The organism is Nostoc sp. PA-18-2419, assembly GCF_005869855.1.
Taxonomy (GTDB): Bacteria; Cyanobacteriota; Cyanobacteriia; order Cyanobacteriales; family Nostocaceae; genus Nostoc.
In genome coordinates, this window is sequence record NZ_SZNH01000046.1 from 1 (window position 1) to 41,610 (window position 41,610).

Annotated in this window: 37 protein-coding genes, 1 rRNA gene and 1 pseudogene; 17 read left to right on the plus strand and 22 right to left on the minus strand. The window is 41.6% G+C overall.

The genetic code is table 11. From position 1 onward, the window contains the following. A 16S ribosomal RNA gene (locus FCR06_RS28390) occupies window positions 1-68 on the minus strand; the annotation flags it as partial. 305 nt (window positions 69-373) lie between these two features. Between FCR06_RS28390 and nadC the strand changes: the two genes are divergently transcribed. The 3 genes from nadC (at window position 374) to FCR06_RS28405 (ending at window position 5,311) form a co-directional block, all read left to right on the plus strand. Further along, window positions 374-1,237: a carboxylating nicotinate-nucleotide diphosphorylase gene (gene nadC, locus FCR06_RS28395; protein ID WP_138505760.1), complete on the plus strand. Its 864-nt coding sequence runs from the start codon at window positions 374-376 to the stop codon at window positions 1,235-1,237. 538 nt (window positions 1,238-1,775) lie between these two features. Next, window positions 1,776-3,518 carry an ABC transporter ATP-binding protein gene (locus FCR06_RS28400; protein ID WP_189523615.1) on the plus strand — a complete coding sequence of 581 codons (1,743 nt, stop codon included), beginning with the start codon at window positions 1,776-1,778 and terminating at the stop codon, window positions 3,516-3,518. After that, the gene (locus FCR06_RS28405) at window positions 3,515-5,311 is read left to right on the plus strand and encodes an ABC transporter ATP-binding protein (RefSeq protein ID WP_138505764.1); all 1,797 of its coding nucleotides are present in this window, start codon (window positions 3,515-3,517) and stop codon (window positions 5,309-5,311) included. Before FCR06_RS28400 ends, FCR06_RS28405 begins: the two co-directional genes overlap by 4 nt. 54 nt (window positions 5,312-5,365) lie before the next feature. On the opposite strand, the gene FCR06_RS28410 is transcribed toward FCR06_RS28405, so the two are convergent. The 7 genes from FCR06_RS28410 to trxA all read right to left on the minus strand — a co-directional run bounded on the left by FCR06_RS28410 (window position 5,366) and on the right by trxA (window position 11,769). Then, window positions 5,366-6,055: an SDR family NAD(P)-dependent oxidoreductase gene (locus FCR06_RS28410; RefSeq protein WP_138505766.1), complete on the minus strand. Its 690-nt coding sequence runs from the start codon at window positions 6,053-6,055 to the stop codon at window positions 5,366-5,368. A 129-nt stretch (window positions 6,056-6,184) separates the two neighbouring features. Next, window positions 6,185-7,483 carry an MFS transporter gene (locus FCR06_RS28415; protein ID WP_138505768.1) on the minus strand — a complete coding sequence of 433 codons (1,299 nt, stop codon included), beginning with the start codon at window positions 7,481-7,483 and terminating at the stop codon, window positions 6,185-6,187. A 270-nt stretch (window positions 7,484-7,753) separates the two neighbouring features. After that, window positions 7,754-8,419: a nitroreductase family protein gene (locus FCR06_RS28420; protein ID WP_138505770.1), complete on the minus strand. Its 666-nt coding sequence runs from the start codon at window positions 8,417-8,419 to the stop codon at window positions 7,754-7,756. A gap of 188 nt (window positions 8,420-8,607) precedes the next feature. After that, window positions 8,608-9,039, minus strand: coding sequence for a YybH family protein (locus tag FCR06_RS28425; RefSeq protein ID WP_138505772.1), 432 nt, complete (start codon window positions 9,037-9,039; stop codon window positions 8,608-8,610). Window positions 9,040-9,157: 118 nt separating this feature from the next. After that, window positions 9,158-10,270: an alkene reductase gene (locus tag FCR06_RS28430; RefSeq protein ID WP_138505823.1), complete on the minus strand. Its 1,113-nt coding sequence runs from the start codon at window positions 10,268-10,270 to the stop codon at window positions 9,158-9,160. Between the two features lie 218 nt (window positions 10,271-10,488). Continuing rightward, the gene (locus FCR06_RS28435) at window positions 10,489-11,283 is read right to left on the minus strand and encodes an SDR family NAD(P)-dependent oxidoreductase (protein WP_138505774.1); all 795 of its coding nucleotides are present in this window, start codon (window positions 11,281-11,283) and stop codon (window positions 10,489-10,491) included. 162 nt (window positions 11,284-11,445) lie between these two features. Further along, window positions 11,446-11,769: a thioredoxin gene (trxA, locus tag FCR06_RS28440; protein ID WP_138505776.1), complete on the minus strand. Its 324-nt coding sequence runs from the start codon at window positions 11,767-11,769 to the stop codon at window positions 11,446-11,448. An 81-nt stretch (window positions 11,770-11,850) separates the two neighbouring features. Between trxA and FCR06_RS28445 the strand changes: the two genes are divergently transcribed. Then, on the plus strand, window positions 11,851-12,219 hold the full coding sequence (locus FCR06_RS28445; protein ID WP_138505778.1) for an ArsR/SmtB family transcription factor: 369 nt from the start codon (window positions 11,851-11,853) through the stop codon (window positions 12,217-12,219). 294 nt (window positions 12,220-12,513) lie between these two features. Here the strand turns inward: FCR06_RS28445 and FCR06_RS33130 are convergent, their stop codons facing one another. Next, window positions 12,514-12,690, minus strand: a complete 177-nt coding sequence (locus tag FCR06_RS33130; protein WP_189523616.1) for a hypothetical protein — start codon at window positions 12,688-12,690, stop codon at window positions 12,514-12,516. A 123-nt stretch (window positions 12,691-12,813) separates the two neighbouring features. Between FCR06_RS33130 and shc the strand changes: the two genes are divergently transcribed. Beyond that, window positions 12,814-14,730 (plus strand): squalene--hopene cyclase, encoded by a 1,917-nt coding sequence (gene shc, locus FCR06_RS28455; RefSeq protein WP_138505780.1) that lies wholly within the window; start codon window positions 12,814-12,816, stop codon window positions 14,728-14,730. A 753-nt stretch (window positions 14,731-15,483) separates the two neighbouring features. On the opposite strand, the gene FCR06_RS28460 is transcribed toward shc, so the two are convergent. The 5 genes from FCR06_RS28460 to FCR06_RS28480 all read right to left on the minus strand — a co-directional run bounded on the left by FCR06_RS28460 (window position 15,484) and on the right by FCR06_RS28480 (window position 19,766). Further along, window positions 15,484-15,975, minus strand: coding sequence for an orange carotenoid protein N-terminal domain-containing protein (locus tag FCR06_RS28460; RefSeq protein WP_138505783.1), 492 nt, complete (start codon window positions 15,973-15,975; stop codon window positions 15,484-15,486). 272 nt (window positions 15,976-16,247) lie between these two features. Next, window positions 16,248-16,679: an MAPEG family protein gene (locus tag FCR06_RS28465; RefSeq protein WP_138505785.1), complete on the minus strand. Its 432-nt coding sequence runs from the start codon at window positions 16,677-16,679 to the stop codon at window positions 16,248-16,250. A gap of 165 nt (window positions 16,680-16,844) precedes the next feature. Continuing rightward, on the minus strand, window positions 16,845-17,636 hold the full coding sequence (locus tag FCR06_RS28470; RefSeq protein WP_138505787.1) for a hypothetical protein: 792 nt from the start codon (window positions 17,634-17,636) through the stop codon (window positions 16,845-16,847). Between the two features lie 97 nt (window positions 17,637-17,733). Further along, on the minus strand, window positions 17,734-18,378 hold the full coding sequence (tmk, locus tag FCR06_RS28475) for a dTMP kinase (protein ID WP_138505788.1): 645 nt from the start codon (window positions 18,376-18,378) through the stop codon (window positions 17,734-17,736). A gap of 491 nt (window positions 18,379-18,869) precedes the next feature. Next, window positions 18,870-19,766, minus strand: a complete 897-nt coding sequence (locus FCR06_RS28480) for a LysR substrate-binding domain-containing protein (RefSeq protein ID WP_138505825.1) — start codon at window positions 19,764-19,766, stop codon at window positions 18,870-18,872. Between the two features lie 451 nt (window positions 19,767-20,217). Here FCR06_RS28480 and FCR06_RS28490 point away from each other — a divergent pair, with 451 nt between their 5' ends. From FCR06_RS28490 to rnhA, 3 genes are all read left to right on the plus strand, one after another. After that, entirely contained in the window at window positions 20,218-21,075 is an 858-nt protein-coding gene (locus FCR06_RS28490; protein ID WP_138505791.1) for an SDR family NAD(P)-dependent oxidoreductase, read from the plus strand. Window positions 21,076-21,464: 389 nt separating this feature from the next. After that, entirely contained in the window at window positions 21,465-24,335 is a 2,871-nt protein-coding gene (locus tag FCR06_RS28495; RefSeq protein WP_189523617.1) for an ATP-binding protein, read from the plus strand. Between the two features lie 181 nt (window positions 24,336-24,516). Next, window positions 24,517-25,425, plus strand: coding sequence for a ribonuclease HI (rnhA, locus tag FCR06_RS28500; protein ID WP_138505795.1), 909 nt, complete (start codon window positions 24,517-24,519; stop codon window positions 25,423-25,425). 122 nt (window positions 25,426-25,547) lie between these two features. Here the strand turns inward: rnhA and cruG are convergent, their stop codons facing one another. Both cruG and cruF read right to left on the minus strand, forming a co-directional pair. Beyond that, window positions 25,548-26,810: a 2'-O-glycosyltransferase CruG gene (gene cruG / locus FCR06_RS28505; RefSeq protein WP_138505797.1), complete on the minus strand. Its 1,263-nt coding sequence runs from the start codon at window positions 26,808-26,810 to the stop codon at window positions 25,548-25,550. Between the two features lie 127 nt (window positions 26,811-26,937). Further along, a complete protein-coding gene (gene cruF / locus FCR06_RS28510; RefSeq protein ID WP_138505799.1) occupies window positions 26,938-27,846 on the minus strand; it encodes a gamma-carotene 1'-hydroxylase CruF in 909 nt (302 codons plus the stop codon). A gap of 210 nt (window positions 27,847-28,056) precedes the next feature. Here cruF and FCR06_RS28515 point away from each other — a divergent pair, with 210 nt between their 5' ends. Then, window positions 28,057-28,503: a hypothetical protein gene (locus FCR06_RS28515; protein ID WP_138505801.1), complete on the plus strand. Its 447-nt coding sequence runs from the start codon at window positions 28,057-28,059 to the stop codon at window positions 28,501-28,503. A gap of 124 nt (window positions 28,504-28,627) precedes the next feature. On the opposite strand, the gene FCR06_RS28520 is transcribed toward FCR06_RS28515, so the two are convergent. From FCR06_RS28520 to FCR06_RS28535, 3 genes are all read right to left on the minus strand, one after another. After that, window positions 28,628-29,401 carry an MlaE family lipid ABC transporter permease subunit gene (locus tag FCR06_RS28520; RefSeq protein ID WP_138505827.1) on the minus strand — a complete coding sequence of 258 codons (774 nt, stop codon included), beginning with the start codon at window positions 29,399-29,401 and terminating at the stop codon, window positions 28,628-28,630. 886 nt (window positions 29,402-30,287) lie between these two features. Beyond that, window positions 30,288-31,433, minus strand: a complete 1,146-nt coding sequence (locus FCR06_RS28530) for a SpoIID/LytB domain-containing protein (RefSeq protein ID WP_138505829.1) — start codon at window positions 31,431-31,433, stop codon at window positions 30,288-30,290. Between the two features lie 179 nt (window positions 31,434-31,612). Further along, window positions 31,613-32,179, minus strand: coding sequence for a S1C family serine protease (locus tag FCR06_RS28535; protein ID WP_138505805.1), 567 nt, complete (start codon window positions 32,177-32,179; stop codon window positions 31,613-31,615). Between the two features lie 203 nt (window positions 32,180-32,382). Between FCR06_RS28535 and FCR06_RS28540 the strand changes: the two genes are divergently transcribed. After that, window positions 32,383-32,589 carry a hypothetical protein gene (locus FCR06_RS28540; protein WP_138505807.1) on the plus strand — a complete coding sequence of 69 codons (207 nt, stop codon included), beginning with the start codon at window positions 32,383-32,385 and terminating at the stop codon, window positions 32,587-32,589. A 25-nt stretch (window positions 32,590-32,614) separates the two neighbouring features. Here the strand turns inward: FCR06_RS28540 and FCR06_RS28545 are convergent, their stop codons facing one another. After that, on the minus strand, window positions 32,615-33,526 hold the full coding sequence (locus FCR06_RS28545; protein ID WP_138505809.1) for a S1C family serine protease: 912 nt from the start codon (window positions 33,524-33,526) through the stop codon (window positions 32,615-32,617). Between the two features lie 187 nt (window positions 33,527-33,713). On the opposite strand from FCR06_RS28545, the gene FCR06_RS28550 reads away from it, so the two are divergent. From FCR06_RS28550 to FCR06_RS28560, 3 genes are all read left to right on the plus strand, one after another. Beyond that, entirely contained in the window at window positions 33,714-34,553 is an 840-nt protein-coding gene (locus FCR06_RS28550; protein WP_138505811.1) for a uroporphyrinogen-III synthase, read from the plus strand. A gap of 146 nt (window positions 34,554-34,699) precedes the next feature. After that, the gene (locus FCR06_RS28555) at window positions 34,700-34,999 is read left to right on the plus strand and encodes a 2Fe-2S iron-sulfur cluster-binding protein (protein WP_138505812.1); all 300 of its coding nucleotides are present in this window, start codon (window positions 34,700-34,702) and stop codon (window positions 34,997-34,999) included. A gap of 376 nt (window positions 35,000-35,375) precedes the next feature. After that, window positions 35,376-35,696: a DMT family transporter gene (locus FCR06_RS28560; protein WP_138505831.1), complete on the plus strand. Its 321-nt coding sequence runs from the start codon at window positions 35,376-35,378 to the stop codon at window positions 35,694-35,696. A gap of 290 nt (window positions 35,697-35,986) precedes the next feature. Here FCR06_RS28560 and FCR06_RS28565 read toward each other — a convergent pair whose 3' ends face one another. Beyond that, the gene (locus tag FCR06_RS28565) at window positions 35,987-36,805 is read right to left on the minus strand and encodes a type 1 glutamine amidotransferase (RefSeq protein ID WP_138505814.1); all 819 of its coding nucleotides are present in this window, start codon (window positions 36,803-36,805) and stop codon (window positions 35,987-35,989) included. Window positions 36,806-36,916: 111 nt separating this feature from the next. After that, the gene (locus FCR06_RS28570; protein ID WP_138505816.1) at window positions 36,917-38,254 is read right to left on the minus strand and encodes a Mur ligase family protein; all 1,338 of its coding nucleotides are present in this window, start codon (window positions 38,252-38,254) and stop codon (window positions 36,917-36,919) included. A gap of 454 nt (window positions 38,255-38,708) precedes the next feature. Between FCR06_RS28570 and FCR06_RS28575 the strand changes: the two genes are divergently transcribed. From FCR06_RS28575 to FCR06_RS28590, 4 genes and pseudogenes are all read left to right on the plus strand, one after another. After that, window positions 38,709-39,296: a thylakoid membrane photosystem I accumulation factor gene (locus FCR06_RS28575; protein WP_138505818.1), complete on the plus strand. Its 588-nt coding sequence runs from the start codon at window positions 38,709-38,711 to the stop codon at window positions 39,294-39,296. Between the two features lie 311 nt (window positions 39,297-39,607). Next, the gene (locus FCR06_RS28580) at window positions 39,608-40,216 is read left to right on the plus strand and encodes a hypothetical protein (protein WP_138505820.1); all 609 of its coding nucleotides are present in this window, start codon (window positions 39,608-39,610) and stop codon (window positions 40,214-40,216) included. 377 nt (window positions 40,217-40,593) lie between these two features. Continuing rightward, a complete protein-coding gene (locus FCR06_RS28585) occupies window positions 40,594-41,031 on the plus strand; it encodes an Hsp20/alpha crystallin family protein (protein WP_138505821.1) in 438 nt (145 codons plus the stop codon). A 296-nt stretch (window positions 41,032-41,327) separates the two neighbouring features. Beyond that, a pseudogene (locus FCR06_RS28590) lies at window positions 41,328-41,610 on the plus strand (photosystem II q(b) protein); the annotation flags it as partial.

Below are 41,610 nucleotides of genomic sequence, written 5' to 3' on the forward strand. Positions count from 1 at the left end.
CGTTCGACTTGCATGTGTTAAGCATACCGCCAGCGTTCATCCTGAGCCAGGATCAAACTCTCCGTTTTGAATCGTTTGCTTTTAGCTCTTTTAGCTGCGCTTTTTTAACCTCAGCTTGGTTATCTTATTTTCTTGACGCTGACCACTTGTTGTATAATGGCTTTCAAACTATAATATTTTCATGGTTCGGTGTCCCTTGGGCGTCGCTCTTTCGCTTCGCTCTCAGGCACTTATTCAATATAACTAACCTCTCTAAAAGTGTCAACCACTTTGACAAACTTTTTTTGACCTTTTTTTCTGGGGCTGTAAGCCTTACATAGCAAGTGTTTTAAGTTATAGTATTCCTGGAAGCCTCTAAGCAAGGAATAAAGTTGTGAGGAATCTTGGTGTTTTACCGCCCTGGATAGTTTTAGATCCGCTGTTGCGTGGTTGGTTATTGGAGGATATTGGGCGGGGCGATCGCACCACAAACACGCTTCTTATAGAAAATGCCAAAGCAGGAACAGCGAAGTGGATAGCTAAGGCTCCAGGAATAATTGCTGGCTTACCAGTTGCCGCTAGGGTATTTGAGATTCTAAATGAAAATGTGAGTTTTATAGCTGTAACGCCTGAAGGTGCAAGATGTGAGCCGGGACAGGTAGTAGCTGAAATTGATGGTTCGTTGGATGCATTGCTGATGGGGGAACGGGTAGCACTGAATTTGGCTATGCGGTTGAGTGGTATTGCTACGCTGACTAATATATATGTACACAAAATTGTTGATTTACCTGTTCGGCTGGTGGATACGCGTAAAACTACACCAGGACTGAGACTTTTGGAAAAGTATGCGACTGCTGTAGGTGGGGCGATTAATCATCGCATGGGATTGGATGATGCGGTGATGATTAAGGATAATCACATTGCTGCGGCTGGGGGAATTAAGGAAGCTATTAGACGTATTCGTTTTCAAATTCCATATCCTTTGACAATAGAAGTAGAAACAGAAAGTTTAGAACAGGTGAAAGAAGCTTTGGAGCATCAAGCCGACATTATTATGTTGGACAATATGCCTTTGGATATGATGCATAAGGCGGTGGAATTAATTCGTCAGCAGGATAGCCGGGTAAAAATTGAGGCTTCGGGAAATGTGACTTTGGAGACGATTCGAGGTATTGCAGAGACGGGTGTGGATTATATTTCTAGCAGTTCGCCGATTACTCAGTCAAAGTGGTTAGATTTGAGTATGAGGATTGTCTAGTCATCATTCGTTGAGCTTATTTGCTCTCAGCAAGGAGTAGGGAATCATCTTTTTGGAGATGTACAGAGTTTTTTCAAAAATCAAAACAGATATAGCCAGATTACAGTGACCAAATAGTGGATTTAATTAGACTACGATGTGAAATAAGAACAGTAGGGAAAAGCGATCACTCATTCATCCTCTAACAATCATTTGAGAATTATCGCAATGGTTACACAACTACCATCTTCCACCCCAAAAAGCATTATCTACCGTGACAGCGACGGATAGTCAATGGCTGACAATACTAAGCAGTTTGAATTAATTGTCTAGATTAAAAATAAAGAGTGGGGAATTAATCCAGAGCAATTGTGAGGAATTTAGTTTGAAGTCGAAAAAATGGCAAAGTTTAGTAACTGGTAAAGTTACAAATTTATCACATATTCTTTATCCTCAACTTAAGTAAGTGGTTTTTTGGAATCAAAGTAGGAGATAATTTTCCCAAAACACAGGGTGAACTCCATTGGTTCAGCAACCAGAAATCCAGGAAACTTCGTCAATGCAATCAATCCAGCGCGTACTGGGTAGTTTGAGTACTTACCGATGGACTTCGCTGGGAGCTTTGGTAAGCTTATTGCTGTTGACGATCGCAAACGCTGTTACCCCGCAACTATTTCGATGGGGAATCGATCAAGGGATTAGCAAAAAAAACTTAGAAATTGTCTTAATTAGCGCCGGCTGGATGGTCGTTACGGCTATCGCTCGTGGTTTATTCAATTTTGGACAAAGCTATTTAGCAGAAGCGGCGTCTCAAGGTGTGGCTTACGATCTACGAAACAAAATTTTTAGTAAAATTCAAAATCTCAGTTTCAGCTATCACGACCAAGCACAGACTTCTCAACTGTTAACCCGCGTCACTAGTGACATTGAGCAAATCCGTACATTTGTTAGTACTAGCCTGATTCAGGTCATTGGTGGAGTTGTGACATTGGTGAGTATTGCAGTGATTTTGCTAGCTATGAGCTGGAAATTGGCACTGATTACTCTGACAGTAGTACCCATAACCGGATGGTTGATGGCGCGATTTGTGACTCGAAATAACAAACTTTTTCGACAAGTACAAGAGCAACTAAGCGACCTGAATGCGGTATTACAAGAAAACTTAATCGGAATACGGGTGGTGAAAGCGTTTGTGCGGGAGTCTACCGAAAGGTCGCGTTACACAACTCTCAATGATGCCCTAATCAAGGCAAATATGAAGACCATTAGCGGTATTCGTGATACATTCCCGTTTATCTTTTTATTAAGTAATTTAGTAACATTGGCAGTTTTCGGATATGGGGGAGTAGAGGTGGTTGGAGGTAGATTCTCCATTGGTGAACTGGTAGCGTTTAACTCCTACCTAGCGTTGATTCTCCAACCAATTGTATTAATTGGATTTGCTGCACCTGCGATCGCTCAATCAGCTGCTTCAGCAGAACGGGTTTATGAAGTTGTGGATGCAGAGATAGAAATTCGCGATCGCCCTAATGCCATCCCTTTTCACACCTGCGGTGGTAGAATCACCTTTGAAAATGTTTCCTTTCGCTATCCGGGAGCGGCTACTGAAGCTCTTAAAGAAGTTTCCTTTGAAACCAAGCCCAATGAACTAATCGCTGTTCTAGGCATGACTGGTTCCGGAAAAAGCACAATTATGAACTTGATTGCCCGCTTTTATGATGTTACACGGGGAGCAATTCGCATTGACGGGCGGGATGTACGAGATTTTAGCCTCAAAAGCCTTCGATCTCGGATCGGTATTGTGTTTCAGGAAACTACACTTTTCTCTGGGACAATTCGCGAAAATATTGCCTATGCGAAACCTAATGCAAGCTTAGAAGAAGTAATTCGGGTGGCAAAAACCGCACAAATACACGATTTCATCATCAGTCTACCCAATGGCTACGAGACGATTGTTGGTGAACGTGGTGTGGGCTTGTCTGGGGGACAAAAACAACGAATTGCGATCGCCCGTACCTTACTCACTGATTACAGCATTTTGATTTTGGATGATAGTACCTCTGCTGTGGATGCCAAAACTGCTGCCCAAATTCAAGCCGAGTTAGATGGTTTGATGCGCCAAAAAGCATGTACAACGTTTGTGGTGGCTCAACGTATTAGCACCATCAAAAATGCTGATCGCATTTTTCTGATTGACAAAGGACGATTGGTAGCACAAGGTACTCACGAAGAATTGATGCAAACCAGCCCGCTTTACGGCGTAATTTTGGAATCTCAGGTAAAGCAAAAGGAGAACAAATGAGAACCACAGCTGCGGTTGCTGTATCCCAAGAACAAACTACTCGGCAAGTCTCGACCTTAGGGCGCTTTTTGCAATATCTAAAACCTTATCGCAAAGAAATTCCCATTGCCATCACACTGGTATTGATTGGTGCCATTACCCAGGCAGTTGGGCCATTCTTTATCGGCTGGTCAATTGATAACCTAATTGCTAAAGGAAATTTGCAAGAACTACTGTTGTTATTAGGGCTACTAGCACTGAATTACGGAGTTAGTACCTTGGCAATCCGGGGTCAAATTATCCGAGTCGGTTGGATTATGCAGCGATTGCTGGCTCAACTAAGGCAAGATATTTTTATTAAAATCCAAAGTTTACCCTTGAGCTTTTTTGACCGCAGCGAAGCAGGCGATTTAATGAGCCGCTTGTTAAATGATGTCAACACTGTGAATCAGGCATTTGGATTGACGATCGCTCAAATGCTGGGTAACACTTTCAGTTTAGTTGGGATTGTGATTGCCATGCTCTCAATTAATCTGCAACTCGGCTTATTGAGTAACTTGGTTGTGCCAGTGATGATTTTTACCACAGGCTTATTTGCACGCTGGGCAAGAAGCAGATTTCGTGTTACACGACAAACTATTGGCGAACTTTCCGCCAAGTTGGAAGAAGATATTGGCAGTGTGCGCGAAGCACAGGCATTTAATCGCGTACACCTGAACATTTCAGAATTCGAGATTCTCAACGCCGCTAATCGCAACGCTAATGTCCAAGCTGTAGCTATTACTTCAGCCTTTTTGCCGTCCATCGATTTTCTCAATACTTTAGCAACCGCAGGTGTATTGGCTTATGGTGGTTATCTGGCAGTGACAGGAAGCGCAACGGTGGGTGTGATAACATCCTTTTTACTTTATGTACAGCAGTTCTTTCGCCCTATCCAAATTCTCAGCCAGTTTTATACCCAAGCTCAATCTGCATTTGCTGGATTAGAGCGAATCTTTCTGCTGCTCGATGAACCGTCACAACTCAATGATGCGCCTGATGCTACCGAAATGCCACCGATTCAAGGTGAAGTAAGATTTGAGAATGTCAAGTTTGGCTATAATCCAGACCAACTGGTTCTCAAAGGGATAAATTTGCATAGCCAACCAGGGCAGATGGTTGCGTTAGTAGGGTCAACTGGTTCGGGAAAAAGTACAATTATTAATTTGATTTTGCGCTTTTACGATGTATCGAGTGGTGCAGTGAAAATTGATGACATTGATGTGCGTAGTGTTACTCAAGCAAGTTTACGGCGTCAGATTGGCATCGTGCTGCAAGACAATATTCTGTTCAGCGGCACCGTTGCGGAAAACATTGCCTTTGGCTCTCCCTATGCTAGCCAAGCTGATATCGAAGCAGCTGCACAGATGGCGAATGTCCATGAATTTATCACCTCATTACCACAGGGCTATACAACTCGATTGGGTGAAAAAGGCGCTCCTTTGAGTCAGGGACAGCGACAGCTAATCAGCATTGCCCGTGCGGTATTAATTAATCCCCGAATTCTCATACTTGATGAAGCAACCAGCAGCATTGATACCCGCACAGAAGCTCTAGTACAAACTGCGATCGCCCGCTTACTCGAAGATCGTACTAGTTTCGTGATTGCCCACCGCCTCAGTACAGTTACCCAAGCAGACTGCGTGTTAGTAATGCAACAGGGACAAATTGTAGAGCAGGGTACTCACGCAGAACTCATCCGTCAGCAGGGTGTCTATGCAAATCTTTACGCCCTCCAACTGGGGGCAGCAGACATGGTAAAAGGAACTGGGTGATCAGAGTCAGGGTGAGGGTACAGGAGAATAATCAATAACAAATGATTGTCTTGACTAGAAGTTCTCTACCCACGGACGTAGTTCCACTTCCCATGTCCAAGCACTGCGGGGTTGGCGGAGAATATTAAGATAAGTTTGGGCGATCGCATCTGGGTCAAGAGTGCTATCTGGTTTATCTGCTGGATCTTGGTAAGCTGCTGAACGGATTCCCCCATCAATTATGAAATGCGCCACATGGATATTTTTTGGTGCTAGTTCCCTAGCGATACTCTGAGCTAAACCGCGCAGTGCAAATTTACCCATTGCAAAGGGAGCAGAGTGAGGAAAACCCTTAATACTCGCTGAGGCTCCAGTAAAAAAGATTGCACCACTCCCCTGCTGCAACATCCGTTTGGCAGCAGCTTGGGCAACCAGAAAGCCACCGTAGGCAGTCACTTCTAGAGTTTTTGCCACTCCATTTGGATCTAGCTCAACTAAAGGGCCGCGCACGCGGAAACTAGGGTTATAAATCACGATATTTGGAGAACCTAGCTGATTTTCAACATCAATAAATAATTGTTCCACCTCATCTGGCTTGGAGGCATCAGCAGCGAAACTAACTGCCCCAATTTCACCACTCAGCTGAGTGAGTTTCTCAATTTGGCGAGCAGCTAAAGCGACACTTATTCCCTCTTTGGCAAATAAGCGGGCTAAAGAAGCACTTAGTCCACTGCCGGCTCCCACTATCAATGCTGTTGTTACCATAATTTCAATTTTCCTATTGAGTATGACTTACTTCCTTGAGTCCAGTTACAACCAAGTCAAGGGTGGCGTGATTACAATTATTGGGATTTAGATGTAGATAAACAACTAAAACATTCATAGGATTAAATATTAAGAATTGATTCTAGCTGAAGATACCTCTAAATTGCCCCTAGTTGGACTTTCACCAATCCGCAGTACACAAACTGCGGCAATCAGGCATAAAACCCCTGATAAAATGAACGCTTGCAAATAACTACCCGTCCAAGTTCTTAACACCCCAGCTCCTAATGCTGCTGTGGCTGCACCGATTTGATGTCCTGCTACAATCCAGCCGAACATCACGCCGACATTTTCTTTACCAAAGACATTGGCAACAAGACGGACTGTAGGCGGTACAGTGGCAATCCAATCAAGTCCATAAAAGACGGCGAAAATAGAAAGTCCATAGAAGGAAAAGTTGAAACTGAAGGGCAAGAAAATCAAAGACAAACCCCGCAATCCGTAGTACCAAAACAATAAGTAGCGATTGTTCCAGCGATCAGATAGCCAACCGGACATAGTAGTTCCAAAAAAATCGAACAGTCCCATGATTGCCAAAAGACCAGCAGCCTTGACTTCAGGGATACCGTGGTCAATACAAGCAGGAATCAGATGAGTCCCAATTAACCCATTTGTGCTAGCACCACAGATAAAAAAGCTACCAAATAATAGCCAGAAATCTCGATTACGTATTCCCAGCCAGAGAGCATTAAGGGTGGAAGCGATGGAATTTGCTCTAGGTTGTAACACTTCCACAGTTTCGCTGTTGTCGCCAAAGGCTCGCAAACCGATATCCCCCGGACGATCGCGCATAAAGGCTGCGATCGCTGGAATAATTAAAAGTGCTGCACCAGTCAGAGCCAGAGCCGCAGTTCGCCATCCAAAGCGATCAGCTATTGAAGCCAGCATCGGCAGAAACACTAATTGCCCCGTGGCTGTACTAGCTGTCAGGATACCGAGAACTAAACCCCGCTTTGACAAAAACCAACGATTGACGACAATAGCACCTAAAACTAGGGCAATAACCCCGCTACCACTACCGACAACTACACCCCACAGCAAGACTAGCTGCCAAGACGCTGACATCAAAGTAGTTAAACCGACACCAAGCGCAATGATAGCAAGTGAGAATACCATCATCCGGCGAATGCCGATCCGCTCCATAAGTGTGGCAGCAAAAGGGCCAATTAATCCGTAGAGTATTAAGTTAATGGAGATTGCCAAAGATATAGTCGCTCTACTCCAGCCAAACTCGTGTTCGAGAGGCACTATAAAAACTCCCGGAGCAGAGCGAATTCCAGCCGCCACCAGCAAGGCTAGGAATGTTAAACCCGCGACGAGCCAGCCATAGTGAAGCGAACGACGTGCTAGGAAGGATGGTAAGGACATGGTTTGGAGGGGAGAGTGGGGAAGCAGGGGGGCAGGGGGCAGGGGGCAGGGGCAGACGAGTGGAGATTAAAGACTCATTCACGAGTATCGAAGACTCGTTGGCGAGTATTAAAGACTCATTAAAGGAGTTCAAATACTCATTTGCGAGTATTAAAGACTCATTAAAGGAGTTCAAATACTCATTCACGAATATTAAATACTCATTAATGGAGTTCAGATACTCATTCCCTATTCCCAATGCCCAATACCCCATTCCTAATTTAGAAAGAACTACCCTGCATAAGGATTACCGATTCTGTCTACAGAGACATTGGAGGAGAATGGCAAACGACCTGGATTTAAGCGTGGTTCTGCTGCATAGCCAACAGGAACTAAAACAGCGATCGCTAAATCTGGATTATCCCCAGCACCAATGACTTGTTTTACCTGATCTTCAGTCCAACCGTTCATAAAACAAGTGGATAATCCTAGACTTTCTGCCGCTAACACCAAATGGGTAGCGGCAATGATGGCATCTTTAATCGCATATTCGCGTCGCTTGTCGCCCAGGGTTGATTGAAATTGGGGGATGGCGGTTTTAAAGTAGTTTATTGTACCTTCATTCCATGCTCCAGTTTCCAGTCCCTGCTCTAGAATTGAGGCCAAGTTTTGTTCGCCTGCGTTAGGATCGGCGGCAAAGACAAAGGTTACAGGTGCTTGGACAATTTGCTGTTGATTAAAAGACGCTGCTGAGAGTGCTGCCTTTTGCGCTTCATCTTGGACAAGAATAATTTGCCAGTCCTGGAGATTATAGCTGCTAGGTGCAGCCACGGTTAACTCTACTAGTTGCTTGAGCAGTTCTGGGGTGATGGGGTCTGTTTTAAAAGTTTTGATGGCACGACGTTGAGCGATCGCACTGGGTACATCTAAAGGTTGGGTTTGAGTGATGGAACTCATGAGATTCTCCTGATAATTGAGTATGACAGGGTTTTGGATTTTATAGCCGTAGTCACACAGGTTAGGACATAAGGATGGGGTGAAACAAGATAGTTAGCAATAGTTTTACCTCCTGCCTCCTGCCTCCTGCTATATATCTAAAGTGATTGAAAACGTTAAACAGCAGGGCAATGTAATTATGTTCCTCTCTAATTGGCAGTCTTAACCGGGTTAGAGATATGCTCGTGGATAATCCGCCATTGTCCCTCTCGCTTTTGCCATACAAGCGTCGCATGAGCCGTAATTTTAACCGCTTCATTCGCTATAGTGGCTGCTGTACTCTCAAAAATCAGAGCAGAGACGGTAATATTATCACCTGTAAATATCTGAATATCTCCAACTGATTTAACTTGCCACTGTGCTATTGCTGTCATGAACGGCTTCCATATCTCCTCATAAGATTGCCATCCTTGAATTTGAGTGGTCTGCGGTGAGAGGGTATCGAAGGCGAGGAATTGTTGATCTTGCCAATAAAGATTATCTAGAACAGAAAAATCAAAGGGTTTGTCACCTGCACTAAACGCAGCTAGCCAATCATTAACCCGTTGTTTGATTTCCGTTTCTTCTAAAGTATCTGTCATAGTTCACAACCAATTTACACAACCATTTTGTTGTATCTGGGAAAAATCTCAAACTTTTTAGTTGAATTTGATACTTTCGAGTGCGGGAAGTGGATTTTAATTATTCACAGGAGAAGAATTACGCCTTAGCTACCGGCTCATTAGCAGCTGACCAAAATGGATAGTCTGTATATCCCTTTTCATCGCCACCATAAAAGCTTGCTTGATTTGCTTGATTTAGTGGTGCATTCAAAGCGAAGCGTCGCKGTAAATCGGGGTTGGATATAAATAACGTGCCAAAGGCAACCAAATCTGCTGCTTTGTTTGCCAGTACAGCATCGCCTTTTTCACGAGTATAACCACCATTGACAATCAGTGTACCTGTAAAGCGATCGCGTATATGACTAGTGGGTACTATTATTCCGCCATGTCTAATGTCTGCCTCTATTGCCTCAAAAATATGCAGATATGCCAAATTAAACTGGTTCAACGCTTGAGCCGCATAACCGAATGTCTCCAAGGGATTGGAGTCATGCATATCGTTAAAAGTCCCACTCGGAGAAAAACGTACCCCTACTCGGTTAGAATCCCACACACTAGTTACCGCCTCTGTCACTTCCAACAGGAATCGGGCACGATTTTCAATGTCACCTCCATATTTATCTGTGCGTTGATTCGCCCCATCCCGGAGAAACTGATCTATTAAATAACCATTAGCTGCGTGAATTTCCACCCCATCAAACCCAGCCGCTAGGGCATTTGCTGCTCCCTGACGGTACTGTTCGACTATTTGTGGTATTTCCGAAGTTTCTAAAGCACGGGGAGTAACAAAGGGTTTTGGCCCCTGATAAGTTGAAGCCTCACCTTTAGGAGCAATAGCAGAAGGTGCCACAGGTAAAGCTTTATTCGGTTGTAAATCAGGGTGAGAAATCCTGCCTACGTGCCATAGTTGCAGAAAAATTCTCCCTCCCTGCTGATGTACGGCATCGGTTACTAACTTCCATCCTTCCACCTGTTCTGGTGAATGAATTCCTGGTGTAGCAGGATAGCCCTGTCCTTCAGGAGTTACCTGTGTTGCTTCAGCAATAATCAGTCCGGCAGAAGCACGTTGGACGTAGTAGGTAGCATTTAGTTGGTGTGGCACGTTTCCCTCACCTGCCCTGTTTCGAGTTAAAGGTGCCATTACTATCCGGTTCGGTAGTTCCAGATTCCCTAATTGATAAGGAGAGAATAAGTTGATATCAGTACTCATTGGTTGTGTCTCCAAATTATTTTTGTCATTAGTCATTACGCATTGGGCATTGAGAATAAGGTGTTGGATAAGCTAAACCACATCTAGTTTGCATGTTTAAATTTATATAATTTTTGTGGAGTGGGCATCTTGCCCGCTCAAATGATGCAAGTTAAATGTGGAACAGCTTACTAATAAGAAAAATTCATTCCCTAATTCCCAGTCCCTAATCCCACACACTAAACAATCGACCGAATAACGCCACCATCTACCCGCAAAGCCGCACCATTAGTTGCTGATGCTACGGGACTAGAAAGATACACTACGATCGCTGCTACTTCTTCATTAGTTGCAAAGCGTTTGATTAAGGAACTTGGACGCACATTTTGAAAAAATTCCGCCTCAACGTCAGCGCGAGTAATACCGCGTTCCTGCGCCAGGTTGTTGATAAAATCTTCAACTCCTTCTGAACGAGTTGGCCCTGGTAGGACTGAGTTTACTGTGACTCCACTACCAACAGTCATTTCTGCTAGACCCCGGGCAATAGCAAGTTGTGCCGTCTTAGTTGTGCCGTAATGAATCATTTCCACTGGAATCTGAATAGCAGATTCACTGGAGATAAAAATTATCCGTCCCCAGTTTTGCTCTAGCTGCTTTTGCAGATATTGCCGACTCAAACGGACTCCGCTGAGTACGTTAACTTCAAGTATTTTTAACCAGTCTTCATCAGTAATCTCAAAGAAGCTTTTTGGCTCATAAATACCCAGATTGTTAATTAGGATATCAACGTCAGGAACTTCTTGAAAAAGTTGTTCTACTCCTGCTTTTGTACCTGCGTCAGCAACAACACCAGAAACTTTTGCTTCGGGTATACTTTGCTGAATTTTGGCGATCGCCTGTGCTACTCTTTCTTCAGATCGACCGTTGACAATCACTGATGCACCCTCTTGAGCTAACCCAACAGCTATGGCAAAACCAATGCCTGCCGTTGAGCCAGTTACCAGTGCGGATTTACCATGCAATTTTAAGTCCATTTCTTTCTTTCCCCGTTAATTTGCTCTGGGACTGGGTATTGGGGAAGGTAGACCCCCTGAAGGGGTAATGGGTACTGGGTACTAGTCATTCTCCCCATCTTCTCATCTCCCCACACTCCCCACACTCCCCCATCTCCCTAGTCCCTAGTCCCCAATCCCAGATTACAGATGCTGTGCTAAGGTCTTATTTAATGTGGTCTTTGGGACTGCCCCCACGACAGTATCTACTTGCCGACCTTGTTTAAAAACCATTAACGTTGGAATACTGCGAATTCCGTAATGACTGGCGACAGTAGGATTTTGATCTGTGTTCAGCTTCACTACTTTTACCTGTCCTTCATATTCAGCAGCAACTTCGTCTACAACCGGAGCTACCATCCGACAAGGGCCGCACCACGGTGCCCAAAAGTCCACTAAGACTGGAATTCCACTTTCTAAGACTTCTTGTTTGAATGTGGCTTCTGTGACATTTGTAATGGATGACATAAATTGCCCTCCTGATTTAATTCTATTATTCGATAATATCGAACAATAAAAATATATGCCACTTGATGAGATAATGCAAGTATGAGATTCCTTTATCATCCAGATAGAAAAAATATTTCTTTACCGGCAGTATTGTATGCATTGGGTGACCCAGTGCGGTTAGAGATTGTGCGGCTGTTGGCTAGTGAGGGAGAACAATGCTGTGCCAAATTTGATTTTGCGATCGCTAAGTCTACTATGTCTAATCATTTTAAAATTTTACGTGAATCGGGGATAGTATTTACACGTAAAGAAGGAACACAGCACATTAATATACTGCGGCGTGAAGATTTAGAGATGCTGTTTCCAGGTTTACTAGATGCGGTATTGAAAGCAGCTCAACCATTGTCTGTCGATTCCACTGGTAGTAAACAAACAGCCTCAACCAGAGGTAGGGCACAAGGTTGGTGATGGTAAGAGGTCAAGATCAATTGCTATTGGTCAGTTATATTACGTCCAACTTGAATTTTACTTAAATCACGAAATAATGCTTCATGCCCACCCTCAAATACCACTGTGCGTAAGTATTTATAGCCTTGTGTACCAACAGAAGCAATAAAATTAACGTCCTTACTTCAGCGATATTCTTCAAAATCATTGCTAGAAGGGTTCCATCACCGAAGTAAGCAGAACCCTTCGTAAGGATGTCACAATCTAAACATTTAAGAACTGTGAGAATTTTGCTGTGGTGTTCTAACCTCAAGGTCATACACAAACTTGCAACCAGGATTTATACTGTCTGGGGAGTTCGGTGAAAAAATTCAGTTCCTCACCCTCAAGATTATTGAATAGGTTACGGTATTGCCAACCACGCTCGTAGCGGCGTAATCCTAACCAAATTGTTAAGGATAAAAGTATCAATCCTAATACAATTACACCCATGACCTATTGCAAATTCTCAGTATTTCAGACACAATACTATGTCTATTGATAGACGACAAAATTTTTTTTGCTGTGGCGCCGTGTTAATAACTAGTGTTGAGTGTTGAGGTTGAACGGTTTTTAATGCAAACACAAGACAGAGTAAAAGTCAAGCAAGTCGCACAAGCGATCGCAGCCAGCCAAGAATATCTACTTTCAATTCAAAATCCAGCAGGTTACTGGTGGGCAGAGTTGGAATCGAATGTCAGCATCACTGCTGAAGTTGTGCTTTTGCATAAGATTTGGTCAACAGATCAAAAAAGACCTTTGCACAAAGTAGTAGCTTACCTGCGTCAAGAGCAACGGGAGCATGGCGGCTGGGAGCTTTTCTACGGTGATGGGGGAGAACTTAGCACTTCAGTTGAAGCTTACATGGCGCTGAGACTGCTGGGTGTACCAACAACCGATCTGGCAATGATTCGGGCGCGAAAATTTATTCTCCAACGAGGTGGTATCAGCAAAACTCGGATTTTTACTAAGTTACACTTAGCCTTGATTGGCTGTTACAACTGGCGCGGTATTCCCTCGTTACCACCTTGGATAATGCTGTTGCCCAAAGCTTTCCCGGTGAATATTTACGAGATGTCTAGTTGGGCGCGTTCCAGTACTGTACCGTTATTGATTGTATGCGATCGCAAACCAATTTTTCTCACTAACCCAATTATCAACCTAGATGAACTATATGTTCAAGGTGTGGAGCAAGTCCAATGGGAATTAGCCAAAAATAACGATTGGACAGATTTATTCCTCACCCTTGATGATGGTTTCAAGTTGGCAGAACGCTTGAATTTAGTTCCCTTCCGCCAAGAAGGCATCAAAGCTGCTGAAAAGTGGATTGTAGAACGGCAAGAAGCTACAGGTGACTGGGGCGGTATTATTCCAGCAATGCTGAATTCTATGCTGGCTTTGCGAAGTCTGGATTATGAGCAAAGCGACCCGGTTGTAGAACGAGGGTTGCAAGCAATTGATAACTTTGCGATTGAAACTGAGGACTGCTACCGAATACAGCCTTGTATTTCACCCATCTGGGATACAGCTTGGGTGATGCGTGCCTTAATAGATTCTGGTTTTCCACCAGATCATCCGGCTATAGTTCGAGCTGGCGAATGGTTGCTGCAAAAGCAAATTTTGGACTACGGAGATTGGGCTGTCAAAAATCGCCAAGGAAAACCAGGGGCTTGGGCGTTTGAGTTTGAAAATCGCTTTTATCCCGATGTTGATGACTCGGCTGTGGTGGTGATGGCACTGCATGTAGCGAAACTCCCTAATGAAAAAAACAAGCAGGCTGCGATCGCCCGTGCCTTAAAATGGATTGCATCTATGCAATGTAAACCAGGCGGCTGGGCTGCTTTTGATTTGGACAATGACCAAGATTGGCTTAACTCCATTCCCTATGGAGATTTAAAAGCAATGATTGACCCTAACACCGCAGATGTTACCGCCAGGGTAATAGAAATGCTAGGCTCTTGTAATTTGTCAATTAATACCCACAATTTAGAGCGGGCGTTTAGTTATCTTCTGAGCGAACAAGAAACTGAAGGCTGTTGGTTTGGTCGTTGGGGTGTAAATTATATTTATGGTACTAGTGGCGTTTTGTCAGCTTTAGCGTTGATTGAACCCCAAAAGCATAAATTTAGTATAGAACGGGGAGCAGCTTGGTTATTGGGATGTCAAAATCCAGATGGTGGTTGGGGCGAAACTTGTCGCAGCTACAACGATCCCAGCCTTAAAGGAAAAGGAAATAGTACTGCATCTCAAACTGCTTGGGCTTTAATTGGTTTGTTGGCAGCAGGTGAAGCAACTGGTAAATTAGCGTTTGAGGCTATTGAACGGGGGATTGGCTACCTTGTGGCAACTCAACAGCCAGATGGTACTTGGTTTGAAGCAGACTTTACAGGTACTGGTTTCCCTTGCCATTTTTATCTCAAATATCACATGTATCAACAATATTTTCCTTTAATTGCGCTAGGTCGTTATCAAGCAGTAATTGGAAAAGATTAATTGTTGACTGATGACTGTTAACAGTCATCAGTCAACAACCTATTAATTATTGAGTATTTGGTACTAAAAAATACTTCTATTGTCAATTCCTAATCTTTAATTTTTAGGTTTGTCATTTCTCCTTCTCTGACCTCCAGTAGTAATCACTTATGATTAAAATCTCTGTGCGTAATCAGGTCAGCTTTGATAATAAGTCTTCCACTTAATTTGCGGAAAGTTCTACTAGTAATGTATTCATTAAGATATTGATTATTGTATCATATTTTTGGTAGAAAATGAGTCTAAAGCTATGTAGCGATCGCTAATATCAAATCCATTAAAAGCTGAACTAGATTGCTTTTACAGCAGAATATTTTTATCAGCTATACTATTTTTTAGTAGATTATTTATACTTTTATGGGTAACGTAAATATAATCTAGTGTTAAATTTGAAGAAAGTAACTTAATTTCCAACGTAAAAAGTTTAACTTTACTAATTATGTCTCTATCAATATAAAATATTTTATTTACAAGTAAAGCACTATAAAAATATAGAATATTAGTCTATATTCAACATATTTAAACCAACCAAAAGGCAGATTCACCCAGCTATAATTACTTCTAATATATTGAATACGAAACAAAGGGCGTTACGAGTTGAGGGTGCTATTAATCCAAGGACTTAGATAATCACAGAGTAAAAGCAAAAACTTTTACTCTGTGTTTATTTGTTTATATCAACTTTCAAAAATTTTAAATTCTGCTCGTAAAGTGCTAAATTTCTGCACCTGGTTTTGATTCGGCACCCATTGGTCCGACGTAATCACGGAAAACAGTAATCTGTTGCTCAAAACCTAATGTTTGAATTTGACTAAACAGTGTTTGAGATCCTGAGGAAAGCTCATAATCTTCAGGTATAGGAATGACAGTGCCATTTTTCATACCTTCAGCTAATAGATACCAAAAGAGTAACTTAGTAGTATCCCCTAAAGAACCATATTGACGAGAAATTTCTGTATCAGCTTTGTTAATCAAATCACGCTGAATTTGTAATTGTTGTTCTTGAGATAGTTCTTTAACTTGATCAAATAAACCTTCAGCAATAGCTGGGGAAGCAGTGCTAGCACCAGGGGCCGCGGGAGTAATTGAGCCACCCATTTCTTTATAGATAAACCAAAACAAAGCCAGCTGTTGATCTACATCTAATTTTCGCCAAGCTTCTACATGTTGACGAATAATTGGATCGCCAGTTTGCGTAGATGTCATCGTTAACTCCAATTGCGATTAATTTACTATTATTTGCAACGTTATCAAATTTACATTTAAAGTTTTACCCTACTGAAGACAGATGTATTTAAGTCACAAAGAAGAAGAAATTAGGAATGAAACATAAATTGGGCAAAGTGTAGTCCTGCATGAGAAAGATTACAACTTAGGACTTAGATAAATCTTGGCTTGTTCAAAAAGTTGGGGAGTTGAGTATTAGCAGGTGTTGTAGGGTTAGTTACCCCATCCGCTAACCAATAACAAATGACCAATTAACTTTGCAGCGCCCTCCAGAGAATATGCCCAGATAAGAGCATCATCACGGAAATACTTAGCTGATAAGCACGAGTACGAAGCGGCTGCATAGCACGTAGATAAGCTATAGAATGCACAAAACGTGACAAAACAAATACTGGAAAATAAATTAAAAGGCCTTGTTCCCAGCAGCCCAAGTTAATATAAGTAGTCGCTAGAAATAGGAAAATCGGAATATTTTCCACATCATTGTTTAAGCTCTTAGTAGCGCGTTCCAGTAATTGAGACTCTTGTACAACTCCACTTCCTCCTTTGCCAAAGGTAGCAGCATCTTCTGGTGTAGAAAAATTATTTGATTTTTGGCGAGTATTGACTTGGATTAAGGCTATAGCGAACATTTTCAGAAATAGAGTAACAACGGTTATTCCGTAAATTTTCCAAGCGAACATAGTTGTCACTCATTCCTTACCGGCAACAGCAACAATCTTCTCATTTTTTGATACATTTATCAGATGTTTAAAAAACCTAGTATTTGGCGCAGTTAAACTACAATTATGCTATTAATTCAGATAAAAAAATCTCAATTTATACTCTAACCCAGCAATACCTCTTTTTTAACTAATACAACCTGAGCGCTTTATAAACTGCCAGAAATCGGCAACAGCCAAACTGTTACGACGATTCAGAATCCATGAGCCAGACTGCTTCTTGCCTGCTAAATAGAACCAAGGAGAGGTTGCATAGCTGGAAATGTATAGCAAAATTTCCCAATCGAGACTGGTGGCACAGAAGTCGAATGCATCGCTGAACCACATAACTTCCAAGCCATAAGTGCCTGCTAGTTGAGCTAATTGAGAGGCTGCTTGATGAGTGATGGGTCTGTGGGCTTGTATCTGCATATGATTGATAATAATGTAACGGAATGCCTGCTTGTAAAGATGTCCAACCCAACTTTCTGCCCAGAACACCTTGGCGTTAGATATCTGGGTAAATACCCTGCCTGCAACACCTTTATAACATTCTAAAAAAACCTCTTCACAATGCACTCCAAAAACCCCAACAGTTAAACATTCAGATCGGGGACTTTCGCCATCTTGCAACTGATAACTATAGTATTCGTATAAACTTTCTATATCTGGTGAAGCATCCTGTACAAAAGCACACCAAGGCACACGTTCGCCCCACTCAGTTTGAGAAGTGTCTACAACGAAATCAGGAGCAGATACACCCATTTTCAACAGAAAATTATAATAATCTAATGGCAAAGTCAGTGCCGAGACTTGATAGACAAGCTCAGCAAAAGCATCGATTTGTGCTACAGAAGCCCCTTGAATTATCTGAGGAAAGTTTGGGTGATAACGGGCTACTAGGTGAATAAAGCCTTCAATACTGTGGTTGCACATCATTAATACTAGTTCTCTAAAAGACGGCTATAGAAAATGACGCCGAGATTGATTTGTTGCAATATTTTAGAGAATTGGTATAAGTTGGACTTTTGATAGATTAAAAATTTACTTTTTCGACTTGAAGATGTACCTGTAAAATTTCTTGAATTATTTGTTGTATAGCCTGTTTACTGAAGCTACCATCTACCTGCACAATTCGTGAGGGATTGGATGCTGCTAATTGTGCGTATCCTTGCTGAACGCGGCGATGAAAAGCAATTGTCTCTTGTTCGATGCGGTCTAATTCTGCTTCACTTCCTCGTTTGCGGGACAGTCCCACCTCGACATTGACATCCAGCCAAATAGTTAGATCACTTTCTAAGCCGCCAGTGGCAATATAGTTGAGTTGATTGATTAAGTCGATATTCAAACCTCGACCATATCCTTGGTAGGCAATGGTAGAGTCAGTGTAGCGATCGCATAAAATATATTTTCCTACTGCCAGATTTGGCTTGAGTTCTTGTTCGACGTGTTGCGCTCTATCAGCAGCATATAACAAAAGTTCTGTGACTTCGGCAACTGGTTTATCCTCTGCCTTGGATAGTAGCAAGCGCCGAAGATCCAAGCCTAAGTGCGTTCCCCCTGGTTCGCGAGTTACCAATACAGAAATACCTGAACTTTCCAACCACTCTTGACAAAGCTGTATTTGGCTGGTTTTACCGCAGCCTTCCACCCCTTCAAATACAATTAATTTGCCACCCATGCTTTTTGCTGCAACAATAGCGCCGACTGTAAAATCCTAACCTGCTATTGCGATCGCTGAGTCAACGAAGAGGCAAAGCCTGGATTTCTCACTTGTGAGAAATCCAAAAAGTGTGGGAGGAAAGGCAGGTGTGGGAGGAAAAGGAGGATGGGGAAGAAATCTTGCCCCCCCTCTCTTTGCACACTTCCCACACTCCCCCATCCCCTTATCTCCCTACACTTCCCACACTATTGTGAGAAATCTGGGAAAGGTATAGGGTAAGGCTTACGCAGCAATACGAAAAATCAAGGGTTTAGACAAGGGATATAGGCGTGTAAAGGATTAAAACTTGATTTACAACTTCAAAACTTGATTTACAACTTTAAACTTGATTTACAACTTTAAAACTGCGTGGTGGCTAGTGGCTATTCTACCTTTAGGTCAGGTTTCTGCTGAGACATTACTTGGAGGCTATTAGCTGAGGCGATCAATTCCTAACTGCTCATGTATGATCATAATTTTGACTCCCATTGTGTCGTCTTCTGTGCCAAGCCCAGAAATGCTCTGATTACTGGAGAGGAATCATGCTGCCGCCAAGTAAGATAGAGTCCGGTTTTAGGTATCTGCTCTTGTAAGGGTCTGTAAATGACTCCGCTTCTGTGAAAGTTTTGCAAGGAGGCCGGAACGAAAGCAATGCCCAGTCCTGCTGCAACTAAGCCGATGATAGTTTGCATCTGAACTGCCTCCTGAGCAACTTTCGGACGAAATCCAGCTTGTTGACAAATATTAATAATTTGCTCGTAAAAGATGGGTCCCATTTTGGCGGGAAATAGAATAAATAATTCATCTGCCAAAGTGGAGAGAGATACCTTAGTCTGGGCAGAGAGTGGATGGGTTTGTGGCAACGCCAATACCAATGATTCTTGTAAAATACATTCCACACTCAAACCTGGCTCGATGATGGCAGAACGAACAATGCCAATATCAACCTGTTTGTGATGCAGGGCTTGAATTTGCTCTTGCGTCGTCAGTTCCTGCAATCCCAGTTCTACAGCAGGAAACTGTTCTCGAAAGACACTTAAAATATTTGGCAGTACGGTGTACGTTGCCGAGCCGACAAACCCGATCGCCAACCGTCCAACCTCACCTCGCCCTATCCGTTGTGTTACTTTGATTGCCTCTTCGAGTTGGGCTAACACCAAGTAGGATCGCTCTAAAAATACTTTGCCTGCTTCAGTTAGATGCACTTGCCGCTTCGTTCTCTCAAACAGCTTGACTCCTAGTTCATCTTCCAAATCACGAATCTGCTGACTGAGCGGGGGTTGGGAAATGTGCAACCGTTCCGCTGCTCGGCTAAAGTGTAGTTCCTCAGCTACGGCGATGAAGTAGTGCAGATGGCGTAATTCCATCACATTTATATCTCTAACCTATTAATCTTAGTCAAATATATATTGGACAGTCACATGAGTGTCTCCTATCGTAAGAGATATGAGGCGCGTCTCATGGATTTTGTATTGGAGAAAACAAATGAACTCGGACAAAAATTGTGTCGCTCCTAAAGTTTGGTTGATTACAGGAGCAACTTAGCAATCTAGCTAAAGCAGCGCAAGCCATCATTCAAGCTGTAGAAAGTCCTTATCCAGCAATGCGACTAAGTGTTAGGCACGGATGCCATGAACTTGATTCTGGAAAAACTGTCACGCGTCAAAACGGATTTGGATGCTTGGTGGCAGGTGACTGTAAGTACGAATTATACAGATAGAAACAGTGAGGTAATAGTTGGGTAGCTAAGTTCTAAGCTAGTCATTAGACTGTGCATACACCCACTAAAACCCAGAATTTCAGTCAAGAGGAAGTTAAGTGATTCGACTTGACGGGCAAGTAGCGATTATTACTGGAAGTGGGAGAGGTTTGGGGGCAGCCTATGCCCGATTGCTAGCGGGTAGAGGAGCGCAAGTCGTCGTACACGATGCAGGCGTTAATAAAGATGGAACTGGTTTCGATCCGAACGTGGCGGCTGATGCTGCAAGGAGAATTAAGGAAGCAGGCGGAATTGCGTTTGCGATCGCCGGATTTCTTGATAGCAGAGAGAATTGCACACACCTAGTGGAAACCGCGCTAGAGAAATTTGGCCGCCTCGACATCTTGATCCACAATGCTGGATGGGTCGCATACCAATCAGTAGAAGACCTAACCCCTGATTTTTTGCAGCGAGCCATTAAAGTTAACATCGAAGCGCCAACGTGGTTGGCTCAAGCGGCCTTTCCAATTATGAAACGGCAAAACTACGGACGAATCGTGCTGACGACTTCGGATAGAGCTATTTATCAGCAATATGCCCTTAGTGGTCTGGCTCCTTATGCGATGGGTAAAATGGCACAGATAGGTTTGATGAACGTGCTTGCGATTGAAGGCAAAGAGCATGGAATTCTCGTTAATGCAATTTCGCCAGTAGCCAAAACGCGGATGTGGAACGTACAAGATGAGCCAGAGGAATTGCGACCAGAGCAAGTAGCTCCTGGAGTGTTATATCTCGCTTCTGGTGAATGCCGAGAGTCTGGATTTATATTAAGGGCAAGCAATGGTCAATTCACAGCCGTGCGCTGGAGCGAGCGAAACAACGTGGACTATCCGCTGAACCTTGCCGCTGTTGAAAGTTCTACTGCCGAGGATTTGGCTACTCGCTGGCACGAGATTGCTGTGGATGTTGCGTTTTAAGGACTGGGCTGTATCACAAAAACTATTTGATGAGTTATAGGAGCGCAGTTTAGAGTTGATCGCCAAATCCAAGAAAAACATCAAAAGCCGCTTAGTCAAATTGATTGATAAAATTTTGTCAGAAATTTATTGCAACATTTTAGCTTGACATTGGGTTAAGAGTCTCTATTGAGAAGATTGCTAATAAGTAAGTAGGCGTAAATAATTATTCTCAGAATAAGGCAGTTCTTACTAGGAGCAGGGGAGAAAAGAGTTGAGCCTTGTTTACTTTTCTTCACACAGTTTGGTTTTTTATACCCACCTACTTAGTGTGTGTTGAGAAGATTTTATCAGATGGGAATTCTAGCTAATGAGCTTAAATTCCTGTATCCCGCTCCATATTATTAATCATGTCCCATCCTGGTCATGCCCCTTTGAGCCAATCTCCTTACCCTCGCTTGACTAGAACCCTCAGCGCTGTTGAAAGTTCGGGCTTCGGTTTAACAGCTCATATTTCTTGGACAGCATTGGTTCCAGCAATTCATGCCGCCCTTGGCTCACAAGCTATTTTTGTCTGGATACCTGCGGTAATTCTGGGAATGCTGCTCAATTACCAGGTAAAACGCTTGGGTATGCATTTTATCAATGTGGCTGGAGGAACACCGAACTATACTAGTAAGTTGCTGCATAACTATCCAGGACTAGCTTGTTATGCAGCCATTGGATACCTACTAAACTGGGTTTCCTATTTGTCGGTTAATACTATCGTACTCAGAGATTTAGTTGAAGTGAATTTGGCAGGACTAGGTATTGCCTGTCCAGAAATATTTATAGATATTGGCTTTACACTGTTGCCGTTTATAGTAGCGTTTAGTGGTACTCGCGCTCTGAGTATTTTACATTTGTTTTTTATAATTCCAGCCTTTGGACTGCTGATCGCTTTTTGTGTGCAAGGTCTTGGCTGGTTAGGGTTTTCTAATGCTAGTCCTGGGTTTTTTCCTAGCAATTGGTCATCTTTGAGTTTTGTGGATTGGGCTAAGTGGTTTTTTTTCGTCACCTATGCAACCTATAGTTGTGAAACGGCTTCTTCCTTTGTCGCCGATAGCCGCCACCCCGCCAAAACATTGCGCTTTTTGGACGTCGCTGCTTGGATGATGCCACCAATTTTTTTGGGAGGGTCTTGGGTAATTATGCGCTTAGCAACAGATCCAAACCTCAAAGATAATGCCTTTTTGAACCTTGTGGCAGCTTCCCAACCGTTTTGGGGAAAATCGGCACCTGTGAGTGTTACTTTTTTGCTAGTAGCTGCCTGCCTATTAGGTTCGTCAACGGTTGTTTCTAATTGCCCACGAATTTTATATCAACTTGCCTTAGACAACCACATCTCACCAGTATTTTCTGTTATATCACCTCGGGGTGTGTTTGTTCCAGCGCTGACTTTAACACTGGTGTTTTGCCTGATTTATTTATTTTGGGGAGATGTAGCGCGAATTGTGGCGGTTGGTAATGTTGGTTGGTTTGTTTCCTTTATGTTATTCCATTTAGGGCTTTGGTTGCGGCGCAATCAAAGAGAAGTTTTATTGCCCCACATATCTTTAGGAATTTTCCTATTGGAAGTTGTAGTGCTATTGGTGGGTGGATTTGCTTGGGGTTGGCAGAATTTATTGGTTGGGCTATTATTTCCTCTTGGTGTTATAGGAATTGATGCAATAATCCGCCGCGTTCCTTTCCCTCCATTTCATCTGGGTTGGTGGATACGGCGATATCGTGTGCGTCCTGTGGTAATTATCAAAGACTCAGTAATTCTTCAGGTGGCGATTCTGATTTTTCTGCTGTGTAGTGCAGTGGGAATTGGCTGGTTATTTGGCATCAAACTTCACAAAGTCACAACTGGGGGAGGTGAAAATATATTTGTAGTATTGCTAATGAGTGTGGCATTTGTGGGAGTAGCGATCGCCTGTTGGACAAGTTTACCTCAGGTGGTGGCGATCGCAGAAGCACGAGAAGCCGCCGAACACCTATTTACTGTTGCTCAAGATGGTATTTTAGTAGTGGATGAGCGAGGCATTATCCGTCAGGCTAACCCCGCAACAGAATTTTTCTTTGGTGTCTACCCATCCCAGTTACTAGGAAATCACCTCAATAAATGGTTACCAAAATTAACTCACTATCCAAGTGAATGGATAAAGCGTAGCGAACAAACCCTACTTTCCAATAGCAAAAACAGAACTCTGGAAGTTTCTATTTCAGACCGACCCCATCAAGATTTTCAGGAGTATGTTGTTATTCTCCACGATATTACCGAACGCAAACAAGCAGAGGAGATATTGCGCGACTCAGAAGCACAATTGCGCCAAGAGGCAAAACAGCTAGCATCTCAACTAGTACAGAGTGAAAAAATGTCTAGTTTAGGGCAGTTAGTTGCAGGTGTAGCGCACGAAATCAACAACCCAGTCAATTTTATCTATGGCAATATTAATTTCGCCAGTAGATATATTGAAGATTTACTCAAATTAGTCCATCTATATCAACAATATTATCCTCATCCAGGCTTGGAAATTCAAAATCAAATAGAAGCGATCGACTTAAATTTTCTGATTATAGACCTGCCAAATTTACTAACTTCTATGCAAGTTGGTGCCGAAAGAATTACAGAAATTGTTTTATCTCTACGAAACTTTTCCCGCTTAGATGAAGCAGAAGTCAAAACTGTAAATATCCATGAAGGTATAGATAGTACACTCCTGATTTTAGAAAATCGCCTTAAGGCTAAACCTAACTTTGTAGGAATCCAGGTGATTAAAGAATACGGTGACCTACCATCAGTAGAATGCTACGCCGGACAACTAAATCAGGTATTTATGAATATTTTGGTAAATGCGATCGATGCTTTGGAAGAGTCATTAGTCATTAGTCATCCGTCATTTACAACTGACAAAACGCAAAGTCTGAGTGAAGGAAACCTCGGCTTAGAACTTTATAAAAAAGGATTAATGACTAATAATAGAGGACAAATTCGTATTCACACTAAAGTCACTAATAATAAACAGGCCATGATTCGCATTACCGATAATGGTCTAGGGATTCCAGAAGATATACAACAACGTTTATTTGAACCCTTCTTTACTACTAAACCAGTTGGGAAAGGTACAGGATTAGGTTTATCTATTAGTTATCAGATTATTACCCAAAAACACCAGGGAAAATTAGAATGCATTTCTACTGTTGGAAAAGGTACAGAATTTGTAATTATAATTCCCCTTAACCAAAAAGTAGTCTAATTATCAACAGATGTAGAAATCCTTTTCATAGATGAAAAAAGCAACATCTCCACTTTCAGGCTGAAGTTTATAGCTGGAGTGTAGGCATCGGTATTTTCTTTGCTGTGCTAATCTTTATTAGCCTCCCTTTCGACGCTAACAACCTTCCCTTAGCGTCCTGTGCTTATTGAATATCTTAACTATGTTCACCCAACCTAAAATTCAAAGCATATACACAGACGGTGCTTGCACTGGTAACCCTGGCCCTGGCGGTTGGGGTGTTGTCGTCTACTTTAGTGATGGCTCAATTCACGAAATGGGCGATGCATCCTCGCACACCACTAATAATAAAATGGAGATGCAAGCCGCGATCGCCGCCCTCGAATTTCTGCAAACATCTCAACAAGTCCAACCCATCACTCTCTACACTGATAGCGAATACCTAATCAACTGTGTTACCAAGTGGGTGAAAGGCTGGAAAAACAAAGGCTGGAAAAAATCAGATGGTAAACCCGTCCAAAACCAAGACCTTTTAGAAACCTTAGATCAACTTAATAGCGAACAAGTAAAATGGCAATATGTTAGAGGACATTCTGGTAACATAGGGAACGAACGTTGTGACGTGATCGCTCGCACCTATGCTAGTGGCAAAACCCCCTCTCTACAACAATTATCTTCTACCAATTTTTATAAAACTTTACCTATCACAAATGAAACAAATGTAGCAAAAGTAGCTGATTCTGATGAAAGCTCTAGAATAACTAACCAAAATACACACCAAGTCACTACTTCTGCACCACAAATAACTGTTATGGAACCATCAACTGGGCTAGCTACAACTGCAACCGATGAAAAATCCTTGGAAATGAGGGTTTTACAACTCCGCAATTTGGTCGAAACTCTGCGTATAGCTGACGAAATTTCTGAAAAAGGCTACTTAATTACTAGTTCCGAGTTAGCAGATTTAATGGATGTCCACGCCAGCGCTGTTACCAGTAGAGGGGATCAGTGGCGCTGGCGAAATTGGATAGTCTCACGAGTACGCCGTGAAGGAAATCAAATTCTTTGGGAACTAGAACGCGGGGATCGAGTGGGAGGTGAAGAGAAGTGAGGGAGATGGGGAGTAATTCGTAATTCGTAATTCCTAATTCGTAATTCAGATGGGGAGATGGGGAGAATAAGTCATAACTCTTGGAAAGCACTTGGGTTAATCGCGTCTCTACTCTTAACTCCTCACTTAGCACTATATTTTCGTCCACGCCATTCGCGTGGGGTGCGGAATGCAGATAAGAAAATTCGTAGCACGGCTATGGGATCGGCTAAAGGAGAAAGCCAGAATAACCAACTTCCTTTGGCATTTTGGCGATCATAGGAAGGTGCGATCGCTATTAGCATACCAAAGCGAATCACCAGCAGAAATAGATTTAAACCCAGCAAGAGAAGTGGGGGAGCAGGTACAGACGCGACGCCAGTCGCTACAACGGGGGGAACCTCCGCAAAACGCTGGCTGATTAATCGCGTTTGTTGTGGGTGAGAAATCAAAAAATAAGTCAGAATTATTAAAAATGGTAAACCCTGGACTGCAAAAAGTAGCCATAAATCTCCCCACAGCTGAGAACGAGAAGTTGCATCTTTGAGGTCAAGACTCCGACCCCATTCCTTCCACGTTTCCATCGCCCCTTCATACATCCGTACTTTCAGTAGTTTTGCGCCATCTAAAAAGCCTACTTTATAACCTTGAACAGCTATATTCCGTGCCAAGGTGACATCATCACAAAAAGAACCACTCGCACAGCTGTAACCACCTACAGCTACTAAAACTGACCGACGACACAAAAAACATTGTCCATTTGCCATTACCCGTTCTGGCTGCTGTGTATTGATTCCAGCTGGGTCAAATCGGTAAAGCAGAGTCATCAACAAAGCTGGTTGTAGCCAACATTCCCCTGGATATTTGAGGATGAACTGGGGTGAAAGGGAAACCAGGTCATAATCTTGTGCTTCGGCTGTCTTCACCAAACCAGCAACTAAACCAGAATGCGGTTGGATATCAGCATCCAGCCCTAGAAACCATTCACTACCTTCTGAACTACATATAAAACCGTTATGCAACGCCCAAGGACGCCCTACCCAACCAGAGGGTAACGGGTCATCTGTCATCAATCGAAAGCGTGGGTCTTTTTGCTGTGTTGCTTTGACCAAATCGGGAGTACCATCACTAGAATTGCTATCTACAACAATAATTTCCCTAACTTCGTAACTTTGGTGAGTTAAACCAGCTAATAGAGGGCTAATACGAAGTGCCTCATTCAGCGTAGGAACCACAACACTAACCCTACCCAGCAGTTCTGGCGTCGGCTGTTGCGGTTCTATTGGTGGATGGCGTCTTGGCCCCTTTAACAGACGCGATAGCAGAATCGCCGTTGCTGGTAGTTGAATAAGTAGCAATAAAAGGGAGATGGCGCTTTCTACTATCAAGGGGTTGTCATTGAGCATTTGTCATTTGTCAATTGTTCAGTTGTCATTTGTGATTGGAGATTAGGGACTGGGAGGAGTGTGGGAGGGTGATGAAATTCTTTCCTTATCTCCTCGCTGTCTACTCTCCACTCCCAAATCTATCTGTTTATTTCAAAATAACTTTTACGCTTGGGACTGAGACTTCCTGAACTACTGGTTCAATAGCAACTTCAGAAGGTGTACTTGAACTCGTAAACCACAGCGCCACAGCCGGAACGACACCAAGTACTAAGCCAAGTAGCACAGGCACGGAAAACCCAGCCGCCAAACTCAGTCCAGCGCCAAACCCAAAGTTAGTTAAATAAACTATTAAGGGAAGGTTAAGTTGCGATCGCTCTAATTTAATTGAGGCTTTTCTCCAAAATAATCCTGCTACAGTCATAAACACTGCACTAGTACCAAACCATCCTGCATAGTTCTGATAAGGTGTTCCGAAGAAAGCTCCCGGTTGCTCCCAATACCAGAAGGGTAAGGAAGATTGACTCATTCCTGGCTCAAGGGCAAAGTCCCAGCAAGTAAACAGTAAAGCACCAACGGCTATAGCAGCAATATGGCGTCCAAAACTTGGTTTTTGGGCTACCTTCAAACCAGATCTTGCAATTAAATAAGATGACAGCCCAACATAAAACCAAGATAAAGGAATTGTAAAAGGAACTAACCCCCCAATTTTATAACCCAAGCCACTCAAGTAGCTATAATCACCAAATGGAAAACCTGTGCTGGTTCCTAATAATTCACTTCCTAAAGAGATAAACATCGCTGGAAGCATGAATGTCAACCAAGGTCCTAATCCCAGCATCCGGTAGGCATAAATAGAAACGGCTACTGTTCCTAAGATGATATCAACTACACCACCGCTAGCCATACTTAACTCTATGGCAGATTCTCCAACCTGAGATAAGTTTAAAATTATTTCGGCATGAGGTAAGACTAATAGCATCCCTGCCAGTCCAAAAGCTTTTGACAAGATATGAGCAGTGAGGCACACACGCTCAGCAATAACAAGTTGTCTCATGATAATTCCTTAATCAGATGTGACACGAGGCTACTCGGCTGCTAATAGTTTACAAATCTTTATCAACATATTTAACTACTTTGTGCTGTAATTCTGTACAAACTTGGTTGCCTTGCTTGGCAAAAGCATGACAGGCTATAAGTAAAATCGAGTAGTGACTCGACTGAGTGATGAAATAATGCTTTAGCCTTATACTGGCAATATCAACCTGTGTCAATGTTGAAAACAGTTCCTTGGGTTTCCCTGGCGCTAGTGCTGCTTAGCTACAGTACTTTAGGCTGGGTAATATCTGAAACACATCCTCCTATGTATGTATGGTTGGCGATTGTAGTTGCGATCTTGCTTTTAATTCTAACTTTGACAACTGCTTGGCCAAAACTGACATCCTACTACAATATTTTGTTTGAATCAAATATTAAATCTTTTGGGATTACCGTTTTAGCAGCTTTCATGTTCTTTGTTATGCTTGCCTGGTTTAGGGTCTTTCTTGATACCTTACTAATTTTTTCAGCAACTATATTAGTTAGGGTAGACTTTCAAATAGCAGGTCTGAAGAAAAATCTAGCTTTTTGGAGTATGTCTATTTTTTCATTGACAGGCTTGCTCTTGGGTGCCCTCATTTACAAGTTAGTAAATTCCGAAATTTTACTCAAGTAATAAAATAAAGTGCATCACCAGTAATTTTTCAAGATTCATAATTTAAAATACAGAAGATTTTGATACCGAAGCTAATTCCCAGATTCGGATTTTCAACTTATAAATCAGTTGGGAATTTTCTTGTTCAAAATCCAACATTTTCAAATAGCAACAGAGATAGAAAAAAATCAATAATAAAAATTGATACCCAACTAGTAACAACTGCTTTAGTTGCTGATTCTCCTACTTCCTTTGCTCCTCCCTTAGTAGTTAATCCCCAACTACAGCCAATCACGGCAACTAGCACTCCAAAAATAAATCCCTTGAGTAAAATAATCAACAAATCTGAAGGTTCTAAAAAATTTCTGACTGATTCTAAAAATATTTCTGGGGTAATTTGGTAAAACTGCGATGCAGCAAAAACTCCCCCAAAAATTCCCATAACTAAAGCAAAAACTGTCATCACAGGCAGCATTAAACAACAAGCAATTACTCTAGGAAGTACTAAATAATCTATTGGATCGGTTTTGAGCATATAAAGTGCATCAATTTGCTCTGTAACTCGCATCGCACCTATTTCTGCTGCAAAAGCAGAACCTACTTGTCCAGCCATAATACTAGCGGTCAAAATCGGAGCTAATTCTCTGCAAAAAGCTAATGCAAAAGCACCTCCCACAGCATTGACAGCACCAAATCGGATTAATTCTCTCGCTGTTTGAACAGTAAAAATCATTCCTGCAAAACCGCCTACAAGCAGAACTGGAGAGATAGAACCTGGCCCAGCAGTTACCAGATGTTGCAAAATCTTGCGGTAGTAAGTTTTTCCCTGGAGTAAATGCAGCCACACTTGACCAAAGAGTAGTAGTGCAGCAAAACAGCGTACAATCGAAGCTTGTTCAAAATTTGTTTTTGGTTGCAATTCAAAGGCTTTGAAATTTAATAATATTTCCCACAATGTAATGTTAACGATCACTTATGAACACGATAAAATATCTATTTTTTTTGTTGCTATTAATACTATCTTTTTCAGTAACATTTCCGGCTTTTGCTTCTGTCTGCCGCAATTATAATCACCACCAGATTTGTATTCTCAGTATTAACCGAAGTGCTAAAAATTATTGGGAATATAGGGCAGCCGTTAGTGTAGATGGAGTAAAAACACCCATTGAGGTCTACAATTGTCGTCAACGAGTTAAGGTTGAGCAGAATGGAAGTATTTTGCCTTTTGAGCAAAAAAGCCCTGGTGAAATAATATGCAAGTTTTTTAATTCTTCTGGGCGCTGAATACCCGCCAGATAATCAAGATTGTAAAACCTAGATAGGCTATTACAGTTAACCATTCCTGCCAGCTACCCAATATATTGTTCATTAGCAAAAGCCAAAAATAAATATCTTTAAATCCTACACGTACAGTTAACAGGAGGTAAAGAGTAGGAAATGGAGAATGGGGAGAGTCACAGGAGATTATAAAAAAGCAACAACCCTTGCTGCATCTTCTTCAAACTGCTAGTTGCTTGCTGTATTTTGCTCATTAACTTGGAGATCAAAATTACTCGAAAAATTTTTGGCGAATTTTCCGGAATCAATAATACTAGGACGGTATTACATATCAGAGCATCGATAATTATACTGAACTTCTTATAGCTAACCTTTGGGGTATATAGCCCGATTATTTCAAAAGCCCGGTTTTTATGACCGGGCTTTTGATATTTAAACTTACTATTACTGCTGCGGGTAATTCATAATTCTGATACCGCAAGCGTTTCATTGATTGAGAATGGGTGGTTTGTTGATGTCGTGCTGCACTACTTTGCTTCAATTGGTGTTAGAGCTACACCTTTGTAGTAATGCCCCAAAATTTGTAGGTGGTTCACTCCTTGACGAGCCAAATTGTATGCCCCCCATTGGCTCATACCTAAAGCATGACCGAAGCCAAGTCCTTGGAGGACAAAACTACCGTCTGCTCCCTTAGAGACGCTAAAACGGGTACTTTTGAGTTTGAGTCCTGTGCGTACTTCCTCGCCCTGTAAGACTTTTGTGCCTTTGTTGCCGACAATTTTTAAGACTTTGACACTACCAAAAGGTGAGAGTGTCTCTGGAATTATCGCTGTCACAGTGCCTACCTCAGGAAATTTAGCGCTAATTTCACTGGGTGAGAACGTTTTTACCCAGTTACACTCGCTGATATTTTGGTCGTAGTCTTGAACAGCACGTAGGTAAGGCTCATTACTTCCCCAGACATCTTCGACGTTTTCAGTGTGTCCGCCAGAACAAGCGTGGAAAACTGAGAGAATAATTCTATTTTTATAAGTGAGTACTTGGTTTGCTGTTTCATCAACTGCTTTGTAAGTAGCTGGAGATTCACTAATCACACCTTTATAAATTTGCCAGCGATCAGGGGTATTGCCTAAATCGAAAACGGGATTATTTTTTTGTTTTTCTCGTTCGTAAAAGGCATAGGTGCGGGCTGCGATCGCCTGGGCTTTTAATGCTTCTTGAGGCCAGCTAGCATCCATCTCGCCACCGAGAACGCTGTAAAGATACTCTTGGTCATCAATCCAGTTAACAGCGGTTAAACCTTTTTCTGTAGGGACAACCAGAGTTCTGCCTCGATACCAGCGATCGCCAATATAAACAAATCCTTTACCTGTTGGTTCAATCCAAAATAAGCCAGACTGCCACTTATCTAAAGCCACTCCTCCAGGAACCGCTTGAGCATAAAATGCACTCATCGCCGGCAACTGTCCCAAAGTTCGGCCAGTGCTATCCTTAACGATCCCAGTTGTGGAACTCCCCACTTTTACCTGATTTACCCCTCTCTCAATTGCTACGCGCAGGATTACAGACGCTTGAGCTGGGGCAACCAAAGCTATCCATAAGAGGACACTTATCCACCAATGACGTACTTTAATCTCGGAAAATAAAGAGCCTAAGTAAAGTTGGAATTTCATGTTGTTCATCTAAACATCACATTAGTATTTGCTTGACGCTCTGGATTACAACGTCTACTACTTAAGATGAGACACTTCTCCAACGTAGGAGGTTGCCACCTCCTACTAATTATGCATTTTGCTTTAGTTATAAGGGTAGAAATTGGGAATAGGGCATCTCCCCACACTCCCTTATCTCCTCATTTCCCCCATACCCCAGTTCCTTGTAAAAAACGGTTTACGGTGCTGGTGGAAACTGCTACAGCTAAACCATTAGCAATCATCGTGTTAATGCCCACAACTCGACCAAGGCAGTCTGCAAGTGGCCCTCCAGAATTTCCAGGATACAGTTGCAAATCTGCTACAACCATACTTGGATTATTTGCATAAATAATTCCAGTTGTCACGGCACCATTGTCACCAAAGGGATTACCCACTGCCAAAACTAATTCACCCACTCGTAACGCCTCAGAATTACCAATAGTTGCAGCAGTTAAATCTGTGGCGACAATTCTTAGGGCTGCTAAATCTTGCTGTGGATCAAAGTGTACGCGCACTGCACCAAATACCCGTCCATCTGACAGTTTTATAGTTGTCCGGTTACTAATTGCTACATGGGCATTAGTGATAATTAATCCGTCTGAGTGCCAAATCACACCAGAACCGACTCCCAAAGAACCACTTTGTACTTTGACAGTGCTATTGCGTAGCCTAGCAGCTACTTGTGTCAATTCAGCAGCGATGTTAGTTAATGTTGTGTTTGACATGTTAGTCTAATTGGTCTGCAAGTCAAAGTAGAATCGGCGGCCTGAAAATAGTTTTAGCTGGATTGAGCTAATTTAAGTTACTCAAACTGAAACTGTATGTGAGTTTTATACTCGTTTAAGTGAACTTTGATTTCCAAATTCTAAAAATTCCGAGTTCAGAAGCTCAACTGTGGAGTACCAAGCACCAAACTTGAAGTTAAAAGGTGCAACCTCGAGGCTCAGAAGCTCAACTTTCACCCTCAGAAGCTCAACTTTCACCCTCAAAAGGTCAACTTTCACCCTCAAAAGGTCAACTTTCAACCTCAGAAGCTCAACTTTCATCTTCAGAAGCTCAACTTTCATCTTCAGAAGCTCAACTTTCATCTTCAGAAGGTCAACTTTTATCTTCAGAGGCTCAAGTTTTGAGTTGAGAAGCTCAAGTTTCGAATTTTAATCTTAAAGTTCCGAAGTGGGTCGTTCACCAACTATGATCGCTAACTCAACTAACACACCACCTCGTACAATTTGTACATTCACAGCTTTACCGATGCGATCGCTATTATTGAGCAACGCCAGTACATCACCTGTATCGCTCACAGTCACCCCATCAAATGTTACCAAAACATCGCCAAGCAGCACACCACTATTGTCAGCCGGCCCGGAAGACTCAACGTTGACGACAATTACCCCAGTCGCAGAACTTAAATTTAGAGCTATTTTTAAATTATTTGGTAAGCGCACAGGTTGCATTCCTACACCCAAGTAGCCTTTAGAAATGCGTCCTTTTGTGATTAATTGATTAACCACGCGATCGACTGTAGCAGTGGGAATAGTCAAAGCCGTACCACGCCGCCCTGATGTATTCATACCTACCACATTTCCAGCCGCATCTACAAGCGGGCCACCTCCAAAACCAGAGTATAGGGTGATATCTGGACGAATGAACTGGTCAATATTACCGCCACTCATACTCCGCCAAGCACCGCTAATTACACTCACCGCACCCATCGCAGCCCGCAAGTCACCTTCGCTACTTCTTGCTAGTGCTAATACTAAATGACCAACTTTGAGCAATTTGCTATCGCCGATTTTTGCCAGAGGTATTTCGAGATTTTGCAGTTGAAAAACAGCGATGTCAGTACTAGAGTCATGACCAATAAATCTTACTGGTGCAGTCTGTCCATTTGATAGAGTAACGGTGATGTCATCATAGCGCTGGAGCAACTCATCAGAGGTAACAACGATTCCATTACGCCAATGAATGCCACTTGGTGAGACACGACTACCACCATTTACTGCAACTACAGCACTTCCAGCCTGCTCTACGGTATCGGCTAAGCTATTAGATAGAGCTAGTAATGAAGACATAAAATTTTTTGCCAACGTTGTTAGATGTTCAAATAGTGCCGTTTTCTACATACAATTGACATCGGAAAAATGGGGGGAACTCATCCTAGAAAAATGGCTAGTCATTGGTCATTGGTCGTTAGTCAAGAGTTATTAATTATTCCCCTCTGCGCTCTGCCCCTCTGCCTTGATAACTAATAACTGACTAATGGACATCAAATCAACAGAAATTAACTTGCTGACTCCATCTAGCAAATTACCTTTATATAACAAGAGAATTTTAGTTACAGCACCAAGGAATTATGCTTATAGGTTATCTGAACAAATCACCAAAAAAGGTGGTTTACCTATTTTGATGCCTACTATCGAAACTAGTTATTTACCAGACTATAGTGAGTTAGATGCTGCTCTTAAGTGTATAAAAGATTTTAATTGGATTATCTTCACCAGCAGAAATGGGATCGCTGCATTTTTTCACCGCATGAACGAGCTAAATATTTCTGTATCTGTACTAGAAAATTGTCAATTATGTGCATTAGGAAAAGATTCAGAAATCTTACTATCTTTTAGTGGCAAGGTGGATTTAATTCCTAAAGAAGCTAGCCCAGGCGGAATTGTAGTTGAATTAGCGAAAGTTCCACAAATTCAGGACAAAAAAGTGCTGATACCCGCTCCGGAGGTTGTAGGTTTGCCGGAACCTAATGTTATACCCAATTTAATTACAGATTTAGAGAATTTGGGCATAAAAGTAACTCGCGTACCTACATATATCACGCAGGGCTTAGATAAAAATATTTACAGTATTGAATTAAACCTGATTCGTCAAGGCAACATCAATGTAATTGCTTTTAGTAGCACAGCGGAAATAGAAAGCTTTTTGAGAATGGTTAACTCCCAAAGTGATTACGAAGATTGTGCGATCGCCTGTTTTGGCCCGTATACAAGTGCCAATGCTCAACAATTAGGAGTGAATGTCTCGATTGTCTCTGAGGATTATAGTTCATTTGAGGGATTTGCAGAAGCGATCGCTAGATTTTTTGCTGTGTGATTTTCCAGTCCCCCTTCTGGTAGATGCAAAATAGCCCCACTAGCTAATTCTAGAATTTAGAACACTCAACCACAAATAACTCTGGACTAGCAGCACATAAACCCGTAGTATCGAAAATGGAGTTTATATTAGTTAAGGATTTTTACATGGCAACTTATAAGGTCACATTAAAGACCCCAGATGGTGAAAAAACAATTGATGTTCCTGAAGATGAGTACATCCTAGAGGTTGCTAACGAGGAATACGATCTGGACTTGCCCTATTCCTGTAACGCTGGTTCTTGCTCTACCTGCACTGGCAAGCTGATTTCAGGTGAAATTGACCAAGACGATCAAAATTTCTTAGATAATGACCAAGTTGATGCGGGATGGGTACTTACCTGTGTGGCTAAGCCCCTTTCTGATTGCACCATCCAAACCAATCAAGAAGAAGCGCTAAACGCTTAATTAACAAATGTACATTTAATAAACAGCAAGTTTTATCAGGGACGCACGATAAGCGATGCTTAAAGCGCTATCCATAAGGCATCTAAAATCTGAAATAGTGCCGTACTCTCGGTAATATTTTCCTAAAAAACTTGTATAGACTAAAAAGCGCTCTCCTTTTGGAGAGTGCTTTTATTTAGTTTAGATTATTAAAGGTTAGACCAAAAATTAACTAGCCGAGGATAAAGGTTTCAATGTACTAAATGTTATATTTTTACCTTGTATGAATGATAAATACTTTTAAGGCAATAAATATTACTAATTAGAGTAATTAGATTGCATTTTTTGATTTTCCTAGAGATAATAAAAGACTTCTAGTTAAATGCTTACAACAGATATGTCAATAAGTTGGATTTACTTGATTGCAGCAATTCTTTTTGAAGTTTCAGGCACAACCTGCATGAAATTGTCACAAGGATTTACTAAAATAGTCCCTTCAGTATTGATATTTGTTTTTTATGGATTTTGTTTTAGTTTTTTAACCTTGGCTCTTAAAAGAATTGAAGTAAGTGTGGCTTATTCTGTCTGGGCCGGATTGGGAACTATCTTAGTTGCTATGATTGGGATGATTTGGTTTCGTGAATCTACCACATTTACTAAACTGATATCTATTGCCTTAATAATTATCGGGGTAATTGGTATAAATTCAAATCGATAACTAAAAGATTTGCTTGAAATAAAAAATACCTCGTCTTTTAAAAGAGACGAGGGAAATTAACCAAAACTCATCATTCTGTTTGTTGTTGTTATATTTAGATACTTCAGCAACTTTTGTTGTTCTGTTAGCAGACCAAACTTAACTAAATGTACCTAAAAGTATAGTAAACCTCGGTAAATATAGCCCACAAGTAATTGACTTTTAATACTTTACCAAAGACAATCAAAATCATGCTGCCAAATTGGCAAGTTTTTTATACACTGAGAAAAATATTCAGTAATGGCAAAAATTTAAACTTGCGTCGTTGCACGAGTTGGTAAAGTAACTTTCAATCGCTGAAACATTGCTTGGCGTGCTTGAACAGCAAGACTATCATCTAATGATTCCAAAGTAATTGGCTGTTGATACTTTACCCGCAAGGCTGTTTGAATTAACCAATCAGCGACAAAAGGATTTTTAGGTAACAAAGGGCCGTGAGAATAAGTAGCGATCGCATTTTGATAAAACGCTCCCTCTGTCCCATCTTCACCATTATTGCCTAACCCATACACCACTCGCCCTAAAGCTTCTACTTTTCCCAGCTTGGTACGTCCACCGTGATTTTCAAAGCCTACCAAATACGGAGTACTACCCGTCATCTCTTGCAAATCCCGCGCCAGACGTGAAGCCGTGACTTCAATTACTAAATTACCAATACAGCGCTGAGTATTTTCGCCAGGATGTACGGAAACTAAATCGAGTATTCCCAAACCTTCAATACGTTGTCCCAAGCCTGGTTCGTAATAGTGTCCCAACAATTGGGGAGAACCACAAGTAAAAACTCCTGGTGTGCCATTTTCAATTTTTTTCCGCATGGCGTCAGCCTTCACGCCTTGCAAATCACGCATGACAATTTCTTGCTGGCGGTCTTGTGCGCCACCACCGACTATCACATCTACAGATTTAATATCAGCTGCTGTAGCATCTCGATCCAAAGGTAATACTTTAACGCTGTATCCTCGCCACTGCGCGCGACGTTCTATAGTAATTACATTACCGCGATCGCCATAGGTACTCATCAGCGTTGGATATAACCAACCAATTGTCAATTCTAAATTTTGGAAACTCATATTCGTAATTCGTAATTCGTAATTAGATTAGGTGTTGAAAATATAGAGAGTGGGGAATAGGAAGTAATTTTCTAGTTTATAATTCCTCACTCCTCACTTCTTGCTTCTAATTTAAAGAATTTTCCGACCTGTGAGAACTTCTCGGACTTCTAGCATGGCTGAATAGGTAGGGAGAATGTGTAAAGTTTCATTCTCTGGTGTATGCTCTAGGGCAGTAGCGATCGCCTGTCGCAGATCTGATTCGACAATTAGATTTAATGTACTCTCAGGAGATTTTTGGCTGTAACGCAGGCGTAGTGCCATATCATAAACGCGATCGCCACTGACTACTAAAGTTCCTCCTCGTTCGACTAATTTCTCCGTATCCACGTCCCAAATCCAGGATACATCAGTGCCATCGGGGGTGCGATCGTTTAATACTAGCAGTGTAGTTTTATCTGTGCTTTGAGTTACCACGCGAATTGTTTCGTTTGTACCTACAGGATTTTTAGATAACAAAATTCGCACTTTTTTACCATTAATTACTAAATCTTCAGCACGACCAAAAGCTGCTTGAAAGTTGTTAATAGTATTTTTAATTATTGCTTCATCAACTCCTAATTCTTTAGCCGCTGTTACTGCTGCCAAAGTATTATATTTGTTATATAAACCAACCAGAATTTGCGGCCATTCACTACTTTCTAGACTCGGTTTACTTTTAGTAAAACCACACTTGGGACAAGTAAAATCTCCCAAATGCGACAAGTAAACCCCCTTATAATCTAGTGAATGTCCGCATCTGGGACAATAGATAGAATCAACAGCGTGAGGAATTGCCTCTAGATAATGTTTTGGTTCATCCAAGCCGAAGAATAACACCCGTTGGGGTAACTGCTGACCCAGGTGAGATAAAGTTGGGTCGTCAGCATTAGGAATTACCACCGTTTCTGCTGGTAGGGTAGAGATTACCTTTGTCCAACGCTTACTGATTGTATCTACTTCCCCGTACCTATCGAGTTGGTCGCGGAACAAGTTCAAACAAAGGATAATTCGCGGCTGGAGTGGTATTAAAACTTTCGGGACAATATTTTCATCAACTTCTAAAATGGCGTAATCAACATCTAGCGTGCCTACCAAATTAGTGCTTTCTAATAAAGCTGTCATTAAGCCATTTTCCAGATTTGCACCTGTAGAATTATGAGCGATAGAGTAGCCTTTATTTTCTAGTATCGTTTTTAAAAGCAGCGATGTAGTGGTTTTGCCGTTAGTACCAGCAATTAAAATCACTCCCTTTTTAACTTGCTGACTCAATAATTGTAAAAGTCGAGGTTCAATGCGACGAGCGATTGAGCCTGGTAATACACTAGCAGCACCGAGACGCAGCGATCGCACTAAAAATGTGACGCTTTTTGCTACCGACACCGCTAAACCCAGTCGCACTCTATCTATAAGTTGTATTTTGTTTCCCACATCAGTACCTAGTCTTCTTGCAGTTGTTAATTGAAAGTTTTTAGTTACAAATTTAATTTTGTGAGTTTAGCGAATCTTAGCTGAAAAAGCCAGCTTTAAAGGGGAATGAGAGAATGGGGGGATGGAGAGATGAAGAGATAAGGGGCATTAAGAAGTGTTAAAACTAGTACTTTAAAGCTCAGAACTTCAAAGTTGAGCTTCTGAGGTTCAAAGTTGAGCTTCAGAGGTTCAACGCTGACCTTCAGAGGTTCAACGCTGACCTTCAGAGGTTCAAACTATTAATCTTAATACTCCCTCATCTCCCTATCTCCCCATCCCCCCACTCCCCCTTACGAGAGATAATCTCACTAGGCGTTATCTTAAAAAATAGTGCGTGGGCGTAATTATATATCCAGCCCAGTTTGCCAATTTCAGCACAACTCACGACAACTACTAGCTTGCAAGGTTTCTTTTGATGAATAGCGTAAAGTTTCTTTTTTTACATAAAAAGTTTACTCAATGGCACAGATTGCTCTCCAAATGCGTGTTGATAGTTGTTTGTCTGTTGATTACAAGTATGCAACCTGCATACGCTGGTCTAAATGATGATAGATATGATGGCAACATCTTCGTAGTTTATGCTGGTAATGGTTCATTAGTTCCTTCGAGACTAACACTGGCACAGGCTTTAGCAGAACATAAACCCATATTTTTAGCGTTTTATGTCGATGACAGCAGCGATTCTAAAAAATATGCCATTTCTATTTCACGGGTACAGGAATTATATGGTCGGGTAGCAGAGATTATTCCTATCAGTGTAGATACGATCCCAGCCAAACAGACTTACGACCCCACAGAACCAGGATATTACTATTCTGGGAGTATTCCTCAAGTTTTGGTCTTTAATCAATCAGGTCAGGTAGTTTTGAATAAAAAGGGTCAAGTACCTTTTGAAAATATAGACGATGAATTTCGCAAAATATTCWATTTATCACCACGCACTGAAACAGCACAGCTAAAGCGGCGGGCTTTCAATGAGTTCAGTAGTGAGTTAGCTAAGTAACTTATTGGGTAGACCAAATTGGTCTGCCCTAATTTTTAGTGCTATCTGTTACTGCATTGTTTTCCATGCTAAAGCATAATAAGTAGAAGGTAGAAGGCAGGAGGCATAGGGTACTTAGGTTCTAAACTAATTTTTCACCTATTCTTTTTTATCAGTTATTTGTTTACACAGTTGATAATGGCTATTTATGCAAATGTTCTGAATTAACAACTAGTAAAGTTAATTCATAGTTTATAGCTAATAACAAATGACAAATATCCATGCCTCATGCCCAATACCGAATGACCAACGACTAACAAAAGTGTATTCTGATGTCAAAGGTTTACACCACTCAAGAACTAATCAAAATTTTGGCAGACGAGCGCCAAGCTTGCCTAAAAGGAAAACGCCTAAAATTAGAATTAACAGTTTTAGGTAATCCTGTAATCGACCAGTTTATCAGAACTGATGGGTTGCAACAGTTCACAGCCTATCAAGATTTCAAAGCTGCAATTCACGATTACCAAAGAAAAAATCAAGTCTCAGGTATTATCTGGCGAGAGGTGACACTCAAAGGCAAAAACTTGTCTTATCCGGAAGTAGATACCGAATTAATAGCGCTTCCCAGTGACTTAGAAATTTTAAAAGCCACTAAAAATTCTATTTTGGAATTTTGGTATGAAGTCACTAAGGGAATGGACTTGTATTTAAGTTTCAATAATAGTAAGCAATACCAACAAATTGTCACACCTGATGTCGAGAGAATTGCTCAAAGAACAGAATGGGCAAGTTTATGGAAGTGGGAAAACTCTAGCTTTTTAGAAATAATTTTGCAGCTAGGATGGGGTAAGCCAGAAGAAGCTTATTATAAACGAGGAAGACCGCGATCGGGTAGTGAATATATTCATGCAGTCAATCCAGGCAATCGTCCGATTGGTTGATATAGTAGTCTGATTTGATTCGTGAACTTACCTTTGTAAGTAGGTAAGAGGCAAGATGCAACAGGGTTATAGAAGATTATATGTACAGAATTTAATTCAAAAATCAAATAGGATTGCTATATAAAAATTAAAAGGCTCAGATACCCAAGCTTTTTAAAAGTTTGATATCCAAATTATTTACAAATAATTTAAAATTGCTATCCAGTTTACCGAATAAAAAAAGTAGAGGAAACCGAAATTTATTTTTATCTCTCAATCTGGTCGGTAATCATCATTTTATTGGTGATAATAACCGAAATTATAGCAGTTTTAACCATGCCTAATATTGAAAATAAGCAGAAAACAAAAAGTAAAACTAATTAATGCAAGGAAGAGTTATGGCACTAGTTCGTTGGAATACTTGGAGAGAAATCGACACCCTACAACGTCAACTTGATAATTTGTTTGAAGACACCAGAGTACCATCTGGAGTATTTAATAGAGATTTTATCAAAGTTCCGGCTGCTGAACTACAAGAAACTGATGATGCTATTCATCTGAAGCTAGAACTGCCAGGAATCGATGCTAAAAACTTAGATATTCAAGTCACCCAAGATGCTGTTCAGATTAGCGGTCAGCGGAAGTCTGAAACTAAAACTGAAGAAAAAGGTAATACCAAGACTGAATTTTACTACGGTAAGTTCCAACGTGTAATTCCTTTATCTGCTCCGATTCAAAACACCAATGTCACCGCAAACTATAAAGATGGCATCTTGCATCTGACACTACCTAAAACTGAGCAAGAAAAGAACAAAGTTGTCAAAGTTAATCTCTAATCAGCGTTTGTTTAATTGCTGGCGATCGCACTACTCTACCTCCAATGATTAATTGAGATAGTTACAAAGCCCAGTTCAATGAGAGACTGGGCTTTTTTGTCGAAATTCTCTCTATCTCAATTTATATAGGGGAACTGTGCGATCGCACCTCCTAGTCTTTAAATAAGAAAAACTCATATCAGTAATAAGTTTTACTGTCTTAATAAAACTTGATTAAATCGGGTAAAGCAATATAAAGTAATATTACAGACGAAAACAAACCGTCTAATTTATAAACGACACGCACTTATAAAGCAATGACAGCAACCATTCAACGTCGCGAAAGCGCCAACGTATGGGAGCGGTTTGCAAGCTGGATAACCAGCACCAACAACCGTCTCTACATTGGCTGGTTCGGAGTATTAATGATACCCACGCTGCTAGCCGCCACCGCCTGTTTCGTAATCGCCTTCATCGCTGCACCTCCAGTAGACATCGATGGTATCCGCGAACCAGTAGCAGGTTCGTTACTCTACGGAAACAACATCATCTCCGGAGCAGTAGTACCTTCGTCAAACGCTATTGGTTTACACTTCTACC

Coding starts and splice junctions, on each gene's coding strand:
- FCR06_RS28410 (WP_138505766.1), bottom strand. CDS start 6,055: ATGGTAACAACAGCATTGATAGTGGGAGCCGGCAGTGGACTAAGTGCT.
- FCR06_RS28425 (WP_138505772.1), bottom strand. CDS start 9,039: ATGACAGATACTTTAGAAGAAACGGAAATCAAACAACGGGTTAATGAT.
- FCR06_RS28480 (WP_138505825.1), bottom strand. CDS start 19,766: ATGGAATTACGCCATCTGCACTACTTCATCGCCGTAGCTGAGGAACTA.
- FCR06_RS28470 (WP_138505787.1), bottom strand. CDS start 17,636: ATGATGTGCAACCACAGTATTGAAGGCTTTATTCACCTAGTAGCCCGT.
- FCR06_RS28435 (WP_138505774.1), bottom strand. CDS start 11,283: ATGGACTTAAAATTGCATGGTAAATCCGCACTGGTAACTGGCTCAACG.
- tmk (WP_138505788.1), bottom strand. CDS start 18,378: ATGGGTGGCAAATTAATTGTATTTGAAGGGGTGGAAGGCTGCGGTAAA.
- FCR06_RS28415 (WP_138505768.1), bottom strand. CDS start 7,483: ATGTCCTTACCATCCTTCCTAGCACGTCGTTCGCTTCACTATGGCTGG.
- rnhA (WP_138505795.1), top strand. CDS start 24,517: ATGTTCACCCAACCTAAAATTCAAAGCATATACACAGACGGTGCTTGC.
- FCR06_RS28530 (WP_138505829.1), bottom strand. CDS start 31,433: ATGAAATTCCAACTTTACTTAGGCTCTTTATTTTCCGAGATTAAAGTA.
- FCR06_RS28585 (WP_138505821.1), top strand. CDS start 40,594: ATGGCACTAGTTCGTTGGAATACTTGGAGAGAAATCGACACCCTACAA.
- FCR06_RS28420 (WP_138505770.1), bottom strand. CDS start 8,419: ATGAGTTCCATCACTCAAACCCAACCTTTAGATGTACCCAGTGCGATC.
- FCR06_RS28560 (WP_138505831.1), top strand. CDS start 35,376: ATGTCAATAAGTTGGATTTACTTGATTGCAGCAATTCTTTTTGAAGTT.
- FCR06_RS28580 (WP_138505820.1), top strand. CDS start 39,608: ATGTCAAAGGTTTACACCACTCAAGAACTAATCAAAATTTTGGCAGAC.
- FCR06_RS28495 (WP_189523617.1), top strand. CDS start 21,465: ATGTCCCATCCTGGTCATGCCCCTTTGAGCCAATCTCCTTACCCTCGC.
- FCR06_RS28460 (WP_138505783.1), bottom strand. CDS start 15,975: ATGACATCTACGCAAACTGGCGATCCAATTATTCGTCAACATGTAGAA.
- FCR06_RS28555 (WP_138505812.1), top strand. CDS start 34,700: ATGGCAACTTATAAGGTCACATTAAAGACCCCAGATGGTGAAAAAACA.
- FCR06_RS28400 (WP_189523615.1), top strand. CDS start 1,776: ATGCAATCAATCCAGCGCGTACTGGGTAGTTTGAGTACTTACCGATGG.
- FCR06_RS28535 (WP_138505805.1), bottom strand. CDS start 32,179: ATGTCAAACACAACATTAACTAACATCGCTGCTGAATTGACACAAGTA.
- cruF (WP_138505799.1), bottom strand. CDS start 27,846: ATGAGACAACTTGTTATTGCTGAGCGTGTGTGCCTCACTGCTCATATC.
- FCR06_RS28545 (WP_138505809.1), bottom strand. CDS start 33,526: ATGTCTTCATTACTAGCTCTATCTAATAGCTTAGCCGATACCGTAGAG.
- FCR06_RS28405 (WP_138505764.1), top strand. CDS start 3,515: ATGAGAACCACAGCTGCGGTTGCTGTATCCCAAGAACAAACTACTCGG.
- FCR06_RS28550 (WP_138505811.1), top strand. CDS start 33,714: ATGGACATCAAATCAACAGAAATTAACTTGCTGACTCCATCTAGCAAA.
- FCR06_RS33130 (WP_189523616.1), bottom strand. CDS start 12,690: ATGGGTGTAATTGTATTAGGATTGATACTTTTATCCTTAACAATTTGG.
- FCR06_RS28565 (WP_138505814.1), bottom strand. CDS start 36,805: ATGAGTTTCCAAAATTTAGAATTGACAATTGGTTGGTTATATCCAACG.
- FCR06_RS28465 (WP_138505785.1), bottom strand. CDS start 16,679: ATGTTCGCTTGGAAAATTTACGGAATAACCGTTGTTACTCTATTTCTG.
- trxA (WP_138505776.1), bottom strand. CDS start 11,769: ATGTCATCCATTACAAATGTCACAGAAGCCACATTCAAACAAGAAGTC.
- cruG (WP_138505797.1), bottom strand. CDS start 26,810: ATGCTCAATGACAACCCCTTGATAGTAGAAAGCGCCATCTCCCTTTTA.
- shc (WP_138505780.1), top strand. CDS start 12,814: ATGCAAACACAAGACAGAGTAAAAGTCAAGCAAGTCGCACAAGCGATC.
- FCR06_RS28445 (WP_138505778.1), top strand. CDS start 11,851: ATGAGATTCCTTTATCATCCAGATAGAAAAAATATTTCTTTACCGGCA.